Origin of the sequence: Halorhodospira sp. 9628, assembly GCF_022228075.1 — a bacterium.
GTDB lineage: Bacteria > Pseudomonadota > Gammaproteobacteria > Nitrococcales > Halorhodospiraceae > Halorhodospira > Halorhodospira halophila_A.
Genome location: NZ_JAJNRF010000007.1, coordinates 1 through 55,646, shown reverse-complemented (window position 1 = coordinate 55,646; position 55,646 = coordinate 1). Strand labels below are relative to the sequence as shown.

At 68.1% G+C, this 55,646-nt stretch carries 53 protein-coding genes and 8 tRNA genes (1 of these 61 running past the window's edge); 47 read left to right on the top strand and 14 right to left on the bottom strand.

Annotated features, from left to right (window positions below):
• A protein-coding gene (locus LRG10_RS08620; RefSeq protein WP_201168906.1) for an ATP phosphoribosyltransferase regulatory subunit crosses the window boundary here: on the top strand, positions 1-582 show its 3' end. It extends 597 nt beyond the left edge of the window; the window shows 582 of its 1,179 coding nt (coding positions 598-1,179); its start codon lies beyond the left edge, outside the window; the stop codon is at positions 580-582.
• Between the two features lie 2 nt (positions 583-584).
• On the top strand, positions 585-1,880 hold the full coding sequence (locus tag LRG10_RS08615; protein WP_201168903.1) for an adenylosuccinate synthase: 1,296 nt from the start codon (positions 585-587) through the stop codon (positions 1,878-1,880).
• A 195-nt stretch (positions 1,881-2,075) separates the two neighbouring features.
• Here the strand turns inward: LRG10_RS08615 and LRG10_RS08610 are convergent.
• Positions 2,076-2,162: transfer RNA gene (locus tag LRG10_RS08610), tRNA-Leu, on the bottom strand.
• Positions 2,163-2,311: 149 nt separating this feature from the next.
• Between LRG10_RS08610 and rnr the strand changes: the two genes are divergently transcribed.
• The 9 genes from rnr (at position 2,312) to radA (ending at position 12,846) form a co-directional block, all read left to right on the top strand.
• Complete coding sequence (rnr, locus tag LRG10_RS08605) at positions 2,312-4,786, top strand: ribonuclease R (RefSeq protein ID WP_201168900.1); 2,475 nt, start codon at positions 2,312-2,314, stop codon at positions 4,784-4,786.
• Between the two features lie 5 nt (positions 4,787-4,791).
• Entirely contained in the window at positions 4,792-5,610 is an 819-nt protein-coding gene (rlmB, locus tag LRG10_RS08600) for a 23S rRNA (guanosine(2251)-2'-O)-methyltransferase RlmB (protein ID WP_201168897.1), read from the top strand.
• Between the two features lie 95 nt (positions 5,611-5,705).
• Positions 5,706-6,065 carry a 30S ribosomal protein S6 gene (gene rpsF, locus LRG10_RS08595; protein WP_201168894.1) on the top strand — a complete coding sequence of 120 codons (360 nt, stop codon included), beginning with the start codon at positions 5,706-5,708 and terminating at the stop codon, positions 6,063-6,065.
• Between the two features lie 49 nt (positions 6,066-6,114).
• Positions 6,115-6,339: a 30S ribosomal protein S18 gene (rpsR, locus tag LRG10_RS08590; RefSeq protein ID WP_201168890.1), complete on the top strand. Its 225-nt coding sequence runs from the start codon at positions 6,115-6,117 to the stop codon at positions 6,337-6,339.
• 9 nt (positions 6,340-6,348) lie between these two features.
• A complete protein-coding gene (locus tag LRG10_RS08585; RefSeq protein ID WP_238633819.1) occupies positions 6,349-7,230 on the top strand; it encodes a hypothetical protein in 882 nt (293 codons plus the stop codon).
• A 39-nt stretch (positions 7,231-7,269) separates the two neighbouring features.
• Positions 7,270-7,722 (top strand): 50S ribosomal protein L9, encoded by a 453-nt coding sequence (rplI, locus tag LRG10_RS08580; protein ID WP_201241728.1) that lies wholly within the window; start codon positions 7,270-7,272, stop codon positions 7,720-7,722.
• A 32-nt stretch (positions 7,723-7,754) separates the two neighbouring features.
• The gene (locus tag LRG10_RS08575) at positions 7,755-10,406 is read left to right on the top strand and encodes a replicative DNA helicase (RefSeq protein ID WP_238635152.1); all 2,652 of its coding nucleotides are present in this window, start codon (positions 7,755-7,757) and stop codon (positions 10,404-10,406) included.
• Positions 10,403-11,497, top strand: a complete 1,095-nt coding sequence (gene alr, locus LRG10_RS08570; RefSeq protein WP_238635151.1) for an alanine racemase — start codon at positions 10,403-10,405, stop codon at positions 11,495-11,497. Before LRG10_RS08575 ends, alr begins: the two co-directional genes overlap by 4 nt.
• Positions 11,497-12,846, top strand: coding sequence for a DNA repair protein RadA (gene radA / locus LRG10_RS08565; RefSeq protein WP_238635150.1), 1,350 nt, complete (start codon positions 11,497-11,499; stop codon positions 12,844-12,846). The genes alr and radA overlap by 1 nt, the downstream gene beginning before the upstream one ends.
• Positions 12,847-12,969: 123 nt before the next feature.
• On the opposite strand, the gene LRG10_RS08560 is transcribed toward radA, so the two are convergent.
• The 3 genes from LRG10_RS08560 to LRG10_RS08550 form a co-directional block, all read right to left on the bottom strand.
• Positions 12,970-13,488, bottom strand: coding sequence for an Hsp20/alpha crystallin family protein (locus LRG10_RS08560; protein ID WP_201168873.1), 519 nt, complete (start codon positions 13,486-13,488; stop codon positions 12,970-12,972).
• Between the two features lie 116 nt (positions 13,489-13,604).
• Positions 13,605-14,435, bottom strand: coding sequence for a DUF429 domain-containing protein (locus LRG10_RS08555; RefSeq protein ID WP_201168871.1), 831 nt, complete (start codon positions 14,433-14,435; stop codon positions 13,605-13,607).
• A gap of 25 nt (positions 14,436-14,460) precedes the next feature.
• Positions 14,461-15,459 carry a zinc-binding dehydrogenase gene (locus LRG10_RS08550; RefSeq protein WP_238635149.1) on the bottom strand — a complete coding sequence of 333 codons (999 nt, stop codon included), beginning with the start codon at positions 15,457-15,459 and terminating at the stop codon, positions 14,461-14,463.
• A 274-nt stretch (positions 15,460-15,733) separates the two neighbouring features.
• Between LRG10_RS08550 and LRG10_RS08545 the strand changes: the two genes are divergently transcribed.
• From LRG10_RS08545 to LRG10_RS08485, 13 genes are all read left to right on the top strand, one after another.
• Positions 15,734-16,111 (top strand): diacylglycerol kinase, encoded by a 378-nt coding sequence (locus tag LRG10_RS08545; protein WP_238635148.1) that lies wholly within the window; start codon positions 15,734-15,736, stop codon positions 16,109-16,111.
• 692 nt (positions 16,112-16,803) lie between these two features.
• On the top strand, positions 16,804-18,045 hold the full coding sequence (locus LRG10_RS08540; protein WP_238635147.1) for a site-specific integrase: 1,242 nt from the start codon (positions 16,804-16,806) through the stop codon (positions 18,043-18,045).
• On the top strand, positions 18,042-18,671 hold the full coding sequence (locus tag LRG10_RS08535; RefSeq protein WP_238635146.1) for a hypothetical protein: 630 nt from the start codon (positions 18,042-18,044) through the stop codon (positions 18,669-18,671). The genes LRG10_RS08540 and LRG10_RS08535 overlap by 4 nt, the downstream gene beginning before the upstream one ends.
• Positions 18,672-18,747: 76 nt before the next feature.
• Positions 18,748-18,966 (top strand): helix-turn-helix domain-containing protein, encoded by a 219-nt coding sequence (locus LRG10_RS08530; RefSeq protein WP_238635145.1) that lies wholly within the window; start codon positions 18,748-18,750, stop codon positions 18,964-18,966.
• A 3-nt stretch (positions 18,967-18,969) separates the two neighbouring features.
• Positions 18,970-19,203 carry a hypothetical protein gene (locus LRG10_RS08525; protein ID WP_238635144.1) on the top strand — a complete coding sequence of 78 codons (234 nt, stop codon included), beginning with the start codon at positions 18,970-18,972 and terminating at the stop codon, positions 19,201-19,203.
• On the top strand, positions 19,200-19,433 hold the full coding sequence (locus tag LRG10_RS08520) for a hypothetical protein (protein ID WP_238635143.1): 234 nt from the start codon (positions 19,200-19,202) through the stop codon (positions 19,431-19,433). Before LRG10_RS08525 ends, LRG10_RS08520 begins: the two co-directional genes overlap by 4 nt.
• Positions 19,434-19,530: 97 nt before the next feature.
• Entirely contained in the window at positions 19,531-19,950 is a 420-nt protein-coding gene (locus LRG10_RS08515) for a hypothetical protein (protein ID WP_238635142.1), read from the top strand.
• Positions 19,943-21,031, top strand: a complete 1,089-nt coding sequence (locus tag LRG10_RS08510; protein WP_238635141.1) for an AAA family ATPase — start codon at positions 19,943-19,945, stop codon at positions 21,029-21,031. The genes LRG10_RS08515 and LRG10_RS08510 overlap by 8 nt, the downstream gene beginning before the upstream one ends.
• A 390-nt stretch (positions 21,032-21,421) precedes the next feature.
• Positions 21,422-21,769: a hypothetical protein gene (locus LRG10_RS08505; RefSeq protein WP_238635140.1), complete on the top strand. Its 348-nt coding sequence runs from the start codon at positions 21,422-21,424 to the stop codon at positions 21,767-21,769.
• The gene (locus LRG10_RS08500; RefSeq protein ID WP_238635139.1) at positions 21,766-23,247 is read left to right on the top strand and encodes a hypothetical protein; all 1,482 of its coding nucleotides are present in this window, start codon (positions 21,766-21,768) and stop codon (positions 23,245-23,247) included. Before LRG10_RS08505 ends, LRG10_RS08500 begins: the two co-directional genes overlap by 4 nt.
• Positions 23,248-23,256: 9 nt before the next feature.
• Positions 23,257-23,733, top strand: coding sequence for a hypothetical protein (locus LRG10_RS08495; protein ID WP_238635138.1), 477 nt, complete (start codon positions 23,257-23,259; stop codon positions 23,731-23,733).
• 127 nt (positions 23,734-23,860) lie between these two features.
• On the top strand, positions 23,861-24,832 hold the full coding sequence (locus LRG10_RS08490) for a hypothetical protein (RefSeq protein ID WP_238635137.1): 972 nt from the start codon (positions 23,861-23,863) through the stop codon (positions 24,830-24,832).
• Between the two features lie 187 nt (positions 24,833-25,019).
• Positions 25,020-25,196, top strand: coding sequence for a hypothetical protein (locus tag LRG10_RS08485; protein WP_238635136.1), 177 nt, complete (start codon positions 25,020-25,022; stop codon positions 25,194-25,196).
• On the opposite strand, the gene LRG10_RS08480 is transcribed toward LRG10_RS08485, so the two are convergent.
• The 5 genes from LRG10_RS08480 to LRG10_RS08460 all read right to left on the bottom strand — a co-directional run bounded on the left by LRG10_RS08480 (position 25,193) and on the right by LRG10_RS08460 (position 25,986).
• On the bottom strand, positions 25,193-25,408 hold the full coding sequence (locus LRG10_RS08480) for a hypothetical protein (RefSeq protein WP_238635135.1): 216 nt from the start codon (positions 25,406-25,408) through the stop codon (positions 25,193-25,195). The two genes, LRG10_RS08485 and LRG10_RS08480, sit on opposite strands and share 4 nt — an antisense overlap.
• Positions 25,409-25,506: 98 nt before the next feature.
• A tRNA-Lys gene (locus LRG10_RS08475) sits at positions 25,507-25,582 on the bottom strand.
• A gap of 96 nt (positions 25,583-25,678) precedes the next feature.
• Positions 25,679-25,754: transfer RNA gene (locus LRG10_RS08470), tRNA-His, on the bottom strand.
• A 37-nt stretch (positions 25,755-25,791) separates the two neighbouring features.
• Positions 25,792-25,868 (bottom strand) — tRNA-Arg (locus tag LRG10_RS08465).
• Positions 25,869-25,909: 41 nt separating this feature from the next.
• A tRNA-Pro gene (locus tag LRG10_RS08460) sits at positions 25,910-25,986 on the bottom strand.
• A 156-nt stretch (positions 25,987-26,142) separates the two neighbouring features.
• On the opposite strand from LRG10_RS08460, the gene folD reads away from it, so the two are divergent.
• Together folD and LRG10_RS08450 are read left to right on the top strand one after the other, a co-directional pair.
• On the top strand, positions 26,143-27,015 hold the full coding sequence (gene folD, locus LRG10_RS08455; RefSeq protein WP_201168799.1) for a bifunctional methylenetetrahydrofolate dehydrogenase/methenyltetrahydrofolate cyclohydrolase FolD: 873 nt from the start codon (positions 26,143-26,145) through the stop codon (positions 27,013-27,015).
• A 37-nt stretch (positions 27,016-27,052) separates the two neighbouring features.
• Complete coding sequence (locus LRG10_RS08450) at positions 27,053-27,430, top strand: PilZ domain-containing protein (protein ID WP_201168798.1); 378 nt, start codon at positions 27,053-27,055, stop codon at positions 27,428-27,430.
• A 141-nt stretch (positions 27,431-27,571) separates the two neighbouring features.
• Here LRG10_RS08450 and LRG10_RS08445 read toward each other — a convergent pair whose 3' ends face one another.
• Entirely contained in the window at positions 27,572-30,298 is a 2,727-nt protein-coding gene (locus LRG10_RS08445; protein ID WP_238635134.1) for a phosphoenolpyruvate carboxylase, read from the bottom strand.
• A 139-nt stretch (positions 30,299-30,437) separates the two neighbouring features.
• Here LRG10_RS08445 and wrbA point away from each other — a divergent pair, with 139 nt between their 5' ends.
• Together wrbA and LRG10_RS08435 are read left to right on the top strand one after the other, a co-directional pair.
• On the top strand, positions 30,438-31,034 hold the full coding sequence (gene wrbA / locus LRG10_RS08440) for an NAD(P)H:quinone oxidoreductase (RefSeq protein ID WP_201168796.1): 597 nt from the start codon (positions 30,438-30,440) through the stop codon (positions 31,032-31,034).
• A 62-nt stretch (positions 31,035-31,096) separates the two neighbouring features.
• Positions 31,097-32,467, top strand: coding sequence for a sodium:alanine symporter family protein (locus LRG10_RS08435; RefSeq protein WP_201168794.1), 1,371 nt, complete (start codon positions 31,097-31,099; stop codon positions 32,465-32,467).
• Between the two features lie 53 nt (positions 32,468-32,520).
• Here LRG10_RS08435 and fliL read toward each other — a convergent pair whose 3' ends face one another.
• Both fliL and LRG10_RS08425 read right to left on the bottom strand, forming a co-directional pair.
• The gene (gene fliL, locus LRG10_RS08430; RefSeq protein ID WP_238635133.1) at positions 32,521-33,000 is read right to left on the bottom strand and encodes a flagellar basal body-associated protein FliL; all 480 of its coding nucleotides are present in this window, start codon (positions 32,998-33,000) and stop codon (positions 32,521-32,523) included.
• Between the two features lie 65 nt (positions 33,001-33,065).
• Positions 33,066-33,896, bottom strand: a complete 831-nt coding sequence (locus LRG10_RS08425; protein ID WP_201168789.1) for a hypothetical protein — start codon at positions 33,894-33,896, stop codon at positions 33,066-33,068.
• A 167-nt stretch (positions 33,897-34,063) separates the two neighbouring features.
• On the opposite strand from LRG10_RS08425, the gene LRG10_RS08420 reads away from it, so the two are divergent.
• The 9 genes from LRG10_RS08420 (at position 34,064) to LRG10_RS08380 (ending at position 42,578) form a co-directional block, all read left to right on the top strand.
• Positions 34,064-34,153 (top strand) — tRNA-Leu (locus LRG10_RS08420).
• A gap of 85 nt (positions 34,154-34,238) precedes the next feature.
• Positions 34,239-35,549, top strand: a complete 1,311-nt coding sequence (gene tig / locus LRG10_RS08415; protein ID WP_201168787.1) for a trigger factor — start codon at positions 34,239-34,241, stop codon at positions 35,547-35,549.
• A gap of 25 nt (positions 35,550-35,574) precedes the next feature.
• Positions 35,575-36,207, top strand: a complete 633-nt coding sequence (gene clpP / locus LRG10_RS08410; protein WP_201168785.1) for an ATP-dependent Clp endopeptidase proteolytic subunit ClpP — start codon at positions 35,575-35,577, stop codon at positions 36,205-36,207.
• An 84-nt stretch (positions 36,208-36,291) separates the two neighbouring features.
• Complete coding sequence (gene clpX / locus LRG10_RS08405; RefSeq protein WP_201168783.1) at positions 36,292-37,572, top strand: ATP-dependent Clp protease ATP-binding subunit ClpX; 1,281 nt, start codon at positions 36,292-36,294, stop codon at positions 37,570-37,572.
• A gap of 123 nt (positions 37,573-37,695) precedes the next feature.
• Positions 37,696-40,158: an endopeptidase La gene (gene lon / locus LRG10_RS08400; protein ID WP_201168780.1), complete on the top strand. Its 2,463-nt coding sequence runs from the start codon at positions 37,696-37,698 to the stop codon at positions 40,156-40,158.
• Between the two features lie 256 nt (positions 40,159-40,414).
• A complete protein-coding gene (locus LRG10_RS08395; RefSeq protein ID WP_201168777.1) occupies positions 40,415-40,687 on the top strand; it encodes an HU family DNA-binding protein in 273 nt (90 codons plus the stop codon).
• 16 nt (positions 40,688-40,703) lie between these two features.
• Positions 40,704-40,779 (top strand) — tRNA-Val (locus tag LRG10_RS08390).
• Between the two features lie 47 nt (positions 40,780-40,826).
• Positions 40,827-40,903: transfer RNA gene (locus LRG10_RS08385), tRNA-Asp, on the top strand.
• A gap of 100 nt (positions 40,904-41,003) precedes the next feature.
• The gene (locus LRG10_RS08380; protein ID WP_238635132.1) at positions 41,004-42,578 is read left to right on the top strand and encodes a peptidylprolyl isomerase; all 1,575 of its coding nucleotides are present in this window, start codon (positions 41,004-41,006) and stop codon (positions 42,576-42,578) included.
• Positions 42,579-42,949: 371 nt separating this feature from the next.
• Here the strand turns inward: LRG10_RS08380 and LRG10_RS08375 are convergent, their stop codons facing one another.
• Positions 42,950-43,741, bottom strand: coding sequence for an enoyl-ACP reductase (locus LRG10_RS08375; RefSeq protein WP_201168772.1), 792 nt, complete (start codon positions 43,739-43,741; stop codon positions 42,950-42,952).
• A gap of 65 nt (positions 43,742-43,806) precedes the next feature.
• Here LRG10_RS08375 and LRG10_RS08370 point away from each other — a divergent pair, with 65 nt between their 5' ends.
• The 7 genes from LRG10_RS08370 to der all read left to right on the top strand — a co-directional run bounded on the left by LRG10_RS08370 (position 43,807) and on the right by der (position 52,862).
• Positions 43,807-45,702, top strand: a complete 1,896-nt coding sequence (locus LRG10_RS08370; protein ID WP_238635131.1) for an extracellular solute-binding protein — start codon at positions 43,807-43,809, stop codon at positions 45,700-45,702.
• A gap of 12 nt (positions 45,703-45,714) precedes the next feature.
• A complete protein-coding gene (locus LRG10_RS08365) occupies positions 45,715-46,803 on the top strand; it encodes a microcin C ABC transporter permease YejB (RefSeq protein ID WP_201168770.1) in 1,089 nt (362 codons plus the stop codon).
• Between the two features lie 4 nt (positions 46,804-46,807).
• A complete protein-coding gene (locus LRG10_RS08360) occupies positions 46,808-47,851 on the top strand; it encodes an ABC transporter permease (RefSeq protein ID WP_238635130.1) in 1,044 nt (347 codons plus the stop codon).
• Positions 47,844-49,436 carry an ABC transporter ATP-binding protein gene (locus LRG10_RS08355; protein WP_238635129.1) on the top strand — a complete coding sequence of 531 codons (1,593 nt, stop codon included), beginning with the start codon at positions 47,844-47,846 and terminating at the stop codon, positions 49,434-49,436. The genes LRG10_RS08360 and LRG10_RS08355 overlap by 8 nt, the downstream gene beginning before the upstream one ends.
• 127 nt (positions 49,437-49,563) lie before the next feature.
• Positions 49,564-50,799: a hypothetical protein gene (locus LRG10_RS08350; protein ID WP_238635128.1), complete on the top strand. Its 1,236-nt coding sequence runs from the start codon at positions 49,564-49,566 to the stop codon at positions 50,797-50,799.
• A 237-nt stretch (positions 50,800-51,036) separates the two neighbouring features.
• Entirely contained in the window at positions 51,037-51,330 is a 294-nt protein-coding gene (locus LRG10_RS08345; RefSeq protein ID WP_238633854.1) for a hypothetical protein, read from the top strand.
• 113 nt (positions 51,331-51,443) lie between these two features.
• Positions 51,444-52,862 carry a ribosome biogenesis GTPase Der gene (der, locus tag LRG10_RS08340; protein WP_238635127.1) on the top strand — a complete coding sequence of 473 codons (1,419 nt, stop codon included), beginning with the start codon at positions 51,444-51,446 and terminating at the stop codon, positions 52,860-52,862.
• 9 nt (positions 52,863-52,871) lie between these two features.
• On the opposite strand, the gene LRG10_RS08335 is transcribed toward der, so the two are convergent.
• Entirely contained in the window at positions 52,872-53,597 is a 726-nt protein-coding gene (locus LRG10_RS08335; RefSeq protein ID WP_201168757.1) for a PP2C family serine/threonine-protein phosphatase, read from the bottom strand.
• A 145-nt stretch (positions 53,598-53,742) separates the two neighbouring features.
• Here LRG10_RS08335 and LRG10_RS08330 point away from each other — a divergent pair, with 145 nt between their 5' ends.
• Genes LRG10_RS08330 through LRG10_RS08320 form a run of 3 tightly spaced genes read left to right on the top strand, consistent with a single transcriptional unit; the run spans position 53,743 to position 55,516 of the window.
• Entirely contained in the window at positions 53,743-54,741 is a 999-nt protein-coding gene (locus LRG10_RS08330; RefSeq protein WP_238635126.1) for a permease, read from the top strand.
• Positions 54,742-54,791: 50 nt separating this feature from the next.
• Positions 54,792-55,025: a thioredoxin family protein gene (locus LRG10_RS08325; RefSeq protein ID WP_201168753.1), complete on the top strand. Its 234-nt coding sequence runs from the start codon at positions 54,792-54,794 to the stop codon at positions 55,023-55,025.
• Positions 55,022-55,516, top strand: coding sequence for a TspO/MBR family protein (locus LRG10_RS08320; protein WP_201168751.1), 495 nt, complete (start codon positions 55,022-55,024; stop codon positions 55,514-55,516). The genes LRG10_RS08325 and LRG10_RS08320 overlap by 4 nt, the downstream gene beginning before the upstream one ends.
• The last annotated feature ends 130 nt before the right edge of the window (positions 55,517-55,646 follow it).

The following is a 55,646-nucleotide window of genomic DNA, read 5'->3' as shown; positions in this document are numbered from 1 at the left end:
GTCGTGCTCGCCGAGGCCGGTGTGGAGACGGCGCAGGCCGAGCGTCTTTCGGCGCTGGTCGGGCTGCACGGTGGCGTGGAGGTCCTCGAGCGGGCGCAGACGGTGCTCGGCTGGGCCGGTCCGGCGGTGGCCGAGGCGCTGGAGCAGCTGCGTGTGGTGGCCGACAGCCTGGCGCGGCGCGAGCCGGAGTTGCCGCTGCACCTGGATCTGGGCGAGCTGCGCGGCTACCGCTACCACACCGGGCTGGTGTTCGCCGCCTACACCCCGGGCTATGGGCAGGAGCTGGCGCGCGGTGGGCGCTACGACGGCATCGGCCGGGCGTTCGGGCGGCCGCGGCCGGCCACCGGCTACAGCGCTGACCTCAAGGCGCTGCTCAACCTCGGCGGCGGCGTTGCGGGGCCGGCTGGGGGTGGCGTGCTCGCCCCCTGGGGCGATGATCCGGCGCTGCATGCACGCGTGGCCGAGTTGCGCGCCGCCGGTGAGCGGGTGGTCTGGCAGCTGCCCGGCGACGAGCAGGACAACCACGGTTGCGATCGACGCCTGGTCGAGCGCAACGGCACCTGGGAACTGGATACGGAGTGAGTATGGGCACCAATGTGGTCGTAGTCGGCACGCAGTGGGGCGACGAGGGCAAGGGCAAGATCGTCGACTGGTTGACCGAGAACGCCGGGGTCGTGGCGCGCTTCCAGGGCGGGCACAACGCCGGCCATACGCTGGTCATCGACGGCGAGCAGACGGTGCTGCACCTGATCCCGTCCGGCATCCTCCGCGATGATGCTACCTGCGTGATCGGCAACGGCGTGGTGCTCTCCGCCGAGGCGCTGCTCGAAGAGATCCGCGAGCTCGAGGCCCGTGGGGTTCCGGCGCGGGAACGGCTGCGCATCAGCCCCTCCTGCCCGCTGATCCTGCCCTGCCACGTGGCGCTGGATCACGCCCGGGAGAAGGCGAAAGGCAAGGCGGCTATCGGCACCACCGGCCGCGGCATCGGTCCCGCCTACGAGGACAAGGTGGCCCGGCGCGGCGTGCGGTTGTCGGATCTGTTCCACCGCGAGCGCCTGGCGCAGAAGCTCGGCGAGCTGCTCGACTACCACAACTTCGTGCTCAAGCACTATTTCGGCGCCCCGACCATGGACTTCCAGGAGGTCCTCGATCAGGCGCTGGCCCACGGCGAGCAGCTGCGGCCGCTGGCCACCGACGTCGGTGCCCTGCTGACCGCGGAGATGCGCACCGGACGCAATATCCTCTTCGAGGGCGCGCAGGGTACGCTGCTGGACGTCGATCACGGCACGTACCCCTTCGTGACCTCGTCGAACACCTGCGCTGGTGCCGCCGCCGCGGGGACCGGCGTCGGCCCGCGCACCCTCGACTACATCCTGGGGATCACCAAGGCGTACACCACCCGGGTGGGGCAGGGGCCGTTCCCCACGGAACTCGACTTCGACGACGAGATGGGTATGCACCTGGGCGAGCGGGGCCATGAGTTTGGCGCCACCACCGGGCGGCAGCGCCGCTGCGGCTGGTTCGACGCCGTGGCCACGCGCCGGGCGGCGCAGATCAACAGCCTCAGCGGGCTTTGCATCACCAAGCTCGATGTCCTCGACGGCCTGGAGACGCTCCGGCTGTGCGTCGGCTACCGGTGCCAGGGGGCGCTCTGCGAGACGCTGCCGTCGGAGGTGGAGACCCTTTCCGAGTGCGAGCCCGTCTACGAGGACATGCCCGGCTGGGCGGAGACCACCTCGGGCATCGAGCGCTACGAGGATCTGCCCGAGAACGCTCGCGCCTACCTAGAGCGCATCGAGCAGCTGGTCGGTGTCCCGGTGGCGATGATCTCCACCGGGCCCGATCGCAACGAGACCATCGTCCGCCAGAGCCCGTTCTGATCCGCCCGGCGCGGGTTCTGCGCCTTGGCTTCGACGCCTCCCCAGTGATCCGATGCATCCAGCGCCGCTGACCATTCCCCGCGAGGGGTCAGCGGCGACACTGGGTTTTGACCCGGCAACAAAAAAGCCCCCGGGAGGATGCCTCCCGGGGGCTTTCGACTTTCCGAGCCGTGTGGCTCAGAAGCTTGGGGAAATTGGTGCCGAGGAGAGGACTCGAACCTCCACGGGGTTTCCCCCACTAGCACCTGAAGCTAGCGCGTCTACCAATTTCGCCACCTCGGCATGCCCGCTGAAGACCTCGTCAGCGAGTGCGCAAGACTGTAACGGCGCCCCCGGGCAGGTGTCAACAGGCCATCGCGAGGCGGTCGGAATCCTTTGTGGAGGCCCGGCCCGCTGGCGTATCCTCCCGGGATTGATCCAAGGAATAGAAAATGGCGAAGCAAACCAAGAAGCGACCCCCCAAGCGCGACCCGTATCAGGAGCGCGAGCAGGCCAAGTACGAGAACCCGATCCCCAGCCGGGAGTATCTGCTGGAGCTCCTGGCCGCCCACCGTCGCCCGTTGGGTCGGCGCGAGATCGCCGAGGCCTTGGGGCTGGAGAGCCCGGATCAGCATGAGGCGCTGCGCCGCCGGCTGCGCGCCATGGAGCGTGACGGGCAGCTGGTGCGCAATCGCCGCCGCGGGTACTTGGTCGTGGATCACAGTGAGCTGGTTCGCGGCCGCGTCATGGGGCGACCGGACGGCTCCGGTTTCCTGCTGCCGGATGGTACCGGCGATCGGATCGCCCTGTCACCGCGCCAGATGCGCTGCCTGCTCCACGGCGACCGGGCCATCGTGCGCATCACCGGCCGCGACGAGCACGGTACGCCGCAGGGTGAGCTCGTCGAGATCCTTGAGCGCGGCAATCGGCAGATCACCGGCCGGTTCTTCGAGGAGCACGGGGTGGGGTTCCTGGTGCCGGAGAACAAGCGGCTGCAGCAGGACGTTTTGCTGACGCCGGACGGGCGCGGCGGGGCCGAGGACGGCGAGTTGGCGGTGGCCGAGATCCTGGCCCAGCCCAACGAGCGTCGACAGCCCATTGGCCGCATTACTCAGGTGCTCGGGCGGACGATCCACGTCGGTGAAGAGGATGTAGTGGCCGCGCGCATCCACGGCATCCCGATGGACTGGCCGGCCGAGGTGGAAGAGGAGGTCGCCGCCTTCGGTGAGGAGGTCCCCGAGGCCGACAAGCAGGGGCGCACCGACCTGCGTCGGCTGCCGCTGGTGACCATCGACGGCGCCGATGCCAAGGACTTTGACGACGCGCTCTATTGTGAGCCCACCGCCAAGGGCTGGCGGCTGGTGGTCGCCATCGCCGACGTGTCCCACTACGTGCGCCCCGGCTCCGCGCTGGATCAGGAGGCGCGACTGCGTGGCAGCTCGGTCTATTTCCCGCGATCGGTCGTGCCGATGCTTCCCGAGGCCCTGTCCAACGGGCTGTGCTCGCTGAACCCGAAGGTCGATCGACTGGCCATGGTCTGCGACATGCTCCTGCAGGGCAACGGCAAGGTCCTGCGCTCGCGCTTTTATCGTGCGGTGATCCAGTCGGCGGCGCGGTTGACCTACGACCAGGCCGCGGCGGCGGTGGTCGACGGCGACCGCAAGGCGCGCTCGGCCATCGGCGAGGACGTGGTGCGTCACCTGGGCAACCTGCACAACCTCTACAAGACGCTGCGCAAGTCCCGTGAGGAGCGGGGTGCCATCGATTTCGACACCACCGAGACGCAGATGCACTTCGATGACGAGGGGCGTGTGGTCTCCGTCGAACCGACGGAGCGCAACGACTTCCACAAGGTCGTTGAAGAGTGCATGATCTCGGCCAACGTCTGCGCGGCCAAGTTCTTGACCAAGAACAAGGTGCCGTCGCTCTACCGGGTCCACGAGCGCCCCGGCGAGCAGAAGCTCGAGCAGCTCAAGGAGTTCCTGGCCCAGGCCGGGCTTGAACTCGGTGGCGGTGAAGAGCCCACGGGCAAGGATTACGGCCGGGTGATGGAGCAGGCCCGCGAGCGCCCCGATCGCCACCTCATCGAGACCGTCCTGCTGCGGTCGATGCAGGCCGCCGAATACCGGCCGGACAACGCCGGTCACTTCGGGCTGGCGCTGGACGCCTATACGCATTTCACGTCGCCGATCCGCCGCTACCCCGACCTGGTGGTCCACCGGGGCATCGGCCATGTGATCGACGGTCACCGCGGGCGCAGTTTCCCGGTGACCCACAACGATCTGGTCACCCTCGGTGAGCACTGCTCCATGGCCGAGCGCCGGGCGGATGAGGCGACGCGGGATGCCGAGATGACGCTCAAGTGTGAGTATCTCTCGGACCACCTGGGTGACGAGTTCATCGGGGTGATCGCGGCGGTCACCTCCTTCGGGCTGTTCATCTCGCTGGAGGGGGTCTACGTCGACGGTCTGGTGCACATCACCAATCTTGAGAGCGACTTTTTCCATTACGACTCGGTGGGACACCGGCTGGTCGGTGACCGGACGGGCAAGGAGTACCGGCTCAGCGACCGGGTCCGGGTGCGCGTGGCTCGCGTGGAGAAGGACGACCGCAAGATCGATCTGGAGATGGTCGCTCATCCGGTGGACGCTGACGGCGAGCCTCTGGATGGCAGCCGTAAGTCGGGCAAGCGCGGCAAGGGCGGTACGAACCGCGGCCGCAAGTCGGCTTCCGGCGCCGGCCCGTCCGGCAGCGGGTCGTCGAAATCCGCCAAGTCCGAGGGCGGGGGGAAGCGCAAAACGGCCGCCAAGGGCGGCGAGTCGGGCGACGAATCGCAGAAGGAGGGGGGCGGCAGCGGTAAGAGCCGCCGCAGCAGCCGGAGCCGGCGCTCCGGACGGCGCCGCAGTGGTAGCGATCGCAGTAACTGACGGTCATGGCACAGGGCAGACGACGCCGTAGCCGCGGCAAGGGGTCCGCGGCTGCGGACACCGCCGAGGACGGGGCTCAACTGGTCTACGGCCAACACGCCGCGCGCGAGGCTGCCGCCTACGATCCCGCCGGCGTCGAAGCCGTGTGGGTGGAGCGCGGTCGACGGGATGCCCGGCTCGAGCGCCTGCTCGACAAGCTGGACCGCCAGGGAGTGAGCGTCGAGCGCGTGCATCGGCGGGCGCTCGATGAGATGGCTGAAGGGGGCAACCACCAGGGCGTCATCCTGCGCTACAGCGGTACCCCAGCCCGCGGCGAAGGGGAGCTGGCGGATCTGTTGGCCACCGAGCCCGAGCCGCTGCTACTGGTGCTCGATCGGGTTCAGGATCCGCACAATCTCGGCGCGTGCATGCGCAGCGCCGCGGCGGCAGGCGCCCACGGCGTGGTGGCGCCGCGGGACCGGGCGGCGGCGCTGAGCCCGGCAGTGCACAAGACCGCCGCCGGCGCGGTTCAGCGCATCCCCTTCTTCCAGGTAACCAACCTCGCGCGGACCCTGCAGCAGCTGTGCGCGGCTGGGGTCTACACCGTGGGGGCCGCCGGTGAGGCGGAGCGCAGCTGCTATCAGATCGATCTGCGCGGCCCGCTGGCGCTGGTCCTCGGCGGCGAGGGCGAGGGCCTGCGGCGGCTGACCCGGGAGCGTTGTGACGCACTGGTGGCGATCCCCATGCCCGGTACGATGGAAAGCCTCAACGTGTCCGTGGCCGCGGGCGTCCTACTTTTCGAGGCTGTCCGTCAGCGCTTTCCACAGGGCGGCGATCTCGGGTAGACTTGCCCGCTTAACCCGAGGTGCAACCTTGCCTCACATCCGTGGGGGTGGAGGCTGTTTGAGCCTGCGGCTCGAATAACCGTAAGGAGTGATGGATGCGACACTACGAGATTGTCTTCATGGTCCACCCGGACCAGAGCGACCAGGTTCCCGCCATGGTCGAGCGCTACCGCAGCATCGTCGAGTCCAGCGGCGGCACCGTGCACCGCCTGGAGGACTGGGGTCGTCGGCAGCTGGCCTATCCGATCAACAAGCTGATCAAGGCCCACTACGTGCTGATGAACGTCGAGTGCGGCAAGGATGAGATCGACGAGCTCACCTCCGCCTTCCGCTTCAACGACGCGGTCATCCGCAACCTGGTGCTGAGCCGCGACGAGGCCGTCACCGAGCCGTCGCCGCTGGCCAAGGGCAACGAGAAGCGCGAGGACCGCAAGGAGTCCGAGGACGCGGAGTAAAACCGCGCCACGCGCCCGCCGACACCGACGATCAACGAGGAGCTAGACCATGGGACGTTTCTTCCGGCGCCGTAAGTACTGCAAGTTCACCGCGGAGGGCGTGAAGGAGATCGACTACAAGGATCTCAACACGCTGAAAAACTACATCACCGATACCGGCAAGATCGTGCCGAGCCGGATCACCGGCACCAGCGCGCGCTACCAGCGCCAGCTGGCGCGGGCGATCAAGCGCGCCCGTTTCCTGGCGCTGCTGCCGTACACGGACCGTCACTGAGCCGGGGCCGTGAAGGCGTTCGCCGCCTTCATTCTGCGCGGGCCGTTCCAGGCGGCCACGGTCATGGTGGCAGCGGCACTGCTGCCGCTGCTCTCCGTCCTGGCCGCCGGCGCCCTGGCGCTGGTGACCCTGCGCGACGGGCTGCGCCAGGGTGTGGTGGTCGGCGCCATGGCGGGGGCTGCGCTGTTTGCGCTGATGTTCGCCGCGCTGGGAACGGGCGAGCCCGCGTTGCGACTGATCCTCGAGCAGTGGGTGCCGGTGCTCCTGCTTGCCGAGGTGCTGCGCCGGAGCGTCTCCCTGCCGCTTACCCTGTTGCTGTGGATGGGCCTGGGCGCGGTTGCCGTGATCGGGTTCCATCTGGTGGTGCCGGACCCGGCGGCCTACTGGCGCTCGGTGGTCGAGGCCTTCCTGGCCGTCGCCGGCGGTGAGGCGGAACTCGGCGGCGAGGCCGGGGTCCTGCTGCAGGACGAGCTGCTGCCGGTGATGACCGGTCTTTGGGCGGTGAATCTGATGCTGGTCGTCCTCGCCGGGCTGCTCATCGGCCGGGGGCTGCAGGCGCTGCTGTTCAATCCGGGCGGCCTGCGCGCGGAGTTTCACGCCCTTGATCTGGGGCGCGAGGCGGCGCTGGTTGCCCTGGTGCTCTGGCTCGGGGGGCTGTTCGCCGGCCCGGGTCTGATCACCGACCTGGCGCTGGTCACCGGCGCGGCTTTTGTGGTCCAGGCGATTGCGTTCAGCCACGCCATCGTCGCGGCGCGGGGGCTCAGCGGTGGGTGGCTGGTGCCGGTGTATGTGCTGGCGCCACTGCTGTTCCGCCCGCTGGCGCTGGTGGGGATCGGCGATGCGCTGTTCCAGTGGCGGCGAAGACTCGGCGGCGGGACGTCCTCGCAGTAGCGCCGTCACAACCGAATACGAACGATCGAGGTGCAAGGCATGGAACTGATTCTTCTGGAAAAGGTGTCGAACCTGGGGAACCTGGGTGATCGCGTCCGGGTGCGTCCGGGCTACGGCCGCAACTACCTCCTGCCGTACGGCAAGGCCAAGATGGCTACGGAGGAGAACATCCGTTACTTCGAGGAGCGTCGCGCCGAGCTCGAGAAGGCCGCCCGGGAGGCCGAGCAGGCGGCCCAGGCCCGCCTGGAGCAGCTCCAGGAGCTGACTCTGACCATCGCGGCCAAGGTCGGCGAGCAGGGCAAGCTGTTCGGCTCGGTGGGCCCGGCGGATATCGCCAACGCCGCCGAGCAGGCCGGTGTCGAGCTGGCCCGGCGCGAGGTGCGCATGCCCGAGGGGCCGATCCGTGTGGCCGGCGAGTACGACGTGCAGGTGTCGCTCTACACCGACGTTGAGGGCACGGTGAAGGTTGTGGTCGAGGGCGACGAGTCCTGATCGCCAGCCGGGGGTAACCCGGGGAGGAGACGGTGCAGGGTGACGGATCCGCCTCGGACTCCGAGGCCCTGAAGGTTCCGCCGCACGACCTGGAGGCGGAACAGGCGGTGCTCGGCGGGCTGATGCTCGACAACGCCGCCTGGGATCAGGTCGCCGACCGTCTCCACGAGGAGGATTTCTACCGCCGCGAGCATCGCCTGGTCTACCGGGCCATGGGCGAGCTCGCGGAGGGGAATCACCCCATGGACGTGGTCACCCTCTCCGGGTGGCTGCGCAAGCAGGGCCGACTCGAAGAGGCTGGTGGCCTCAGCTATCTCGGGGGTATTGCCCGCGAGACCCCCTCGGCGGCGAACATCCGCGCCTATGCGGATATCGTCCGCGAGCGCTCGGTACTGCGGCAGCTGATCCGCGCCGGCTCCGATGTCGCCGAGGCGGCCTTCCGCCCGGAAGGGCGCAGCAGCGAGGATCTCCTCGACTACGCCGAGCAGACCATCTTCCAGATCGCCGAGCAGACCGGCCGCCACCGGCAGGGCTTCGTCGGGATGCGGCAGCTCATGCCGCAAGTCATCGATCGGATCGATACCCTCTACAACACCCAAGAGGCCGTCACCGGTCTGGCCACCGGCTTCGACGACCTCGATCACCTGACCTCCGGGCTCCAGGATGGCGATCTGGTGATCGTCGCCGGGCGGCCGTCCATGGGCAAGACCACCGTGGCCATGAACATGGTCGAGCACGTGGCCATGCAGTTGAAAAAGCCCGTGGCGGTGTTCTCCATGGAGATGCCGGCGGATGCCCTGGCGATGCGCATGCTGGCCTCGCTCGGGCGTGTGCACCTGCAGCGGGTGCGCTCAGGCAAGCTGCAGGACGACGACTGGCCGCGGCTGACCTCGACGATGAGCCTGCTCGCCGAGGCGCCGCTGTTCATCGACGACTCCCCGGGGCTGACGCCTACAGAGATACGCGCGCGCGCTCGGCGGCTGCAGCGGGAGCACGATGAGCTCGGGCTGATCGTCATCGACTACCTGCAGCTGATGCAGATCCCCGGGTTCCGGGAGAACCGCGCCGGCGAGCTTTCGGAGATCTCCCGCGGCCTGAAGGCGCTGGCCAAGGAACTCAACACACCGGTCATCGCCCTGTCGCAGCTCAACCGCTCGCTGGAGCAGCGGCCGAACAAGCGGCCGATCATGTCGGATTTGAGGGAGTGCGTGACCGGTGATACCCCGGTGCTCCTCGCCGATGGGCGGCGCACACCCATCTCTGAACTGGTTGGAGAGGAGCCAGAGGTCATTGCCGTCAACGAGCGCCATCGGTTGGTACGCGCGAGGGCGGAGAAGGTTTGGTGTGTTGGTCGGCGTCCGGTCTACCGTGTTCAGCTGGCGAGCGGACGGGTGCTACGGGCTACAGGACGGCACCGCTTACTGACGGCTTCGGGCTGGCAACGGGTTGATGAGCTAAGCGCCGATGACCGCATCGCGATTGCCCGGACACTACCGGAGCCAGATCGAGCGCAGCGATGGCCGGCCGCCTGGCTGGTTTTGCTTGGCCAGCTGGTTGGGGATGGCAGTTACATCTCGGGTAAGCCGCTGCGGTACACGACTGCTTCGGAGGACAACAGCGCCGCTGTCGCAGCGGCTGCCAGGAAGGCGTTTGGCAGTACCGTCAAGCGCCACCGAGGACGGGGTAATTGGCACCAACTGGTGTTTTCCGGTAACGGCAACCGCTGGCATCCCGCGGGGCTGAATCGGTGGCTGCGGGAACTGGGGATCTTTGGGCAAAGATCCCATGAGAAGCGATTGCCCTCGGCTGTTTTTCAACTCGCGAATGACCAGATCGGTCTACTGCTCCGCCATCTCTGGGCTGCCGATGGGACCATCTCCGTCCGGAAGCCGGGACAGAGGGGTAGCCACTCGGTGCATCTTAGTACGAACAGTCGTGGTCTTGCTGAGGATGTCGCAGCCCTGCTGCTCCGTTTGGGGATCGTTGCCCGGATCCAGAAGGTCATTACGGGTGAGCACCTGCCAACCTACATGGTGTGGGTGAGCGGGAGCGAAAACCAGCGCGAGTTCTTGATGAAAGTCGGTGCGTTTGGTCCGCGCCGAGAGCCAGCGCAGCGTTTGGCGAGCGTGCTTGTGGATACTGCAAGCAATCCAAACCGGGATACCTTGCCGCGCGTCTGGTTTAAGCAAGTGCGTGCCGCTATGGCCGAGCGAGGGGTTACCCACCGTCAGATGGCCGCCCATCGTGGAACGGCTTACGGAGGTGCTTCACACTTCCGGTTTTCGCCGACGCGACGTGTTCTTAGAGAGTACGCGGATTACCTGCAGGACGACTGGCTCCAGCAGCAGTGCGAGAGCGATTTGTTCTGGGATTCCCTGGTCGCCGTCGAGCCGGATGGCGAAGAGGATGTCTACGATTTGACAGTGCCCGGGCCGGCATCCTGGGTGGCAGACAGTATCGTCAGTCACAACTCGGGCGCCATCGAGCAGGATGCGGACCTGATTGCGTTCATCTACCGGGATGAGGTCTACAACGAGGATACCCCGGACAAGGGCGTGGCCGAGCTGATCATCGCCAAGCAGCGCCAGGGGCCGATCGGTACGGTCAAGCTCACCTTCCTGGGCGAGTTCACCCGGTTCGAGAACTACATCGAGGACGTCTACGGTGGGGGGATTCCGGGGTGAGCCGGGCAGCGCAGGCCACGGTGGATCTGAGTGCCCTGCAGGCCAATCTCCGGGTTGCGCGCCAAGCAGCTCCCGGGCGGCGGGTCATGGCCGTGATCAAGTCCGATGGTTACGGCCACGGCCTGACCCATGTGGCCCGGGCGTTGAGCGGGCACGCGGAGGCGTTGGCCGTCACCGACGCCACGGAGGCCGAAGCGCTGCGCGGGGCCGGGTTCCGCGAGCGTATCGTCCTCCTGCAGGGACCTTTCCGGGTCGAGGATCTGGAGCGGGCGGCGGCTGCGGATCTTGAGCTGGTCATTCACACCCATTGGCAGGTGGAGGCGCTGGCGCAGGCTCGGCTGGCCTCGCCGGTGACGGTTTGGGTGAAGGTCGACAGCGGTATGCACCGGCTCGGCTTCCCGCCGGAGGAGGTCCAGGCGGTCTGGCGCCGTCTGACCGAGGCCCCGGGCGTGCGGGCCGACGTCGGCTTCCTGACCCACTTGGCGTGTGCCGATGATCGGGGCAACCTGGCCACCGAGCGGCAGCTGGCCACCTTTGAAGCCGCCTGTGAAGGTCTACCGGGGCCACGCTCGGCGGCCAATTCGGCCGGTGTGCTGGGTTGGCCGGCAAGCCACTACGACTGGGTGCGTCCGGGGATCATGCTCTACGGCGCATCGCCTTTCGTGGATGGCCGGGCAGATCAGCCCGCGCTGCAACCGGCCATGGCGTTTCGCGGTCAGGTGGTGGCGGTGCGGCATCTGCAGGCTGGTGACGCGGTCGGCTACGGCGCGACCTGGTGCTGTCCTGAGAGCATGCCGGTGGGGGTTATCTCCGTGGGGTATGGCGACGGGTATCCACGCCATGCGCCCAGTGGCACGCCGGTGGAGGTGGCCGGGCGGCGGACGCAGCTGGTGGGGCGGATCTCCATGGACCTGCTGGCGGTGGACCTGCGTGGCCTCGAAGGGGTGACCGAGGGGGATCCCGCGATCCTCTGGGGCGGCGCGGTGCGCGCCGAGGAGGTGGCCGACGCCTGCGGCACCATTGCCTACGAGCTCTTCTGCCGGATGCCGCCCCGGGTTCGGCGCGAGCCGGTGGATACGGGGGCGTCCTGATGGCCCGCAGCCGCCGGCGTTTTCTCTGCTCGGACTGTGGCGCGGAGCAACCGCAATGGGCGGGTCAGTGTCCGGAGTGTGGCGCCTGGAATACGCTCGAGGAGATCGCACAGCCGGCCGCAGCCGGCGGTGGCCGGGTGGGCCGGGGCACGGAGATCACCACGCTGGCCGAGGTATCGACCGCGCCGGAGCCGCGGCTGGCCACCGGCGTGGCGGAGCTGGACCGAGTCCTCGGCGGCGGTCTGGTGCCTGGGTCGGTGGTGCTCATCGGCGGCGAGCCGGGGATCGGTAAATCGACCCTGCTGCTGCAGACGCTGGCGGCCCTCTCCCGCGAGCACCCGGCGCTCTATGCCACCGGTGAGGAGTCGCTCCAGCAGGTGGCGCTGCGGGGGCAGCGCCTGGGCGTGGCGGATGACGCCATGAAGCTCATGGCCGAGACGGCGGTCGAGGAGGTCGTCGCGGCAGCGGAGCGGATCCGCCCCCGGGCCCTGGTGCTCGACTCGGTGCAGACCTTCCACACTGCGGCGCTTGGCTCGGCGCCGGGGTCGGTCTCCCAGGTCCGCGAGAGCGCGGCGCAGCTGGTGCGTCTGGCCAAGACCACCGGCATGGCGGTGATCCTGGTCGGCCACGTCACCAAGGAGGGGTACCTGGCCGGGCCGCGAGTGCTCGAGCACATGGTAGACACCGTGCTCTACTTCGAGAGCGATCAGGGCAGCCGCTACCGCGTGGTGCGGGCGGTGAAGAACCGCTTCGGCGCCGCCAACGAGCTCGGCGTCTTTGCCATGGCCGAGGACGGCCTGCGCCAGGTGCGCAATCCCTCCTCCATCTTCCTCTCCCGTCACGATCAGGATGTGCCGGGCAGCGCGGTGCTGGTGACCCGGGAGGGGAGTCGGCCCTTGCTGCTCGAGGTTCAGGCGCTGGTGGCCGACTCCGCCGGGAGTCAGCCGCGCCGCGTGGCCGTGGGCCTGGACGGCAGCCGCCTGGCGCTGCTGCTGGCGGTTCTCCAGCGCCACGGCGGGATCAGCACCGCCGGCGAGGATGTCTTCCTGAACGTGGTCGGCGGCGTGCGTGTCCAGGAGACGGCGGGCGACCTGCCGGCGCTGGCGGCGGTGCTCTCGAGCCTGCGCAATCGGCCCCTGCCGCGGGACTCGGTGGTCTTCGGGGAACTCGGTCTGGCCGGCGAGGTGCGCCCCGTCCCCGGTGGCGAGGAGCGCCTGGCCGAGGCGGCCAAGCACGGTTTCACGCGGGCGGTGGTGCCGGCCAAGAATGCCCCCCGCCACGGGGTGGCGGGCATGGAACTCCACCCGGTGCGCCGTCTGGAGGAGGCGATCACCGCCCTGATGGGCTGAGGAGGGGCGCCGCGCGGGGGCTTTTCGGCTGCGCGCACCGACGGCCCCGGGCGAAAAAGAAACGGGCGCCGCGGAGGCGCCCGTGCGTGGTGCGGGACTCGGGCGAGGAGGAGGGCGCGGGCCCTAGGCGGCCCTCTGGACCTCGATGCGGCGACCCTGCTGACCCTCCTCGGCCTTGGGCAGTGTGATCGTCAGCACGCCATCCCGGAACGAGGCGTTGATCTGTTCCTCGTTGATGGCGCGACTCAGCGGGATCTGCCGCTCAAAACGCCCGTAGGAACGCTCCGTGACGTGGACCTGCCGGTCTGACTCGCCCGAGTCCGTGTGCTCGACCCGCTTCTCGCCGGCAATGCGGAGGACGCCATCGTTGTACGTCAGCTCGACGTCGTTCTCCGTCATGCCGGGCAGCTCCGCGACGACGTACAGGTTGCTGCTGTCTTCCTGGACGTCGATCCGCGGCGCTGTCATGTCCGGGCCGATCTGGGCGAGCGGATCCTCGACCCCGCGGCGCAGGTCGTCGAAGAAACGCATCATCTCAGACTGCAGCGCCGTGAAGGGGTCGCGTGCCGCCAGATCCCGGTTCGCGGCGCGGTTGTGCAGATCCGAGTTGGCCACCGGGAAGAGGTTGCGACGTGCCACCATAGTCTCACCTCCTTTTGTTCCGACGACCCGTTTGCCCGAACCTGCTTGCCTTGGCTGTCACTTTCGTTCGATCGCTCCTCGCCCACCCCGCGATATAGGTCGTTCGGCACGACCTTTCAAGGGGTGGTGGGCGGCGCAGACGTACGTCGGTCGTTCCCAGGGGGCGGCGTGCGCACCCAGATCCACCCTTCCCGATTGAGGGATTCGTCGATCTCGGCCGGGGGCATCGCCTCGCCGAGGAGGAAGTCCCGAGCTGCGAGCAGGCAGAGCACGGCATCCAGGCCGTCGGAGCGGGTGGCCAGTTCCGGGATCTCGAACGACCCACCCAGCATCTGAGCCATGGCGCAGGCGATGCGTTCACGGGCCGTTTTGCCCTCGGTATCACGACCCTTGTAGCCTTTGGCGGGTATAGCGTGGGCCTGCAGGGTGGCGGCGGGGTAGACCTCGATGAGGCCGCCGGCAGCGGCGTCGCCTTGCTGCAGCTCGCCGGGGCTCCAGCGCATTGGCAGGGTCCAGCCGCGCTCGCATCTGAGTTTGTCGACGAACGCCAGGGCGGCGTGGGCGGTCCGCGCGATGCGGTCGGCACCGACATCCAGGGGTTTCTTGCCGATTTGCCGGTGGACGAAGCGGTCCGTCACCCGATTGAAGAGTTCGCTGGCGTCGGCGCCCAGCGCGTCGCCAGCCCGGTGCTGCGCCAGCTGCTGACCGAGTGGCTGCGGCCACCCGAGGGGCGCATCGAGGGCGAGCAGCGGCGCGTGGGTGTGGTCGGCGAGCCACTCCAGTGCGATCTGAGCCGCACTGCGCGAGGCGGAACCCAGCGCAACCCGCTCGACTCGAAGCCCGCGGCCATCCCAGTGCCCGAGGGCCAGCCCCACTTGCTTGGACTGGACGGCGCAGTCCACGCCGAGGACGGTCAGGGGCCGCTGCGCTGGCTGGTCGTGCCTCATCGGACGGTGGTCCTCCTGCGGAGCATCAGGGCAGCGTCAGCACCAGCTTGCCGGTCAGGCCGCCGGCCTCGAGCCGCCGATGAGCCGCGGCTGCCTCGGCCATTGGGAACGTCTCCTGAACACGCACCTGCAGTGACCCCGCCGCCATGCGCTGGGCGCACTCGGCCAGGATCCCGGTCTGGTGGATGCGCAGATCGTCCCGGCCCAGAACCATGGGGCTGAGCATCAGCTCCTGGACCAGCGTGAGGTTGTGCACGCGCGCATGGTGCAGGTCCAGGTCCTCGGGCAGGGCGAGGATGGTGACGAGCCGGCCGTAGGTGGCGAGGGCGTGGAGCGACCGGGTGCAGACCTCGCCGCCTACGGTGTCGAGCACTACGTCCACGCCCTCGCCGGCGGTCCAGTGTTCCACTGCGTCGACGAAGTCGTCATCCCGGTAATGGATCACCGCCTCGGCGCCCAGTTCGCGGACGATCTCCGCCTTGGCCGGATCGCTGACGGTGGTGATGACCCGGGCGCCCGCCTGCCGGGCGAGTTGGATGGCCACATGGCCTACGCCGCCGGCGCCGGCGTGGATCAGCACGCGCTCGCCCTTCTGCAGAGCGACCCGGTCGAATAAGGCCTCCCAGGCGGTGAGCGCGACCAGCGGCATGGCTGCGGCGTGGACGTCATCGACGGCGTCGGGGGTGGGGGTGACGAAGCGTGCGTCGAGTACCGCGTACTCCGCGTAATTGCCCGGCTCCAGGCCGATCCCGCCGTTCATGAACAGCACCCGCTGACCGGGGGCGAGCTGTTCCACGCCGGGGCCTACCGCGTCGATGGTCCCGGCGCCGTCGCAGCCGAGGATCGCCGGTGGTTGTGCATCGGGGTTGAAGAGGCCGTTGGCCCGCACCTTGGCGTCGACCGGGTTGATGCCGGCGGCGGCCAGGCGCACGCGCACCTGCCCGGGGCCCGGCTCCGGGGTCGGCACCTGGGCGGGCTGCAGAACGTCCGGGTCGCCAACAGCGGTCATCTGGATGCAGTGCATGGGTCCGATCCGCTCCCTGAACCTGTGAGTGCTCGGTCGGTGCCGGTGCGTGCGCATACCGCCGCCACCGGCTCCGGTCATGATGCCGGATGGCGGGGTGGTGGGGCCAATCCCACCCGATGATGCTCATGGCTGGACGGGCCGATGAAGCCGTGCGTGTTCAGGATGGGTGAAGGCGTCTGATCCAAGCGTGCCGGATCTAGGGCTTTTTGCCGTGGGCGGTTCCTTTGCGGAATCATGTTGGGACACTCTCCCAACTACGAGTGCCTGAGTGATGCCGCGCGACGAGCAGAGCCGATCCCGCCGTCACGGGTTGCCGCGCATGGCGCGCGCCCTGCGTAACTCCTGGCGGGGTTTGCAGGCCGCCTGGCGTCAGGAGCCTGCGTTCCGGGAGGAGATGGTCGTGATTCCGCCCCTCGGCCTGCTGGCCCTGATGCTAGGGGCGGACGGTGCCGAGCGCGCGATCCTGGTCGGCAGTCTTCTGCTGATCCTGGTGGCGGAACTGCTTAACTCCGGTATCGAAGCCGCTGTCGACCGCGCCGGCGAGCACTGGGATTCGCTGGCCGAGCGCGCCAAGGATCTAGGATCGGCAGCGGTGTTCATGGCGATCGTCAATGCCGTGGTTCTTTGGCTGCTGGTGTTGCTAGGTTGACTCGCCGAGGCGGGCAGCATGGATCAGCAGGCCGTACCTCCACTGATCAACGCCTCCTAAGCCGGATAGCGGCTAGAGGCGGAGCGCTGCGGCACGGTTTGGTAGATGGTCTTGCCCGGACCCGCGGGGAGTCGGGCAGGAGAGGAGGGGGTAACGGCGGAATTAGTAAGAGACGCTTGGGGAGTGACTGGAACGCGTAGTCATGCGGTGATGGGAAGCGAATATGGCTGCGGCGCATCGGGGGTGTGCTGCAGCAAGTGAAGCGGGGAGGTGTGTTTAGGCGATTTGAGCGGGATAGCAGGTCGAACCCCTACCGCGGTTCGAGCACTATCAAGTGTTGTTTGCCCAGGGGTCACAAGGAAGTGGGAGAAGAGCCGGTGTGGCACCACCGGCTCTTCGGAGCCCGCCAACGGGGAGTCAAGCGGGCTCGCCCCTGGCTCGGTATCTACCTTGGCATACGTAGGGTTGCCAACGGTAGCGAAGATGGTGGGCCGCCAAGGACTCGAACCTTGAACCTACTGATTAAGAGTCGCCCACAGACCCCTCGGCAAAACACTGTCACACGTCGGCACCCCCTCCAAAATGCTTGAATGAAGGCCTTTCAGCGCTGACGCCTACTGACATTGACTGTCACCGTAGCACCACCTATGCTGTGACACAACAGTGACCATCACAGCAGAGGTGACCCCGCCATGCCTGCCCTCAATGAGAAGACCCTCGACGCCCTGGAGCCGCCTGCGAAGGGCCGGCGTCTGGTCTTCGATGACCACCGGGACGCCCCCCGCGGATTCGGCGTGCGAGTCATGCCGAGCGGGAAGACGGTATTCATCCTGCGGTATCAACAGGCCGGCAAGGATCGGCTCATGTCCATCGGCGAGCGCGGGACGTGGACCCTCGCCGCTGCTCGCAAACAGGCACAGGAGTACCGGCGCGAGATCGACGGCGGCACCGACCTACTGGAGCAGCGCCGGGAGGAGCGCGCCGAGCCGACCGTTGCCGAGATCGCCGAGCAATTCATGGAGCGCAAGACCGACAAGCTGCGCAGCGCCTCCGATGTTCGTTCAGCCTTCCGCCGCCATATCGTCCCCGCCCTGGGCCGGAAGAAACTCGCCGAGGTCCGCCGTCGCGACGTGATCGAGCTCGTGGAGCGGATCGCCGACACTCACCCAAGGCAGGCGGGCATCGTGCTCCAGTACGTCAAGGGTATGTTCGGGTACGCCGAGGACCGCGAGCTGATCGACGCGAACCCTGTGGCGACCCTCAAGCCGTCGAAGATCGGGAAGGGGCTGACCTCGACGAAGCGGGCCCGGGTGCTGGACCACGATGAGATCCGGGCGCTCTGGGGCCTGGAGGCGCCCCCGAGGGGGATGCACGCCATGAGCCTGCTCATCCTGCGGTTCATCCTCGCCACCGGGCAGCGCCCCGGCGAGGTCTGCGGGATGCGCTGGAGCGAGATCGACGGGCACTGGTGGACCATCCCCAAGGATCGGCGGGGGAAGACCGAAGACACCCACGCGGTGCCGCTCACTGAAACCGCACTCGAGATCATTGAACGGGCGCGGGCGCGGGCGCCAAGGGCCCGGAGCGAGCTGGTCTTCACCGTCCGCGGGGGGCGGTGCGATGCAGCGTCACTGCCTAGCGCGGTACGCCGCTGCGCCGATGCCCTCGGCAACCGGGAGAAGCCGGACGGCGGTCACTGGCGCCCTCATGACCTGCGCCGGACGATGCGCACGGGCCTGTCAGCCTGCGGCGTCGAGGAGCGCGTGGCCGAGGCGGTGGTGGGGCATGTCCGCCAAGGCATCGTCGGGGTCTATGACCAGCACCGCTACGCAGACGAGAAGCTCGCGGCGATGGAGGCATGGGAACGCCGGCTGCTGAACATAGTAGCCGAGCGCGAGGACAACGTGGTGCCGCTGGCGGGGGTGCGGGGATGAGCAAACACCCAGAGCTTTCCCCGCACGAGCTGGAGGAGTGCGCGCTCGCTCTGAGGGCGGACCCGGCAGACATCGAGGTGCAGGGCCTTATTCGGCGCGTGATTGGTGAGTCGACACAGTGGCTGAGCGATCGTGAGCGAAGGATTGGAAGAAAGGAGCGGGACCGCCACCAGCAAAAGGTCGCTACCGCGGCCCGCAATTTGCGCGAGCTACTGGAAGATGGACACCCCAGCGCGGTAGGCGATCTGTGGGAAAACGGGCTGCGGTGGTGCACGCCGCTGCCTCCCGACCTGGAGCCTGCTGGCGTGGAAGATTTGCGCTACCTCACCGAGCAGCTAAAGCGGATAGAGGACGTCGCAGCCCGTTGCTCCATGAAGACAGATGATCGTAACGCGGGCGGCAGAAGGAGGGAGGTGCACAGAAGGTGTGTAGCCGAAATTTCGGTTCACGGGTTCCTGTCTCACAATCTATCGGGGACCAAGGCCCAGGCCATAAGATTCACGGAAGCGGTACACCGCGCGGCTATTCTTCGATTGAACCCGGACGACCAGTCTGACAGCGATATTTCGATGCGGGACCACGTCAACGCGGTTTTCGATAGATACCTCGCGTTACTGGGCAAGTGACTGCCCAGTTGCTCGATGTCCTAGCATTCCCGCCCCCGGCATTCTGGCCTCGCCATATGACGAGTGAGGCCAGACGATGCACACCAACGATCCCAAGCTGACAACCGCCAACGCCGCGCCCTACTGCGGCTATTCCGAGCGCCACTTCATTCGCATGCGCCAGCAAGGCGAGGGCCCCCCGTACCTGCGGCTGAAGGGCAAGGTCTTCTATCGCCAATCCGACCTCGACGCCTGGTTGGATTCCAAGCGCGTGGTTCCGCCGCGCGAGACCGAGCTACTGCGGGAGGAGGGGTGATCCATGACGACCGATACCACTTCGGCAAGCTCCGACCTTTACGCCGACGCCCTGAGCCGAGCAAGCGCCGCCCGGAGCATCCTGGCGACGATTGCGGAGGCGCACGAGGGCGTCGACCGGCAGCCGATGACCAACGAGGAACACGGAGCGCTGCTCGCCGCCCACGTCCTGCTGTGCGATGCAGAGCGGCTGATTGCGGCGGGGCAGATCGTCCAGCACCGGGAGGGCGAGCAATGACAAACGAGATCGAGAACGCCAAGCAGCTGTACGCGGACCCCGAGGTGATCGCCCCCGCCCACCTGGTGCCGGGCGCCACGGTCTGCCTGGTGAGCAACCCCAACAAGGCGTACGGGGTAGTTGACCGCCACGGGCCGCTGGTCGAGCTCGAGAGCGAGCACGGGCGACGGTTCAAGGTCGGTTATCGGGCGCTGCGGTGGCCGGAAGGCCGAGGGGGTGCGGATGCATAGCCGGGGAAGTGAGCGCCCCGAGCCGGTGGGGGCCGGCAACGGGGCAAGAGCACCGAGGAAGAGCAGCACAAAGAAGCATAGCACCGCCGAGCCGCCTGTGCATCGTCTCCTGGAGCGGCTGGAGAAGGTGAGGCAGGCCGGGCCGCGGCGCTGGTACGCATGCTGCCCCGCGCACGAGGACCGCCACCCCTCCCTCGCCATCACCGAAGCCGAGGAGGGGCGGGTGCTCCTGTTCTGCAATGCGGGGTTCGGGGCCCTGGACGTGATCCGGGCCGCCGGCCTGGAGCCCCGAGACCTGTTCCCGCCTGATGAGCGGGAAGCGGCGCCCAGGCGGCGGGGACAGCGGCATGACCCCCGCCAGCTACTCCGGGCCGCCGCTCAGGAGCTCACCGTCATCGTGGTGGCCGCCGAGGCGGTCCAGCGGGGCGAACGGCTCCAGGGGGCAGACCTCGACCGCCTGGCCACCGCCGGGCAGCGGGTGCGTACAGCAGCGAGGGAGGCGGGGGCGAATGTCTGAAGTGAGCAGCATTGAACAGCGGGCTGCCGAGCTCGCCACACCATCACGCATCCTGGTCCCGTTCGGGAGCGTCGAGGTGCGCAGGCCTCAATGGGTGGTGCGCGGCATCCTGGAGGCGGACACCCTCACGTTGCTGTTCGGTGAACCGAAGATCGGCAAATCGTTCGTCGCGGTGGACCTCGCCGCCAGCATCGCGTCGGGGCTGGACTGGCATGGCCACCGCGTCGAGCAAGGTCCGGTGCTCTACATCGCTGGCGAGGGTCACGCGGGGCTGGCACGGCGCCGCCGCGCTTGGGAGATCGCCCGACAGCTACCGCTCGCCGAGCAACCCATCTACCTGTCGCGGTGTGCGGTGGGGGTCGGCAACCCGGCAGACCTGGAGGCGATCATCGAGGAGGTTCGGGAGCTCAACATCACCCCCTCGCTCGTCGTGATCGACACGGTGGCCCGCTGCATCGGCTCCGGGCTCGACGAGAACAGCAACCGCGACATGGGGGCCTTCATCGCCGGGCTCGACCGCCTGCGGACGGTCTGCGGCGGCAGTGCCATTCTCCTGGTCCACCACCCTGGGCACGGGGATAAGACCCGCGGACGAGGGGCGACGGCGCTCGTGGGGGCGATTGACGCCGAGTGGCGCGTGGAGCGGGCGGACGAGCGGCGCTTGAACATGGTCGCGCAGCGGCTGAAGGACGCGGAGCCGCCTCCGCCGCTGGGGTTCAAGCTCGACGGCGTGGAGCTGGACCTCGAGGACGATGAGGGCGAGCCCGTGACCAGTGCGGTCCCTCGGCGGGTGGATTACGTCCCGCCGAAGACCCAGGAGGCCCGACAAGCCGACCTCGACGCGCTCGAGATCCTGCGCAAGCTCCACAGCAACGGCACGCCGCTGGTGAATGAGTGGCGGCAGCAGTGCCAGGACGCCGGATTGATCGCCACCAGCAGCGAGGAAGCATCACGCAAGGCGATGAATCGGTGCATCGACCGGCTCAAGAAACAGGGGCTCGTCACGAGGGGGATCGGCCGCGGGGTGTGGATTCCAAGCCCTGACCAAGCGGCAGACCGTGGCGGAGGAGTAGACCTATGATCCCCCTGCCTTCCTGCGCAGGGACAGCGCCAGGGACCGGGGCACGAGTTAGGGACACTAGGGACACCCCTAAGGGGTGTGTCCCTGAGCGTCCCTTTCTCGGCTGTCCTGACTGTCCCTGAGCGTCCGAAGTGTCCCTAGGTTTGTCCCTGAGTATGTCCCCGAGGGTGTCCCGCAGGGTGGGGGCGGCATTGAACACCGCACCGGCAGAACCCCTACCGGGGCGCTCTCGGCGTCGAAGACCCCGGCGAGGGCTCGACGCAAAGGGCGCCGCGGGCTGATGGCTGACCGCATATCAGTTTGCATACCGTTGCAACGCATTGTTATAACTGAGATACTTAGCAGATAGACCGCGATACGGTCACAGTATGGTCACAGTCGAGGCCGACGATGAGCGAGATTCCCGCGCAATTCTCCGAGGATTGGTTGAGCAAGCTGGACGGGCGAACCCGGATCGCGCGGGCCGTTCGGGATCGGCTCGGCGAACTGTATGCCGACCTTGGCGGCGAGGATTCGTTGAGCTATCAGGAGCGGTCCCTGTGCAAGCGGATCGTGTGGCTGGAAGCGCTGATCGAAACGCAGGAGCTCGCCCTTGCGCGGGGTGAGGACGTGGAGCAAGGCCGGCTCACGCAGTCGATCAACGCCCTGGTGGGGCTGCTGAAGACCGTGGGGCTGGACCGCCGCAGCCGTGACGCCCTCGACCTCCAGACCTACCTACGCCAGCGGGGGGCATCGTGACCGCCACGATACGCGAGGCGATGACCGACCCCGCCCTATTCGGGGATCAGTACGGCGGCGAGAGCTGGACCGCTTGGCGCGCCCTCCTGGCCGGCTTCTACGGGCTCCCCCTCGACGATGCAGAGCGCGAGCATTGGGAAGACCTCACAGGGGGCCGCAGCGCCCCGGAGAGCCCCGCGGATGAACTCTGGCTAGCCGTGGGCCGTCGAGGCGGGAAGTCGCAGTGTGCCGCCCTCCTGGCCGTCTACGAGGCCGCTTTCCGGGATCACCGCGACAAGCTCGCCCCGGGCGAGGTCGCAACCGTCCGGGTGATGGCCGCCGACCGACAGCAGGCGCGGGTGGTGATGCGCTACATCGGCGGGCTGATCGAGTCCAATCCCATGCTCGAGCGCATGGTGGTCCGCCAGTCCCCGGAGGCCATCGAGCTCAGCAACCGGACGCTACTGGAGGTCGGCACCGCGTCATACCGCACCGCCCGCGGGTACAGCTTCGCCGCCGTCATCTGCGATGAGCTCGCTTTTTGGCGCAGCGATGACAGTGCGAACCCGGATCACGAGATCATCGCCGCCGTCCGCCCTGGTCTGGCCACCCTCGGGGGTAAGCTGATCGCGCTCAGCAGCCCCTATGCACGCCGCGGGGAGCTCTGGCGTACCTATGAGCGGCATTACGGGCAGGACGGCCCCGTCCTGGTCGCTCAGGCCCCCTCCCGCACCCTGAACCCCGAGCTACCGCAGCGGGTGGTCGACGAAGCTCTGGAGCGCGACCCCGACGCCGCCCGCGCCGAGTACCTGGCGCAGTTCCGCAGCGACGTCGAGAGCTTCGCACAGCGCGAGGTGATCCAGCGCGCGACCCGTCCGGACCCCCTGGAGCTCCCGCCGCTCGCCCGTCGGTACTTCGCCTACGCGGACCCCGCCGGGGGTGGCCGGGATGAGTTCACTATCGCCATCGGCCACATCGAGAGCAGCGGCACGGAAGGCCCCCTCGAGCCGGTGAACGTCGCGACCCTGTACGGCGAGGCGACCCACTGGCGCCGCCCTCGAGGCCCGTCCCGCGTGATCGTCGACGTGGTGGAGGCCCGCCGGGGCAGGCCAGCCGAGATTGTTCGCGAGTTCGCCGAGCTCCTGAAGCGCTACGGGGTCCGGAGCATCACCGCCGACCGCTACGCCGGGAGCTGGCCCTCCGACGAGTTCGGCTTGCACGGCATCCGCTGCGACCCCGCTCCGAAAAGCAAAAGCGAGCTGTACCTGGACCTGTTGCCGGCGCTCAACAGCGGACGGGTGGAGCTCCCCCCGGATGACCGGCTGCTGACCCAGCTCCAGAGCCTGGAGCGGCGTACCAGCCGCGCCGGACGCGACACGGTAGACCACCCCCCGGGCGGTCACGATGACCGCGCCAACGCTGTTGCGGGGTTGGTCGCGTGCGCCCCGAAGGCCCAGGGCCGCACCGTCGGGGCGGTCCCCATCGAAGGCATGATATGAGGTGATGCGATGACCGATGAGCTGGAGCGCCTGCGGGCGAAGAATCGAGAGCTGCTGGACGAGAAGAAAGCGGCGAAGGCCAAGGCCGATGAGCTCGCCGAGCGCGTCAAGGCCCTGGAGCGTGAGCGCGACGAAGCGCGACAGGAGCTGCACCGCGTGACCGTCGAGGCCCCCCGGATGCAGCTCATTGAGCAGATCGCAGCGGACGGCATGGCCCGCCCCCTCCTGCGGGAGCTCGAGGAGCGCTTCACCGTCGGGGACGGCGAGGTGCTGCTCAGTCAGGACGGGCAGGCGATCACCACCGACGATGACCAGCCGGTAAAGCTGGACCGCGACGGGCTCCTGTACCTCGTGAATCAGGGGATGATCCCGGAAGCGATGATTAAGCAGTCCAGGGGATCGGGTGCGAAGGGATCAAGGGTGCCGAGCGCCCCCCGGGAGCCCGGGAAAAGGCCGGAGCCCGTCCGGAGGTTCGGAATCCGGTGATATACTGGAGGGGTTCGGATTCGCCCTGTGGGCACCCCCTCCGGACGCCTTCCGCGCCAGTGGCGCAAATCTCTGCAAGCCCGTGGCTGCCGAGAATCACTGACCCTCAACAGATAGGGGTGATTCGATGGCCACTGTACGCCTAGAACACATCATCGAGCCGGAGCGGTTCACCGACTACATCACTCAGAACGTGATGCAGCGCACCGCCCTGGTTCAATCCGGCATCGCCGCCGGGAATAGCGTCATCGCCGACCAGCTCCGGGCAGGTGCCCACAGCTTCACCGTCCCCGGCTGGCTGGATCTGTCCGACGATGAGGCGAACATCGCAAGCGATGACCCGGATCAGCACAGCAGCCCCCGCGGCCTCGGCAGTTTCCGGCAGGTCATCCGTAAGGCGTTCCTGCACGGCTCCTGGTCGACCATGAACCTCGCCAGCGAGATCAGCGGCGATGATCCGATGGCCCGGATTCAGCAGCGCGTACAGGCGTATTGGGATCGGCAGATTCAAAAACGCCTGATCGCGAGCCTGTCGGGGATTCTTGCGCAGAACCTCGAGGACGATGCCGGCGATATGGTCCTGTCGACCACCGACGCTTTCAGCGCCGCCGGGGTGATCGACGCAGCCGGAACCCTCGGGGACCGGATGGATGACCTCGTGGCCGTCGCGATGCACAGCGATACCTACCGCCGCGCGCTCAAATCGGACCTGATCGACTTCATCCCCGACAGCGAGGGGAGCCTGTCCCTTCCGACCTTCCGGGGCTTGGCGGTCATCCAGGACGATTCGATGCCGAAGGATGGCGACGATTACACCACCGTCCTATTTGGGGCGGGCGCCGTGGGGTATGCAGTCGCCGCGCCGCGTACCGCCGACGGGACCGAGGTGGAATCCATCCCGAGCGCCGGCAACGGCGGCGGACAGCAGGTGCTACACAGCCGCCTGAACGTCGCGATCCACCCCGCCGGATTCTCCTGGACGGAAGACAGTGTTTCCGGCGAGTCGCCGACCATCGGCGAGCTCAAGGACAAGGACAACTGGACCCGTCCGGTGGAGCGCAAGGCGGTGCCGCTGGTCTTCTACCGGCATCAGCTCTAAGGCCCGGGGCGGGGTCCAATCCCCCGCCCTCGGCAGGAACCAGCCGTCGAGGCTGGGCATAAGGTGGCCCCGTTCACCGGGCACGCGGTTTCACTGTGAGAGTCACCGCGCCACAAAGGAACCTCGCAGAGCCCGCGGGCTCCCTCCAGGGCCGCGGCGGGCACCCCTCCGCTCATCGGGTACGACTATGCACGGATTCTTCCCCCCGGGACTGACCCGCGAGCAAGCCCGCCCGGGCACCCACGTCCACTGCAAAGGGCGTGTCTGCACCGTCATCCATCGGGGCACGGATACCGCCCTGGTCGAAGACCTGTGGAGCGGCAAGCGGGAGCGCGTACCGCTCGCCATCCTGTCGAGGGCCTAGGCCGCTCCCCGCTGCTCATCCGCCCGCCATGCTGCTGTGACCTCGGCGTGAAGGTCACTGATGATGGCGGCTGCTCCCCCATCCCCGAGAGCCAGCGCCATGCACTGCGCCCCGTGGAGCTCCTGAGCGATGCCGTGGTAGTCCGGCTGCACCTTGGCGAGTCGGCGGCGGATAGCTGCCGCGTAGCTGTGGATCGCGGTCTGGTCGGTCATGGCGACACCCTCCTGTGATCGGGCGCCGCCGCTGTGACAATGCTGTGACCGAGGGGAAAGCAGTGACCGGGGATGTTGCCGTAACTGCTTGTTTTTTCTGGTGGGCCGCCAAGGACTCGAACCTTGAACCTACTGATTAAGAGTCAGCTGCTCTACCAATTGAGCTAGCGGCCCGTTTGAGAGGGACTTATTGTGCCAAGCCGTTGCCGGTCAGGCAAGTTGTCTCGGCAAACGAAAAAGGCCCGGCGCACCGGGCCTGATCGTGTTGGATGGGGTGAGCGATGGGACTCGAACCCACGACCACCGGAGCCACAATCCGGGGCTCTACCAGCTGAGCTACGCCCACCACCGTAAATCGTTGTACCCTGCCTGCGCTGCGCGTTTGGCGCGCCCGGCAGGGTTCGAACCTGCAACCGTCGGCTTAGAAGGCCGATGCTCTATCCGATTGAGCTACGGGCGCAGTGCTCGGCAGTTCGTGCCACGACCGCCTGGTTGACCAGGTGGTCGGGGTGGAGGGATTTGAACCCCCGACTCCCTGCTCCCAAAGCAGGTGCGCTACCAGACTGCGCTACACCCCGTAGGGTCACCGCAGATCCGCGCTGACCGCCGCGGTCTAGGTGCGAAATCATAGCGACCCCGCCTGTCGTCGTCAATTCCCCATTCGTTGCTGGCCGTTGCCGGCGCCCCCGCGGCGTGCGAAAATCCGCCTCAATTCGCGGTTCTTCGGGGGATTCATGCCTGCACAGATCCTGGATGGGAAAGCCATCGCGGCCAAGCGTCGTGCACTCGTTGGAGAGGCTGTCGAAGAGCGGGTGCAACATGGTCTGCGCCGGCCCGGGCTGGCCGTCATCCTCGTCGGGCAGAATCCGGCTTCAGCGGTGTATGTCCGCAACAAGCGGCGAGCCTGCGAGGAGGCCGGCATCCTGTCGCGGGCCTATGACCTCGAGGCCGATGTCAGCGAGGGTGAGCTGCTTGAGCGGATCGATCGGCTCAATGCCGACCCGGAGATCGACGGTATCCTGGTCCAGCTTCCGCTGCCGGGTCATATCGACGAGCAGACGGTGATCGAGCGGATCGACCCGATCAAGGATGTCGATGGCTTCCACCCGGAGAATATGGGCCGACTGGCGCTGCGACTGCCCGGGCTGCGTCCGTGTACCCCGCGAGGGGTCATGACGCTGCTCCACCACACCGGGATCGAACTGGAGGGGCGCAATGCAGTGGTGCTGGGCCAGTCGAACATCGTTGGCCGGCCGATGACCCTGGAACTGCTCAATGCCCGCTGCACGGTTACGGTCTGCCACAGTCGCACCCGCGATGTGGCCGAGCGTGTCCGCCAGGCGGATCTGGTGGTCGCATCGGTGGGCAAGCCGGGGTTGGTCCAGGGCGACTGGATCGGCGAGGGCGCCGTGGTCATCGACGTCGGCATCAACCGCCTGGATAGCGGCAAGCTCACCGGCGACGTCGACTTCGCGGCGGCCAGCGAGCGTGCCTCTTGGATCACGCCGGTGCCGGGCGGGGTGGGCCCGATGACCGTGGCCACGCTGCTCGAGAACACTCTGGATGCTGCCCGCAACCGGGACGAACTGACTGCGGCGGCGTGCTAAGCTGTCTCCGGACAGAGTGACGGGGACAGGGAGTCGGATGGCCACGCACGAGAAGCGCCGTTTCAGCCGGGTGAGCTTTCATGCTCCCGCCCGCTTGGTCGATGCCGGGGGTCACGGTCGCGAGGTCGAGATCCTGGATCTGTCCATGCGCGGTGCCTTGGTGCGACTCAGCGACGGGAGTTCTCCTCAGGGTGCCCTCTGCGATCCACAGAGCCGCTGGACGCTGGAGCTCTCCCTGAGCGAGGAAGACCGGATCTGCATGGAGGTGCAGCCCGCCCACTGGCATGAGCAGGAGGTAGGGTTGCGCTGCGAGCGGATCGACCTGGACAGCATGGTCCATCTGCGCAGCCTGCTTGAGGCCAACTTGGGTGATGTCGATCTGGTCAACCGGGAGTTGATGCAGCTCGTCTCCTGACTTCGAAACGGTCCCGGCAGCCGCAGCGCGCCATCGCCGCGGCGCCTTGCGCTCGTAGGCGTCCGGGCGGGTGCTCCGAGCACCCCCGCCCGCCCCGTGCGTCCTTCCCGTCTAGAAGCTCACGCTGTAGTCGGCCGTTGGCTAGCCTGTACTCTGCAGCCCGGCGCTGAGCCCGGCGATGGTCATCTTGACCAGATCGGTCAGTCGCGGGTGCTCCTGTTCCCGGGATTGCCGCAGCCGCGATAGGGCCGAGAGCTGAAGCAGCGACAGGGCGTCCAGGTCGGTGCGGCGCAGCTCGTGGCTCGCCTGCAGGGCCGGCTGGCGCTCGAGCAGGCGTTCCTTGCCCATGGTCGCCAGGAGCCAGTTACGGGTGCGTTGCCACTCGTCGAGGATTCGTTCGCGCAGCCCCGGGTGGCCGCCGAGCTCCAGGGCCTGACGGCCAAGGGTGAGATCCGCCCGGGCCAAGCCCATCTCGACGTTCTCCAGTAGCTGGGCGAAGAAGGGCCAGTCGCGGCGCATCTCGCGCAGCCGGGCGAGCCCGCCCTCGGTTTCGCCGATAGCGGCCAGGCCGGTGCCCACGCCGTACCAGGCGGCCAGGTTGATGCGGCTCTGTGACCAGGCGAAGACCCACGGGATCGCCCGCAGACTCTCCAGGTCGCGGGCCGCGCTACGGTGGGCCGGCCGCGAGCCGATCTCCAGCTGCCCGATCTCCTCGTAGGGCGTCACCCGGGTAAAGAAATCGGCGAACCCCTCGGCGTGGACCAGCTCGTGGTAGGCGCGCTCGCTCGCCTCGCTCATGCGTCGGAGCTCGCCGCGGTAGCGGGCCGCGACCCGCGCGGCGCGCTCTTCGGCATGCCCGGTGGACATGGCCAGCACGGCGTTGATCGTCTGCTCCAGGTGCCACCGCCCGGAGTCCACCGTCCGGTAGCGCGTGAAGATCATCTCCCCCTGCTCGGTGACCTTCAGCCGGCCGTCCACCGAGCCGGATGCCTGGCCACGGATTGCCCGGTTCAGCGGACCGCCGCCACGGCCCAGGGAGCCGCCGCGGCCGTGGAAGAGGGTAAGTTGGATGCCGTGCCCGCGCGCCCAGCTGGCCAGGCGCTCTTGGAGTTCATGGAGCACGGCGTTGGCGGCGAGAACACCCACGTCCTTGGCCGAGTCCGAGTACCCGACCATGACCTCCAACTCGTACCCGCGGGCCTGCAAGGCGTGCTGTTCGCCGGGTAGCTCGAGGAGTTCGTCGAGGACTGCCGGGGCGTGCTCCAGATCCCGGCGCGTTTCGAACAGCGGGATGATATCGAGACGGAAGGTGGCCCACTGTTCCTCGGGCACCGCCAGGCGGGCGAGGGCGCGCACGGCGGCGATGTCCGCCGCCGTGCGCGTGAACGAGATGATGTAGCGCCGGCACGCCTCGGGTCCGTAGGCGGCCTGCAGATCGGCGGCGGCGCGCAGGGTGTCGAGCACCTCTTGCGTGGCCGCGCTGGTCGGTTCCGGAGCCGTTGCCCAGCCCTCGCGCGCCAGGCGGTCGAGTTCCGCGGCGTCGGTGCTGACCCCCGGGGCCAGCTCCTCCAGAGCGGCGGCATGGACACTGGCGTGCTGGCGAAGCTCCAACTCGGCGAGGTGGAAGCCGAAGGTCTCGACCTGCCAGCGCAGGTCCTGGAGGGCGCCGTAGGCCAGGCGCGGGATCCCGGCGCCGGCCAGCGAGCGCTGGACCTGGTCGATCTCGGCGAGCAGCTCCGCGGGGCCGTCGAAGCCGCGCTCCGGATCGCCCTGGCGGCGGGCGCGCAGGCGCTCGGCGGCGTAGACGAGCTTGTGCCGGTGGGCCTGATCGGGGGAGGTCCGCGCCAGGGCGGCGGCCTGTTCCGGGAAATCGGCGCGGTCGCGCTCCAGGCCCTGAAGCAGCTCCGGGGCCGGCGGCGCGTAGCGGTCGCTGGCGGTGAACGTGCGGGCCACCTCGCGGGTGCGCTGCTCAAGGCGCTGGAGGACCTGTGTCGCCTGCTGGGCCATCGCCCGGTGGGTCACCTCCGCGGTGACATTGGGATTGCCGTCGCGGTCACCGCCCACCCACGAGCCGTAGCGCAGGAAGGCCGGGGTGTGGGGCGTGCGGGCCCCGGTGTTGCGGGGGGCCAGGGTGCGCTCCACCTCGTGGTAGATGCCCGGCACCAGGTCGAAGAGCGTCTGGTCGAAGACCGCCATGATCCGTCGCGCCTCGTCGAGGGGGGTGGGGCGCTCCTGGCGGAAGGGCGCCGTGGCCCACAGCGCGGTGAGTTCCTCGGCCAGGCTGCGGCGGACGTCGAAGGCGAGGGCGTCGTCGGCCTCGTGCAGGTCGAGGCGTTCGAGCTCCCGCGAGATGCGCTGTAGCGCATCAACCACTGCCCGGCGGCGGGCCTCGGTGGGGTGGGCAGTCAGCACCGGGTGGATGCGCAGCCGGCGGATCAGCTCGTGGGCGGCGTCCCGGCCCTCGAGCTCGGTGACTTCCTGGATGCCGGCTTCAAGACCATCGCCGACGATGCGCCCGTCCCGCCCCTGTGCCCGCAGGGAGCGCACCCGCTGGCGGTCCTCGGCGAGATTGAGCAGCTGGCAGTGCAGGGTCAGGGCCCGGGCCACCTTGTGGCCCGTGGTCGGATCCAGGCGGTCGAGTTCGGCGAGGGTCGGCTCCGGGTCGGGGTGTTCGGTCCAGTGGAGTTCGTGGGCGGCCTGGCGCAACCGGGCCAGTGGGGTGGTGACGCGCTCCCCCTCGCACTCCTGCAGCACGTCGTGCAGGACGCCGTCGAGCAGGGCGATCTCCTCGCGCAGCGGCGCGGGGACCACGACCCCGGCGTCGCGGACGGCAGAGATGTCGGAGAAGCGGGCGGCCAGTGGTTGCATGGTACGGATCCAGGCACGGCTGCTGTTGTTCCGGAAGACACTCGGCGCGATCTTGCGCGTTGTCAACGGATTCGCGATGCTCCCCAGGGGTGTGAGGCACTCTGTCGTAACCAACGCTCAGCCACAATCGGGAGGTGCCATGAGCAGGGTACTGGTTCTCTACTACTCCACCTACGGCCACGTCGAGACGCTCGCCCATGCCGTCGCCGAGGGCGCGCGCGGTACCGGTGCCGAGGTGGCGGTCAAGCGCGTCCCCGAGACCATGCCGGAGGAGGTTGCCCGCCAGGCCGGCGCCAAGCTCGATCAGGAGGCTCCGGTCGCCAGTCCGGAGGAACTCGCCGACTACGACGCCATCCTGTTCGGCACCCCCACCCGTTTCGGCAATATGGCCGGGCAGATGCGCAACTTTCTGGACCAGACCGGCGCGCAGTGGTTCAACGGTCAGCTGATCGGCAAGGTCGGCAGCGTCTTCACCTCGACGGGCACCGGTGGGGGCAACGAGACGACGATCACCTCGTTCTGGCACACCCTGGCCCATCACGGGATGGTCATCGTCGGTCTGCCCTACGCGGCAGCGGAGCTGACCGATCTCTCGGTGGTCAAGGGCGGCAGTCCGTACGGCGCCGCCACCATTGCCGGCGGAGACGGCAGCCGTCAGCCGAACGAGCAGGAGCTGGCGCTGGCCCGTTACCAGGGGCGCCATGTGGCCGAGATCGCCCAGCGCCTGCACGGCTGAGCCGGCCTTATTGTTGCCACCGTGCGGCGAGGTGGGCCGCATGAGCACCAGGGGAGAGGATCATGGAGGCGGTGACCTCATTGCTCGAGACGGTTAGTGACTTTGTCTGGGGGCCGGCGATGCTGGTGCTGCTGCTCGGCACCGGCCTCTACCTATCCATCGGCCTCAAGGCCATGCCGATCCGGCGGATCGGCTACGGCTTTCGGCGCATGTGGGGCGGCCGCGCGGAGCGCACCGACGAGCCGGGCGAGATTACCCCCTTCCAGGCGCTCACCACGGCGCTGTCGGCGACCATCGGTACGGGCAACATCGCCGGTGTGGCGACGGCGATCACCCTGGGCGGCCCGGGGGCGGTGTTCTGGATGTGGATCACCGCGCTGGTGGGCATGGCCACCAAGTACGCCGAGGCCGTTCTGGCGGTGAAGTACCGCGAGACCGACGAGCACGGGCGCTACGTCGGCGGTCCGATGTACTACATCAAGAACGGCCTGGGGCCCCGGTGGGCCTGGCTGGGGACGCTGTTCGCGATCTTCGCCATGGTGGCCGCCTTCGGCATCGGCAATACCGTGCAGGCCAATTCGGTGGCCGATGTGGTCGAGTCGAACCTGATGGTGCCGCCCTGGCTCACCGGGCTGATCCTCTCCGCCCTGGTCTTTCTGGTGATCATCGGCGGAATCCGGCGCATCGCCCGGGTCGCCGAGCGTTTGGTGCCGACCATGGCGGCGATCTACGTGATCGGTGGGTTGCTGATCATCGGTTGGAATCTCACCGATGTCCCGGCGGCTCTGGGGCAGATCGTCACCGACGCGTTCACCGGTACGGCGGCCACGGGTGGCTTCGCCGGCGCTGCGGTGTGGGCGGCGATCCGCTTCGGTGTCGCCCGCGGCATCTTCTCGAATGAGGCCGGTCTGGGGTCGGCGCCGATCGCCCATGCCGCGGCGCGCACCCGCAATCCGGTCCGCCAGGGCACCGTGGCCATGCTCGGCACCTTCATCGACACCATCATCGTCTGCACCATCACCGCGCTGGCCATCGTCCTGACCGGGGTCTGGACCACCGGCGAGACCGGCGCGTCGTTGACCTCCATGGCCTTCGGCGAGGGCGTGCCTGGAGGCAATTGGATCGTCACCGTGGGCATGATCCTGTTCGCCTTCACCACCATCGTCGCCTGGAGCTACTACGGCGAGCGTTGCGCCGCGTTCCTCTTCGGGGCCCGGGTGATCACGCCCTACCGCTACCTGTGGGTGGTGCTGCTGTTCGTCGGTGCCATCGCCGAGCTGGGGCTGGTCTGGATCGTTGCCGACATCCTGAACGCCTTGATGGCGATCCCCAACCTGATCGCCCTGCTGGCGCTCTCCGGGACCGTGTTCGCCATCACCCGCTCGTACTTCGCCCCGGGGGGTGGTTCCGAGGAGCCGCAGCGCACGGAGTGACGGGCCAGCCGGGGGCGCCGCCGGCGCCCCCGGGGGCAATCGCCCTTGGGCCCTTATTGCATGAAGAACCGGGTGAAGTACACGCCGGCCGCCGGCTCGTCCACACCGTACTCGCGGAGCGTGGCGTTGACGCGATCCAGCGCCTCCTCGCGCAGCGCCTCGCGTGCATCCGGCTCGGCGAGCTCGGTGGAGGACTGATCGGCCAGGAAGAGCATCAGCGCATCGCGGATCGCGGCCTGGTGGGTCTCGATCCCATCGGCTGCGGCCTCGCTGGTGGTGGCGATCTCGACCTCGGCCTCGAGGTACTGCGCCGGCCCGTCGTCATCGAGGTTGACGGTCAGCGCCTGCTCGAGTTCGGTATAGCGGGCCTCGGCCAGGTCCTGCTCGGCCGGCTCCGGCCGTGGTTCTGCGCGGTGCTCCGGGGCCATGCCGGGCGGGGTGAAGACCCCGGTGGCCATGGCCAGCACCAGGCCCAGGGTGGCGAGCATCAGGACGGCCAGGCCGCCGAGTAGCGCGATCAGACCTTTCGGCATGTCGACCTCCTTCGCGGGTCAGCCAGCCCCGGGCAGGTCCTGCCGGGGTGGCAGGGTCAGCTGGTTCATCGGGCGCGGCTGCCGCGCCGGCGCTGCGCCTGCTGCTGCTCTTCCTCGGCGGCGCGCTCGGCGCTGGCCGCGGCGTAGTCCTTGAGTCGTTCCTGGCGCTCGCGGCGCCGACGCAGCGTGGTCTCGTTGCGCTCGATGAGCTCGAAGATCCGCATCATTGAGCCGTAGACCACGTACACCGGGTGATCGCGGCTGCGCTGCGGTTCCTCCGGGCCGTCCCCGGGGATCCACAGCACGCCGCGGGCGTTCACGCTGGCGGCGATCCGCGCGCAGCGTTGCAGCGCCGGGGTGAAGCCGAGGCTGGCGTGCTCCGGCGGCAGCACGTAGAGCGCGTAGCGGGCTTCGCCGGTCTCCACCAGGATGTTAGCCACACCGGCCGGGGTCTCCACGTCGAATCGGTAGCGGTAATCAGGGGCGTTGTCACCCATCCACTGGCGCAGTTCAGCGGAAACGCGTGCTGGGTTGAGCCCTCGGGCGGCGTCGCTGTTGCGGCGGGCGAGGGCGGCACGGCGTTCGCGTTCGCGCTGGAGTTCAGGCAGGGCGGTGCGTACGGCGACGGCCGCCGCCACGGCCGCCGCCCCGAGGATCAGCGGCCAGGCGAAGCTGAGCAGGGTATGGGCCTCTGCAATGATCGGTACCCCGGGCTGGTCGATGAACGTCGGCAGCAGGGCGAGCGCGGCAATCAGCAGGGCCAGGTTCAGCCAGCGGCGCGCCGCCCGCCAGCGCCGAACGGCCGCGGGATTGTCGCGGGTGCGGTGGATGCGGTTTGTGGTGACCTCGCGCAGGGCGAGCAGCAGCACCAGGACCGTGATGGCAAGCAGTATCATCTTCCCTCTGTGCGCGGGCGGCGCCGACGATGGGCAGGTGCCCATGGTAGCGGACCGCGGCCGGCCAGCCGAGCGCTCGGATGCGCATTGCGGGGAACGCGTCAACCGTTGTTATACTGATGCGGCGAAAGGCGTCAGGGTTACCCCCATTACGCCGCGCAGAGTCTGCGAAAGTGGCGGAATCGGTAGACGCGCCGGGTTTAGGTCCCGGTGGGGTTCGCAGCCCCGTGAGAGTTCGAGTCTCTCCTTTCGCACCAGGCAGTCCGTAGGCCGCGCGGTCCAGGACCGTGCGGCAAGCGCGAAACCGCAATCACCAAACGTTTGGATCCCAAGGACTTCCCGATGCAAGTTTCCGTGGAGACGACCGAAGGCCTGGGCCGGCGCATGACGGTCCAGGTCCCCGCCGAGCGCGTGGAGCAAGAGGTAGAACGCCGGCTGAAAGACCTCAGTGGCCGCGTCAAGATGGACGGCTTCCGGCCCGGTAAGGTGCCGGTGAAGGTCGTTCGCAAGCAGTACGGCGCCCAGGTGCGCAGCGAGGTGCTCAGCGAGGTGGTCCAGCAGACCTACTCCGAGGCCCTCGAGCAGGAGTCGCTGCGCCCGGCCGGCAACCCGCACATCGAGCCCAGGCGTACCGGCGAAGGGGAGGACCTGGAGTACGAGGCCACCTTCGACGTGCTGCCGGAGATCGAGGTTCAGGGCCTCGACCAGATCCGGGTCGAGCGGCCCCAGGTCGAGGTCACCGACGCCGACCTGGACAACGTCCTCGAGCGGCTGCGCAAGCAGCACGCCGACTACCAGGAGGTGGATCGGGCGGCCCAGGATGAGGACCGGGTGGTCATCGACTTCCACGGCACCATCGACGGCGAGGCGTTCACCGGCAACTCCGCCGAGGACGCTCCGCTGATCCTCGGCGCCGGGCAGCTGCCCGAGGCCTTCGAGCAGGCGCTGCAAGGCGCCCAGGCCGGCCAGGAGCTGACCGTTGAGCACAAGTTCCCGGACGAGCTGGCCGAGCCGAGCATCGCAGGCAAGACCGCAGTCTTCCAGGTGACGGTCAAGCGGGTGGAAGAGCCGCAGCTACCCGAGCTCGACGACGACTTCGCGGCCCGTCTGGGCATCCAGGAAGGCGGAGTGGAGGCGCTGCGCGACGCCGTCCGCGGCAACCTCGAGCGCGAGCGAGACCAGGCCGTGCGCCAGCGCCTCAAGCGGCAGGTGCTCGATCAGCTGGCCGATCAGAACGAGCTGGAGCTGCCCAAGAGCCTGATCGATGGCGAGATCGAGGCCCTGCGCCAGCAGTCCGGCGCCACCGCCGAAGGCGAGCTGCCCGAGTCGGAGCGTTCCGCCTACGAAGAGGTGGCGGGCCGCCGCGTGAAGCTGGGCTTGCTGGTCAACGAGCTGGTGCGCAGCCAGGGGATCCAGCTCGACCGCGAGCGGATGATGACCCAGCTGCGCGAGATGGCCGCCAACTCCGGCCAGGATCCGAGCGAGGCCCTGCAGCAGATCGCTCAGGACCGGCAGATGATGCAGGGGCTCGAGGCCTCGGTGATCGAGGAGCAGGTGGTCGACTGGCTGCTCGAGCAGGTGCAGACCGAGGACAAGCCCATGAGCTTCGACGAGCTCATGAACAGCGAGGACGGCGACCAGGCTTCGGCCTGAGTCGCGGCCCCAGGAGGCCAACGGCATGAGCGATACGCAGCAATCCGCCCCCGACGTGTTCAACACCGGCCTGGTGCCGATGGTCGTCGAGCAGTCGGCGCGCGGCGAGCGGGCCTACGACATCTTTTCGCGCCTGCTCAAGGAGCGCGTCATCTTCCTTGTGGGCCCGGTGGAGGACTACCAGGCCAACCTGCTGGTGGCGCAGCTGCTGTTCCTCGAGTCCGAGAACCCGGACAAGGACGTGCACCTGTACATCAACTCGCCGGGCGGATCGGTGACCGCCGGGCTGGCGATCTACGACACCATGCAGTTCATCAAGCCGGACGTGGCCACCCTCTGCGTGGGGCAGGCGGCCAGCATGGGTGCTCTGCTGCTCGCCGCCGGCGCCTCGGGCAAGCGCCACGCCCTGCCCAACTCGCGGATGATGATCCACCAGCCGCTGGGCGGGTTCCAGGGGCAGGCGACGGACATCGACATCCACGCCCGCGAGATCCTCAACATGCGGGATCGTCTCAACACCATCCTGGCCCACCACACCGGGCAGGACATCGAGACCATCCGCCAGGACACCGATCGGGACAACTTCATGACCGCCGAGGCGGCCGCGGAGTACGGCCTGATCGACCGGGTCCTGACCAGCCGCGGTGCCTCCGAGTGAGGACCCGCGGGCTGGTTGCGTACCCGCTGAAAAGGGTGCATCGTTGATAACGAATGATTCCAGTGCGCAAACCGAGGCCGTGGCATGACTGATCGAACTCAGAACAAGGGCGAGGACGGCGGCAAGCTGCTGTACTGCTCCTTCTGCGGGAAGAGCCAGCACGAGGTCCGCAAGCTCATCGCCGGGCCATCGGTGTTCATCTGCGACGAGTGTGTCGAGCTCTGCAACGACATCATCCGCGAGGAACTCCAGGAAGGCGCGGCGACGGAGGGGGGCGGTCTGCCCCGGCCCCACGAGATCAACCGCGAGCTCGACCAGTACGTGATCGGCCAGGAGCACGCCAAGAAGGTGCTCTCGGTGGCCGTGTACAACCACTACAAGCGCCTCGAGAGCCGGACCAGCCAAGACGACGTGGAGCTGACCAAGAGCAATATCCTGCTCATCGGCCCCACCGGCTCGGGCAAGACCCTGCTCGCCGAGACCCTGGCTCGGCTGCTCAACGTGCCGTTCACCATCGCCGACGCCACGACGCTGACCGAGGCCGGCTACGTCGGCGAGGACGTCGAGAACATCATCCAGAAGTTGCTGCAAAAATGCGACTACGACGTCGACAAGGCGCAGCACGGCATCGTCTACATCGACGAGATCGACAAGGTTTCGCGCAAGGCCGACAACCCGTCGATCACCCGGGATGTCTCCGGTGAGGGGGTGCAGCAGGCGCTGCTCAAGCTCATCGAGGGGACCACCGCCTCGGTGCCGCCCCAGGGCGGGCGCAAGCACCCGCAGCAGGAGTTCGTCCAGGTCGATACCAGCAACATGCTGTTCATCTGCGGCGGCGCCTTCGCAGGGCTCGACAAGGTCATCCAGGAGCGCTCCGAGCGGGGCGGGATCGGCTTCTCGGCCGAGATCAAGAGCGAGCGGGAGCGGGCCAGCGTGGGCGAGACGCTGCAGACGGTGGAGCCCAGCGATCTGGTCCGCTACGGCCTGATCCCGGAGTTCGTCGGCCGTCTGCCGGTGATCGCGACCCTCAACGAGCTCGACCAGGAGGCCCTGGTGCAGATCCTGCGCGAGCCGAAGAACGCACTGGTCAAGCAGTACCAGAAGCTCTTCGAGATGGAGGGCGTCGAGCTCGACCTGCGCGACGATGCCCTGCGCGCCGTGGCTGACAAAGCCATGGAGCGCAAGACCGGTGCGCGCGGGCTGCGCACGATCATCGAGCAGGTGCTGCTCGAGACCATGTACGAGCTCCCGTCCATGGAGAACGTCAGCAAGGTGGTGGTCGACGAGTCGGTCATCGCCGGCGACAGCGACCCGTACATTGTCTACGCGGGTCCCGAGCACTCCAAGGCGGCGTCCGACGAGTAGGGCGCCGTCACCCGGCGCACCTTGAAACCCGCCCGTATCACCCCCATTCCGAACCCAGAGGAGGGGCGCGCGGCTGCGGCCGCGCGCGTCCCGCCGTTCGCACGCCAATGAGGTTCGCATCCAATGGCTGAGCCAACCGCTCACAATCCCGAATCCCCGCAGACCGTCACCCAGGCGCCGGTGCTGCCGCTGCGCGACGTGGTGGTCTACCCGCACATGGTGATCCCGCTGTTCGTCGGGCGGGAGCGCTCCATCCACGCCCTCGAGGCGGCGATGGAGCAGGACAAGCGCATCTTCCTGATCGCCCAGCGCAGCGCCGAGGTGGACGACCCGGGCGTCGACGAGCTCTACGGCTACGGCACCGTCGCCTCGATCCTGCAGATGCTCAAGCTCCCGGACGGCACCGTGAAGGTGCTGGTAGAGGGCAGCGAGCGGGCGCGCCTGGTCGAGCTGCTCGATAGCAACGAGTATCTCTCGGCCCATCTGGTCACGGTGCCGGAGCCGCAGCCCAGCGACGAGGACCGCGAGCTCGAGGTGGTGGCCCGTTCCGCCACCAACGTCTTCGAGCAGTACGTGAAGCTCAACAAGAAGATCCCGCCGGAGATCCTCTCCTCGCTATCCGGCATTGAAGAGCCGGGACGGCTGGCGGACACCATCGCTGCGCACATGGCGCTGAAGGTTGAGGAGAAGCAGAAGGTCCTCGAGATGGAGGACCCGCGCGAGCGCCTCGAGCATCTGATGGGGCTGATCGAGGGGGAGATCGACATCCTCCAGATCGAGAAGCGCATCCGTGGGCGCGTCAAGCAGCAGATGGAGAAATCCCAGCGGGAGTACTACCTCAACGAGCAGATGAAGGCCATCCAGAAGGAGCTGGGTGAGCTGGAGGACGTGCCCAACGAGGTCGAGGATCTCGAGAACAAGATCGAGCAGGCCGGCATGCCCCAGCAGGCGCTGGACAAGGCGAAGCAGGAGCTGAACAAGCTCAAGATGATGTCGCCGATGTCCGCGGAGGCCACGGTGGTGCGCAACTACCTCGACTGGCTGGTGAGCCTGCCGTGGAAGGACAAGACGCGGGTGCGCCACGACCTCAAGCACGCCGCCAAGGTGCTCGACCAGGACCACTACGGGCTCGAGAAGGTCAAGGAGCGCATCCTCGAGTACCTGGCCGTCCAACGCCGGGTGCGCAAGCTCAAGGGTCCGATCCTCTGCCTGGTCGGGCCGCCCGGCGTGGGCAAGACGTCGCTGGGTCAGTCCATCGCCCGGGCGACCAACCGCCGGTTCACTCGCATGTCCCTTGGCGGGGTGCGCGACGAGGCCGAGATCCGCGGCCACCGGCGCACCTATATCGGCTCGTTGCCGGGTAAGATCGTCCAGAACCTGAGTAAGGCCGGCAAGCGCAATCCGCTGTTCCTCCTCGACGAGGTGGACAAGATGGCCATGGACTTCCGGGGCGATCCGTCCTCGGCCCTGCTCGAGGTCCTCGACCCGGAGCAGAACAACAGCTTCAGCGACCACTACCTGGAGGTGGATTTCGACCTCTCGGACGTAATGTTCGTCTGCACGGCGAACACCATGAACATCCCGGCACCGCTGCTCGATCGGATGGAGGTCATCCGTCTGCCGGGTTACACCGAGGAGGAGAAGCTGGCCATCGCGCAGAACTACCTGCTGCCCAAGCAGATGAAGGCCAACGGCCTCAAGAAGGGCGAGCTGGACGTCAAGGAGAGCGCCATCCGTGACGTGATCCGGTACTACACCCGCGAGGCCGGTGTCCGGAACCTGGAGCGGGAACTGGCCACGGTCTGCCGCAAGGTGGTTAAGGACCTGGTCGAGGGCGAGTCGAAGGGGCGCAAGCGCGGCAGTGGCGTGCAGGTGACCCGTCGGAACATCGACAAGCACCTCGGGGTCCGGCGTTACCGTTTCGGCGTAGCCGAGACCGAGGACCGCATCGGCCAGTCCACTGGCCTGGCCTGGACCGAGGTGGGCGGCGAGCTGCTGACCATCGAGGTGGCCGTGGTGCCGGGCAAGGGCCGGGCGACGCAGACGGGCCAGCTCGGCGAGGTCATGAAGGAGTCCATCGATGCGGCCACCACCGTGGTGCGCAGCCGCGCCCGCGCGCTGGGGCTGGATCCGGAGTTCTACACCCGGAACGACTACCACATCCACGTCCCGGAGGGCGCCATCCCCAAGGACGGGCCTTCGGCGGGCACCGGCATGTGTGTCGCCTTGGTCTCGGCGCTGACCAGCATCCCGGTGCGCGCCGGGGTCGGCATGACCGGCGAGATCACCCTGCGCGGCGAGGTGCTGCCCATCGGCGGGCTCAAGGAGAAGCTCCTGGCTGCCTTGCGCGGCGGTATCGACACGGTCCTGATCCCCGCGGAGAACGAGAAGGATCTGGCCGATGTGCCCAAGGACGTGAAGTCGAAGCTCGACATCCGGCCGGTGCGCTGGATCGACGAGGTCCTCGAGGTGGCCTTGACCCGTCAGCCGGAGCCGCTGCCGGCTCCGGAGGGCGAGGACGAGGCCGACGCGGCCAAGCGCGTGGCCGTCGGTGAGGGCGAGGGCGACGCCAAGCGGCCGCACTGAGCTCGTGCCGCCCGTTTGACAGTCCGGAAAAGCCGCTGCTATAACGCCAGCAACTGAGCGGCCTGGGCCGTGACAGGCCCGGGCCGGCGGCGTCGGCGCTGCCAGCAGGGCGATTCAACGGCAACGCTGTGGAAGCACGCTACGCCGTGGTAGGGTTTGGGGGTCCGTAGGGTTGCCGGGCCGCCGTTCGGTGACCCAGGCCCGAAGGGCCAGCCACGCCAGCATCGAGTAAAAAAACCGAAAAGGGGACACGGGGATGAACAAGAGTGAACTCATCGAGGCGGTAGCCGACTCCGCGGATCTTTCCAAGGCCGCGGCCGCGCGCGCCGTCGATGCCATGGTCGAGTCGGTCACCGACGCCCTGCGCGAGGGGGATCAGGTCACCCTGGTGGGTTTCGGCACCTTCACCGTGCGCGATCGGGCCGCCCGCACTGGCCGGAATCCGCGCACCGGCGAGAGCATCAACATCCCGGCGTCGAAGGTCCCGGGTTTCAAGCCTGGCAAAGCGCTCAAGGATGCGATAAACTAACGAGCTTAGTCGGTTCGGGTGGTTAGCTCAGTTGGGAGAGCGTCGCCCTTACAAGGCGAATGTCGGGGGTTCGAATCCCTCACCACCCACCAGGGGTAGACAAGCGGCAAAAAGTTGTTACAATAATCGACGTAATCACGGAGCGGTAGTTCAGTTGGTTAGAATGCCGGCCTGTCACGCCGGAGGTCGCGGGTTCGAGTCCCGTCCGCTCCGCCAAATCAGAAAGCGGCCCTGACAGCCGCGATAAAAAGGCGCCCATAGTGGCGCCTTTTTTGTATCCTGATCACCCACATGAGCACTCGGCGGAAGACAAGGCATGCTTCAGGCGATTCGTGACGGCATCAAGGGCTGGATTGCGTGGGTCATCATCGGGTTCATCGCCCTGCCGTTCATCTTCATGGGTGGTTACGAATACTTCGGTGGTGGCCGCGAGGACGCGGTGGTCGCCCGCGTCGATGGCGAGGAGATTCCCCGCTCGCAGATCAACCAGGCGGTGGAGCGCCAGCGCGCGCAGCTGCGCGAGATGTTCGGCGGTGATCTTCCCGATGGCGCCTTCGACGCTGCCGCATTGCGCCGCGAGGCCCTGGAGCAGCTCATCGACGAGCGGTTGCTGCACGCCTACGTCGATCGCCAGGGATTGCGGGTTACCGATCAGGAGGTGGCCCAGACCATCCGTAGCCAGGAGATCTTCCACGAGGGCGGGCAGTTCTCCCGGGGTCGATACCAAACCCTGCTTGAGCGCAATCGCATGACGCCGGAGGACTACGAGGAGCTGGTCCGGCGGGACCTTAAGGCCGATCAGTTCCAGCAGGCCGTGTTCGCCAGCAGCATCAGCACCCCCTCCCAGCTGGATCGTCTGGTGCGCCTGCAGGACGAGTCGCGCAGCTTCAGCTACCTCGAGCTCGCCGCCGAGCGCTACATCGACGAGGTTCGTGTCGATGATGCCGAGGTTGAGGCCCATTACGAGGCCAACACCGACGACTACATGGCCCCGGAGGCGGTGCGCCTTGAGTACGTCGAGCTGGGTCCGCTGGCCCTGCGTGATCAGGTCGAAGTGGATGATGATGCGCTCCGCGAGCGCTATGACGAGCGTTACGGCGATGACGAGGACCCGCCGGCCTTCGATGCCGTGCGCGAAGAGCTGCTGGCCGACTACATCCGCGAACAGCACGGCACCGAGCTCATGGAGGCCGGCGATGAGTTCGGCAATATTGCCTTTGAGCAGCCGGACAGCCTGGAACCGCTGGCCGACACCTTCGGCCTGGAGATCCGGAGCAGCGACTGGATCGATCGCGAGGGCGGCGAGGGCATCGGCGAGCTTTCCGGGGTCGTCGAGCAGGCGTTCAGCGAGGATGTGCTGGAGTATGGCTACAACAGCGACCTGATCCGCGCCGACGAGGACCGCTACCTGGTGGTACGGCTCCTGGAACACCGAGAGGCCGAGCCCCGGCCCTTGGAGGAGGTGGCGGATTCCATCCGCGAGGAGATCCGCCAGGAGCATGCCGCCGAACTTGCCCTGGAGCGGGCGGAGGAGTTAATGACCCGGCTGCGCGATGGTGAGTCGTTGGACGAGCTGGCCGAGGAGCTCGATGTCGAACGCTTCACGGTCGAGGAGGCCTATCGGGACGACCGCAGCCACCCGGCGGCCGTTGTGCGCGAGGCGTTCGCCCTAGAGGAGGGCGGCCATGCCCGGGTGGAGCTGGAGGACGGGGCCGCGGCGCTGCTCCGTCTGGACGGCATCAGCCGCGGCGATCCGGACGGCCTCTCGGCTCAGGAGCGTGAGCAGCTGCAACAACAGCTCCAGCGCATGGCCGGGGGCTCCGAGGTGCGGGCGCTGATCCGCGCCCTGCGTGCCGAGGCGGATATCGAGATCGCCCGCGAACGGCTCTAGCGGCCGGCGCTGGGGTGCCCCTCTTCACCGGGGGCTGACGAGCGCGCCGCTTCGCGGTCCCCTGCGCGGCTCGCCCGAGCGGGTCGCTCGCTTAACTCGCTCCGCTGAACGCTGCGCTCGGACAAAACCTCGCTAAAAGCGCCGACGCGCGGCGTCGGCGCTTTTCCCCGCTCGAGCTGCGCTGCTCGGCGCGCTCAATGCCCCCGGTGAAGAGGGGCACCCCAGCGCTCTCCATTCCGCCGTGTCGTGCCCCTGAGCCGCTCTTCCCGGTCGCTCAGCGCTTGCCTTGTGGGAGCCCCCAACGCAAAAGGCCCCGCGGCTTGCGCCGCAGGGCCTTCGCATTCCACGCCTGTTCCAGGCAGGCGCCGCGTCTAAAGCTCCGCGCCCGACAGCGCCACGCAGTGGAAGCCGCCGTCGACGTGGACCACCTCACCGGTGATTCCCGAGGCGAGATCCGAGCACAGGAACGCCCCCACGTGCCCGACCTCCTCGGTCGAGACGTTCTTGCGCAATGGCGACGCCTGCTCGTTGAAGCTCATCATCTGCTTAAAGCTGCCGATCCCCGAGGCCGCCAGGGTGCGGATCGGGCCGGCCGAGATGGCGTTCACGCGGATGCCCTCCGGGCCCAGATCCGCCGCCATGTAACGCGTGGTCGCCTCCAGGCTCGCCTTCGCCGCACCCATGACGTTGTAGTTGGGCAGGGCCCGCTCGCCGCCCAGGTAGGTCAGCGTGATCAGCGAGCCCTGGCGCTGGCGCAGCATCTCGCGGCCGTAGCGGGCCAGGGCCACGAAACTGTAGGCCGAGATCTCGTGGGAGGTCCGGAAACCCTCGCGGGTGGTGTTGTCCACGAACGACCCGGCCAGCTCCTCGCGCGGCGCGAAGGCCACGGCGTGGACGATACCGTCGATGCCATCGGTCCAGTGCTTGCTAAGCTCAGAGAAGACCGATTCGATCTGCTCGTCGGAGCTGACGTCGCAGGGGAAGACCAGCTCGCTGTCCACCGAGGCGGCGAGCTTGGTGACCCGGTCCTGGAGCTTTTCGTTCTGGTAGGTAAAGGCGAGTTCGGCGCCTTGCTGGTGCATCGCCTCGGCAATGCCCCAGGCGATGGAGCGGTCACTGGCGACACCGACCACGAGGATGCGCTTGTTCTGCAGGAATCCCATATCTGCTCTCCGGCAACTGTTGCTTGCTTGCGCGTGCCCAGGGGCGAAACGCCGGGGATGATAACATGACCGGCATGCACGCCTTCCCCCGTCCCAGCGGCCGCGCCTGGGCCCGCCTGGCGCGTTGGCTGCTGGGCACGGCCTGCCTGGTGGCCGCGGTGCAGCTGCCGGCCATCGTCGGGGCAGCGCCGGGCTCGTCGGGTGTGCACGGCCTGGCGCTGCACGGTGAGCCCAAGTACCCGCCGGATTTCTCGCACTTTGACTACGTCAACCCGGACGCGCCCAAGGGCGGGACCGTCATCCGCGAGGCCCGCGGCAGTTACGACAGCCTCAACGGCTACATCCTGCGCGGCACCAAGCCGCCGGGCCTGGGGCTGGTGGTGGATACACTGATGGCGCACGCCGAGGACGAGCCGTTCTCCGTCTACGGGCTCATCGCCGAGCGTGTCGAGGTGGGCGAGGATGATGCCTGGGTGGCGTTCCATCTGCGCGAAGAGGCGCAGTTCCACGACGGGGAGCCGATCACCGCCGAGGACGTGGTCTATAGTTTCGAACTACTGCGTGAGCACGGTCACCCCCGGCTGCGCTCCTACTACCGCCATGTGGAGTCGGCCGAGGCGCTGGATCGGCACCGGGTGCGCTTCGAGTTCGCCCACGCCGGCAATCGCGAGCTGCCGCTGATCATGGGTGAGCTGCCGGTGCTGCCGCAGCACTACTGGGAGGAGCGGGACTTCAGCCGGACCACCATGCAGCCGCCCCTGGGCAGCGGCCCGTACCGCATCGCCGAGGCCCGCCCCGGGCGCAGCATCACCTATGAGCGCGTGACCGACTACTGGGCCGAGGACCTGCCGGTGCGCCGCGGTCGGTTCAATTTCGATCGTCTGCGCTACGACTTCTACCGGGATGCCACCGTCGCCCTCGAGGCCTTTCGGGCCGGGGAGTTCGATCTGCGCGAGGAGAACACCGCACGGCACTGGGCGACGGGGTACGAGACTTCGGCGCGTCGCGACGGGCGCATGGTGCTCGAGGAGATCGAGCACCGCCGCCCGGCGGGCATGCAGGGGTTCGTCTTCAACACCCGCCGCCCGGTCTTCGAGGACCGCGAAGTGCGCCGGGCGCTCGGCTACGCCTTCGATTTCGAGTGGACCAATCGGCAGCTCTTCCACTCGGCCTACGCGCGCACGGCCAGCTATTTCGAGAACTCCGAGCTGGCTGCGCGTGGCGCGCCCAGTGAAGCCGAGCGGGCGATCCTCGAGCCCTATCGCGACGAGCTCCCCGAGGCGGTTTTCGAGCCGTACCAGCCGTCGGTGACCGACGGCTCCGGGTGGAATCGCGACAACCTCCTGCGCGCGCTGCGCATCCTCGAGCAGGCTGGATGGTCGGTGGGGGAGGACGGCATCCTCCGTCACCAGGACAGTGGCCGGCCGCTGGCCTTCGAGCTTCTGTTGGTCAACCCTAGTTTCGAACGGGTGGCCCTGCCGTTCGTCCAGAACCTGCGGCGCATCGGGGTGCTGGCCCGGGTGCGCACCGTGGACACCACGCAGTATCAGTACCGGCTGGATAACTTCGAGTTCGATATGGCCGTTGTGGTCCTGCCGCAGTCGCCCTCGCCGGGCAACGAGCAGGCGATGTACTGGAGCTCGGCGGCCGCCGAGCAGCGGGGTAGTCGGAACTACGCCGGTGTGCGCGACCCGGTGGTCGATGAGCTGGTCGAGCGGCTGGTCACCGCCGATGGGCGCGATGAGCTCGTGCAGCTCACGCGTGCCCTGGACCGGGTCCTGCTCGCCGGTCACTACGTCATCCCCAACTGGCACACCCCGGTGCACCGGGTCGCCTACTGGGACAAGTTCGGGCGGCCGGAGATCGCCCCCGACTACGGCCTGGGTTTCGACACCTGGTGGGTCGATCCGCAGAGGGAGCAGCGACTGCGCGAGGCCAACGGCCCGCGTTCGGTCCGATAGCCGATGGGGACCATGCCGGCCTACATCCTGCGCCGCCTGTTGCTGATGATCCCGACCCTGCTCGGGGTCATGGTCATCAACTTCCTGATCGTCCAGGCCGCCCCGGGTGGGCCCATCGAGCGGATCAGTGCCGAGCTGGCCGGCACCGGGGTCGAGGCCACCGCGCGGGTGGCCGGCTCCGGGGGCGAGGTGGGCGCCGCCTTCGCCGAGGCCGGCGGTGGCTACCGCGGCGCCCACGGCATGGATCCGGAGCTGCTCGCCGAGCTCGAGCGGCAGTTCGGCTTCGACCTGCCGGCCCATGAGCGTTTTCTCACCATGATGGGCAATTATCTCACCCTCGATTTCGGCGATAGCTTCTACCGCGACCAGTCCGTCCTGGAGCTGATCGTCGAGGCGCTGCCGGTGTCGATCTCCCTGGGGCTGTGGACCCTGCTGCTGGTCTATCTCATCTCCATCCCGCTCGGGGTCCGCAAGGCGGTGCGCGATGGCTCGCCGTTCGATGTCTGGACTTCGGCGCTGGTGATCGTCGGCTATGCCGTGCCCGGCTTCCTGTTCGCGATCCTGCTGATCATCCTCTTCGCCGGCGGCACCTACCTGGATCTCTTCCCTCTGCGTGGGCTGGTCTCCGAGGGGTGGGCGGAGCTCTCCTGGCCCATGCGCATCCTCGACTACCTGCACCACATCGCGTTGCCGGTGCTGGCCATGGTCATCGGTGGCTTCGCCGGTCTGACCATGCTCACCAAGAACTCCTTCCTGGAAGAGATCCACAAGCAGTACGTGGTGACCGCCCGGGCCAAGGGGGTGACCGAGCGCCGGGTGCTCTACGGGCACGTCTTTCGCAACGCCATGCTCATCGTCATCGCCGGCTTCCCGGCGGCCTTCGTCTCGACGCTGTTCACCGGCGCACTGCTCATCGAGGTGATCTTCTCGCTGGAGGGGCTCGGGCTGCTCGGTTTCGAGGCCGCCGTGGACCGGGATTACCCGGTCATGTTCGGGACGCTGTTCATCTTCACCGTGCTCGGGCTGGTGCTGAATCTCGTCGGCGACCTGATGTACGTCGCCGTCGACCCGCGCATCGACTTCGAGACCCGGGAGGTCTGAGCCGGTGGTCGGGTCGCTGTCGCCGATCAATCAGCGTCGCCTGGCCCGCTTTCGCGCCAATCGCCGGGGCTGGTGGGCGCTGTGGATCTTCGTCGGGCTGTTCGTGCTCAGCCTCTTCGCCGAGCTCATCGCCAATGACCGGCCGCTGGTGGTCTGGTTCGAGGGCAGCCTCCACTTTCCCGTGGTCGAGTCGATCCCCGAGACCACCTTCGGCGGTGAGTTGCCCACCGAGACGGTCTATCGCGACCCCCATGTGCAGGAGTTGATCGATGCGGGGGGCTGGGCGCTGTGGCCGCCGATCCGCTTCAGCTATGACACGGTGCACTTCGGCCTGGCAGAGCCGGCCCCGGCGCCGCCTTCGGCGGAGAACTGGCTCGGTACCGACGACATGGGGCGCGACGTGGCGGCGCGTATCCTCTACGGCTTCCGCATCTCGGTGGTCTTTGCCCTGCTGCTGACCGTGGCCAGTTCGGTGATCGGGGTGGTGGTGGCGGCGCTGCAGGGGTACTTCGGGGGCAAGACGGATCTGTTCGGCCAGCGCATCGTGGAGATCTGGTCGGGGCTGCCGGCGCTTTACATCATCATCATCGCCTCGGCGCTGATCGAACCGAGTTTCTGGTGGCTGCTGTTCATCCTGCTGCTGTTCCAGTGGGTCAGCCTGGTGGGGGTGGTGCGCGCCGAGGTGCTGCGCGCCCGCAACCTGGAGTATGTCAAGGCGGCGCGGGCCCTGGGGGCCGGGCACCTACGGGTGCTGTTCCGCCATGTGCTGCCCAACGCCATGGTGGCCACGCTGACCTTCCTGCCGTTCATCATGAACGGCTCGATCACCACGCTGACCTCGCTGGATTTCCTCGGCTTTGGGCTGCCGCCGGGCTCGCCGTCGCTCGGCGAGTTGCTGCAACAGGGTAAGGACAATCTGCACGCCCCGTGGCTGGGCATCTCGGCCTTCGTCAGCCTGGCGCTGCTGCTCTCGTTGCTGATCTTTGTCGGCGAGGCGGCCCGCGACGCCTTCGACCCGCGCAGGGCGCAGGAGGCCGGGCGTGGCTGAACCGCTGCTGAGCATCCGCGGTCTGCAGGTGGCCTTCGGCGATGGCGCGCCGGCGGTGCGCGGCGTGGATCTGGATATTGCCGCCGGCGAGACCGTGGGGCTGGTCGGGGAGAGCGGCTCGGGCAAGTCGGTCACCGCCCATTCGGTGTTGCAGCTCCTGCCCTATCCATGGGCGCGGCACCCGGCCGGCTCGATCCGCTTCCGCGGCCGCGAGCTGCTCGGCGCCCCCGAGCCGGTGCTGCGCGAGCACCGCGGCGGGCGCATCGGCATGATCTTCCAGGAACCGATGAGCTCCCTCAATCCGCTGCACACGGTGGAGAAGCAGATCCGCGAGACGCTGCTCGTCCACCGCGGTATGGATCGGGTGGCGGCCCGAAGGCGGGTGAGGGGGCTGCTTGAACAGGTCCAACTCCCCGATCCGCAGCGGCTGCTCAGCGCCTATCCGCATCAGCTCTCCGGCGGGCAGCGTCAGCGCGTGATGATCGCCATGGCCCTGGCCAACGAGCCGGATCTACTCATCGCCGACGAGCCCACCACCGCCCTCGACGTGACCGTGCAGGCGCAGATCCTTAGCCTGCTCGCCGACCTGAAGGCGCGGCTGGGCATGGCCCTGCTGTTCATCACCCACGATCTGGACGTGATCCGCCTAGTCGCTGATCGGGTCTGTGTCATGCGCCAGGGCGAGATCGTCGAGCGGGGCGAGGTGCAGCGTCTGTTCAGCCGACCCGAGCATCCGTACACCCGGCAGTTGCTCGCGGCCCGGCCCGCCGGCGAGCCGGTGGCAACGGACGCCCAGGCGCCGGTGCTCCTCCACGGGGCGGGGGTCCGTGTGCACTTCCCGGTGCGCGGCGGTCTGCTGCGCCGGCCGGTGGACTGGGTGCGGGCCGTCGATGGCATCGACATCACCCTGCGTGCCGGGCAGACCGTGGCCGTGGTGGGGGAGAGCGGCTCGGGCAAGTCGACCCTGGGCCTGGCGCTGCTGCGGCTTGAGCGCAGCAGTGGCTCGATCCGCTTTCGCGGTGATGAACTCCAGGGGCGCACGGCGCGGCAGCTGCGCCCCTACCGCAGCGCCCTGCAGATCGTCTTCCAGGATCCGTACGGCAGCCTGTCGCCGCGCATGGCCGTAGGCGATATCGTCGGCGAGGGGCTCGACCTGCACCATCCACGTCTGAGTCGTGAACAGCGCAGTGCGCGGATCGTGCGCGTGCTCGAGGAGGTGGGCCTCGACCCGGAGACCCGCCACCGCTACCCCCACGAGTTCTCCGGCGGCCAGCGCCAGCGGATCGCCATCGCCCGGGCGCTGATTCTCGAGCCGCAGGTCGTGGTGCTTGATGAGCCCACCTCGGCGCTGGATGTCTCGGTGCAGGCCCAGATCATCGACCTGCTCCGCGATCTGCAACGTCGCCACGGCCTCGCCTACCTCTTCATCAGTCACGACCTCCAGGTCGTCCGCGCCCTGGCGCACGAGGTCCTGGTCATGCAGGGCGGCCGAGTGGTTGAGCGCGGGCCAGCACAGGCGGTCTTCGCCGCTCCGCAGGACCCTTATACCCGGGCCCTGATGGCCGCCGCCTTTCTCTCCTCCTGAGCGATCCCGCCGCCGGGGCTCCGCGCCCTTTGACATAGTTTCAAATATGCGCATACCATCGTATTCAAGAACGTTGATACGTTCGCCAGTCGCTGGATACGCAACCTGACAACGCAAAGGAGGGAGCATGCTTCATCGACTGCCCAGAGACCTCGGGGAGAACTACTCCCCGCTGTATTGGCTCGCTGCCCTGGGTGCCGGGGGGCTGACCGTATCGTTTTTCATGTGGCTGATGTTCTGGGTGCCCTACGAGGGCATGGTGCCCTTCTTCGAGGATATCGTGGCGGCGCTGGGCAGCGGTCACGCCGGCCTGCAAACGGCCATCGTACTGGCCTGGGCCGGCATCCTGGCCATGGCCTTCATCCATTTTCGTCTGCTGTTCTGGAACATCCGCGAGCATCGGCGGTTCCTGCAGACCGACGCCTACCGCAAGAACATGCGCGGCAACCGCACCGAGGTGCAGCTGCTGGCCGCGCCGCTGACCGTGGCGATGACCATCAATGTCTGCTTCGTGCTCGGCATGGTCTTTGTCCCGGGGCTGTCGGCCATCGTGGAGTGGCTCTTCCCCGCGGCCATGGTCGCCTTCCTGATCGTCGGCGGCTGGGCTCTGCGCCAGCTCGGCGACTTCTGGGGCCGGGTGCTCACCGAGAGCGACTGCGACTGCGCCGCCGACAACAGCCTGGCCCAGGCCCTGCCTGCCTTCGCGCTGTCGATGGTCGGCGTGGGGCTGGCCGCGCCGGCGGGGATGAGCAGCGTGCCGGCGACAGCGGCGTTCAGTCTGGCGCTGTCGAGCTTCTTCCTGATCGCCGCGGTGATCACTGGCGCCGTCATGCTGGTCCTCGGCGTGCGCGCGATGATGGAGCAGAACGCCAATCCGGTCAGCGCGCCGAGCCTGTGGATCGGCGTTCCCGTGCTGACGATCATCGGCATCACCCTGGTGCGCCAGACGGCGGGCATCGAGGCCCACTTCGGCGCCGAGGCCGGTGGTATCCAGACCCTGGGTCTGCTCACCTACTTCCTGGCTGCGCAGGTCGCGCTGCTGCTGCTCGGTTGGGTGGTGCTGCGCCGCTTCAACTACTTCGGCCGCTTCGTAGTCGGCCCTGAGCGTTCCGCCGGCTCCTACACCCTGGTTTGCCCCGGCGTGGCGTTGGCGGTGATGATCCACTTCTTCACCAACCTGGGCCTGGCCCACCACGGTGTCATCGAGGCCTACGGGGTCGCCTACTGGGCGCTGACGGCCATCGCCCTGGTGGTCCAGGCGGCCACGATCTGGCTGGTCTTCCAGCTCAATCGCAAGCACTTCCGGGTGGATGCCTGGGCGGGGCAACGATTCAGCCCCTCCACCGCTAGTTCGTCCTCCTGAGGCCCTCAAGTTGGCCTGGCAGCCGACGACAACAGGGGTGCAGGCAGAAGTGGGATCTGGAACCCGGCATGTGGGTTGCAGGTCCCACGCATATCCGGAAACGCTCCGTGCCACAAGCCCCTTGAGGGCGGATGGCGCGGAGCGGGCGCCGGAACCGGATGGCCGCAACCGGCAATGGAGTGCCGGATAGGCGGGTAGAGAGCCCGGCCCGAGTGATACGAAACGCAGGAGGTAGTGATGTCTGCAGTAGGAGGAGTTGGCGGAGGGGCGCCGAGCATGCCGCCGCCGTCCCAGGGCGCCGGTGGTGACGACCCCTTCGAGGGTGAGGAGATGGAGGGCGCTGGCGGCTCCGAGTTCGGTGGTGAAGCCGCTGGCGGCTCGGAAACAGTGGACATCTCCTCGATCGCCGGGGGCGAGGACGTGGGCACCAGCACCGAGTCCTTTGAGGACGACGGTGGGGCAGCCAGCTACGACGCCTCCGGTGGCGTCGACGATCTGGACGCCGGTGGCGAGATCGACGCCATGGTTTGACCTTCCCAGGGGGGCAGCGGCTCACGGGCCGTTGCCCCCTCCGTTATAATCCCCGCCTTCGGACCGCCTTTCCAGCGCGGTCATCCTGTCCCAGCCAATGCGGGGAACGCCCAATGTCTGCGGTAATCGCCCTGGTCGGGCGGCCGAACGTCGGCAAATCCACCCTGTTCAACCGGCTCACCGGCAGCCGGGACGCCCTCGTGGCCGACCACCCCGGCCTGACCCGGGACCGGCAGTACGGCGTCGTGCGCCATCGCGGCAGTCACGCCGTGGTGGTCGATACCGGTGGGATGGGCGAGGAGCTCGAGGGAGTGGGCGGCTGCATGCACGAACAGGCCCGCACCGCCATCGCCGGAGCCGACGCCGTGGTCTTCCTGGTCGACGGGCGGGCCGGTAGCACCGTCGGGGATGAAGAGATCGCCGCCGAGCTGCGGCGGGCGCAGGTGCCGGTGTTCCTGGCGGTGAACAAGACCGACGGCCTCGAGGCCGGGGTGGCCGCCGCCGATTTTCACGGCCTCGGCCTGCAGCCGGTTCACAGCATCGCCGCCACGCGCGGGCGCGGTGTCGGCGAGCTGCTCGAAGCCGTGTTCGCTGCGCTCCCGCCCGCCGAGCCGGAGGAGGGGGAGGTCGCCGCCGGGCACGGCATCCCGGTGGCGCTGATCGGCCGGCCCAACGTGGGCAAGTCCACCCTGGTCAATCGGCTCCTCGGCGAGGAGCGGGTGGTGGTCTACGACGAGCCGGGCACTACCCGCGACAGCATCGCCGTGCCGTTCGAGCGCGACGGGCAGCACTACACCCTGATCGATACCGCCGGCGTGCGGCGCCGGGCGCGGGTCCAGGAGACCGTCGAGAAGTTCAGCGTGGTCAAGACGCTGGAGGCCATCGAGCGGGCCTCGGTGGTGGTGCTGGTGACCGATGCCCAAGAGGGGATCACCGAGCAGGACGCCCACCTGGCCGGGCATGTCCTGCAGGCCGGACGGGCCCTGGTGCTGGTTATCAACAAGTGGGACGGTCTCGATCCCGATCAGCGCCGCAAGGTGCGCCGGGATCTCGATCTGCGTTTCGGTTTCCTCGGTTTTGCACGCCACCACTTCGTCTCGGCCCTGCACGGCAGTGGCGTGGGGCTGCTGCTGGAGTCGGTGGACCGGGCCCATGCGGCCGCCCACCGGGATCTGGCCACCCCGGAACTCAACGAGGCCCTGCAGGAGGCGCTCGCCAACCACCAGCCGCCGCTCTCCCGCGGGCGGCGGATCAAGCTGCGTTACGCCCACCAGGGCGGGCATAACCCGCCGGTGATCGTCGTCCACGGCAACCAGGTGCAGCGGCTGCCGCGGGCCTACATGCGGTACCTGGAGAACTTCTTCCGCGACGCCTTCGACCTGTACGGCACGCCGGTGCGCATCGAGTGCCGGGCCAGCGAGAACCCCTTCGCCGACAAGCCCAATCAGCTCACCGAGCGTCAGCGCCGCCGGCGCCAGCGGGTCATCCACCACGCCAAGAAGCGCGAGAAGAAGCGCAAGCGCCGGCGCTAGCCGGGCGGTTCAGGTGCGGACCAGCACCACCGAGACGTTGTCCGGCCCGCCGGCATCGAGGGCGGCTTCGATCAGGTCCCCGGCGCGCTGGGACAGCGAGCGGTCCTCCTCGGCCAGGATGGCACCGATCGCCGCGTCCTCCAGAGGCTCGGTCAGGCCGTCGGAACAGAGCAGGAACAGATCCCCGGGGTCGCGCGGCAGGCGGGTGACGTCGGGCTCGGCCCAAGTCACCGCGCCGAGCGCGCGCTCGAGGACGTTGCGTTCCGGCGAGCGGCGCCCCTCGGCCTCGGTCATCGCCCCCGTCTCGACCGCGCGCTGGACCGGCGTGTGGTCCCGGGTGAGCCGCTCCAGGCGGCCGTCCCGGAAGCGGTAGATGCGGGAGTCGCCCACATGGGCCAGGGCCACTTCGTCGGGGGCCGCGCAGAGCAGGGCGAGGGTGGTGCCCATGCCCTCGTAGCGGCGGTCGCGCTCGGTATAGGAGAGCACGGCGCGGTTGGCCAGCTGGACCAGATCCGCCGGCTCCCCGCCGGACTCCAGCCAGGTGTGGTCACTGCCGTGGTGGGTGCGGGCGATGCGGATCACCGCCTCCACCGCCAGCCGCGCCGCCTCGGCCCCGTAGGGCAGCCCGCCCATGCCGTCGGCGAGCACCGCGACGCCGGCGCCCTCGTCCCAGTCGATGCGGTCCTCGTTGCGAGGTCGCTGGTGGCCGCGGTGGGTCTCGCCGGCGATCTCCATGGTTCCACGCCTCCTGTTGCAGGGTTGCCAAAGGTTTGAGGCCATCCTAGCCCGCAGAGCGTGCTGCGGGAACCTGTGCCGTGTTTGATATATGTTTAGGCGTATATGACAATGGCTGCCGATCCCGAACTGACAGCCGTCCATCATGCTTGAACTCTTCGCTCATCTCGCCACCTTGATCGTCCGCGACCTGCTGGGCATCGAGGCCGGCACGCCGTTCGGCGATGCCGCGCACTTCTTCGTTGAGAGCACGGCGAAGATCTTCGCCCTGCTGGCGGTGCTGATCTACGTCATTGCTCTGGCCCGGGCGTCGCTGAACGTCGAGCGGGTCCGCGCCTTCCTGGCCGGGCGCAATCGCGTCCTCGGCTACTTCCTGGGCTCGACGTTCGGAGCCGTGACCCCGTTCTGCTCCTGCTCGAGCGTGCCGGTGTTCATCGGCTTCACCACGGCGCGGATCCCTATCGGGGTGACCATGGCCTTCCTGATCACCTCGCCGATGATCAACGAAGTGGCCGTGGTGTTGCTCTGGGGGCTGCTGGGCTGGGAGCTGACCCTGATCTACATCGCCGTCGGTTTTCTGATCGGCATGCTCGGCGGGGCGTTTCTCGACGCCATTCGCGCGGAGCGCTACCTGCAACCGTTCCTGGCCAAGGCCTATGCCGAGGGCAGTGCGCCGGCTGACGGCGCTGCCGGTGCGACGCGGCTGACCCTGCGCCAGCGCCACGACTTTGCCCGGCGCGAGGTGGGGGAGATCTTCGCGCGGGTCTGGAAGTGGGTCCTGATCGGTGTCGGCCTCGGGGCGGCGCTTTACGGCTTCGTCCCCGAGGGCTGGATCGAGGAGCACCTGGGTGCCGGTCACTGGTGGCAGGTGCCTGCGGCGGTGCTGGTCGCCATTCCGCTGTACACCAACATCACGGGTGTGGTGCCGGTGATGGAGAGCCTGATTATCCAGGGGCTGCCCATCGGCACCACCCTGGCTTTCTGCATGAGCACCGTCGCTGCGAGCTTTCCGGAGTTCGTGCTGCTCAAGCAGGTTATGCAGTGGCGGTTGCTGGCGATCTTCTTCGTCCTGCTGCTGTTCGCCTTCACCCTGGCGGGGTGGCTGCTCAATGCCGTGGAGCCGCTACTATTTGCCGGGGTGTGAGGACGGCGGCAGGCCGTTACCATGAAGGATGCATAGGAGGAACGGATCCCATGACCATCATTAAGGTGCTGGGCAGTGGCTGCGCCAAGTGCAACAACACCGCCGAGCGGATCGAGCAGATGGCTGCTGATCTGGGCGTGGCCGCAGAGGTACACAAGGAGACGGGGCCGGAGGCCCTGATCCAGTACGGCGTCATGTCGACACCGGCCGTGGTGGTGGACGAGCGGCTGGTCCACAGCGGGTCGGTTCCTGAACCCGAGCAGATCAAGGAGTGGCTGCAGTGAGTCTTTTGATTTTTGTCGCGTTTCTCGGCGCCTGCATGGCGGCGGCCGCCACCGGGGCCATGTTCGGTCCCGGGCGTTGGTATGAGGAGCTGGACAAGCCCACCTGGACGCCGCCGAACTGGCTGTTCCCGGTGGCGTGGACGGTGCTCTACCTGGCCATTGCCGTGGCCGCCTGGCGGGTGGCCCTGTCCGGCTCCGAGGTCCTGGCCCTCGGTCTGGCCCTGTGGGCGCTGCAGATCGCTCTGAACACGCTGTGGACGCCGGTTTTCTTCGGTCTGCAGCAGCTCTTCGGCGGCTTGGTGGTGCTTGGGGCGCTGTGGGTCTCGGTGCTGCTGACCACGGCGGCGTTCCTGGCCGCGGACTGGCTGGCCGGGCTGCTGTTCATCCCCTATCTGGCCTGGGTCAGCTTTGCGGGCGCCCTCAACTACGACATCTGGCGACGCAACGGCGATGCCCCCTCGGCCGGGACGACGGAGCAGGGCGGCGCCTAAGCCGCTCGCCGGGGCCCTTTTACCGGGGCTCCGGCGGCGGTCTGCCGAGACCGCCTGCGCCCCTGGCCGGGGGGGGGGGGGGGGGGGGCGGGGGGGGGCGGGGGGGGGGGGGGGGCCCCGCGGGGGGGGG

Coding starts and splice junctions, on each gene's coding strand:
- LRG10_RS08615 (WP_201168903.1), top strand. CDS start 585: ATGGGCACCAATGTGGTCGTAGTCGGCACGCAGTGGGGCGACGAGGGC.
- rnr (WP_201168900.1), top strand. CDS start 2,312: ATGGCGAAGCAAACCAAGAAGCGACCCCCCAAGCGCGACCCGTATCAG.
- rlmB (WP_201168897.1), top strand. CDS start 4,792: ATGGCACAGGGCAGACGACGCCGTAGCCGCGGCAAGGGGTCCGCGGCT.
- rpsF (WP_201168894.1), top strand. CDS start 5,706: ATGCGACACTACGAGATTGTCTTCATGGTCCACCCGGACCAGAGCGAC.
- rpsR (WP_201168890.1), top strand. CDS start 6,115: ATGGGACGTTTCTTCCGGCGCCGTAAGTACTGCAAGTTCACCGCGGAG.
- rplI (WP_201241728.1), top strand. CDS start 7,270: ATGGAACTGATTCTTCTGGAAAAGGTGTCGAACCTGGGGAACCTGGGT.
- radA (WP_238635150.1), top strand. CDS start 11,497: ATGGCCCGCAGCCGCCGGCGTTTTCTCTGCTCGGACTGTGGCGCGGAG.
- LRG10_RS08560 (WP_201168873.1), bottom strand. CDS start 13,488: ATGGTGGCACGTCGCAACCTCTTCCCGGTGGCCAACTCGGATCTGCAC.
- LRG10_RS08555 (WP_201168871.1), bottom strand. CDS start 14,435: ATGAGGCACGACCAGCCAGCGCAGCGGCCCCTGACCGTCCTCGGCGTG.
- LRG10_RS08550 (WP_238635149.1), bottom strand. CDS start 15,459: ATGCACTGCATCCAGATGACCGCTGTTGGCGACCCGGACGTTCTGCAG.
- LRG10_RS08545 (WP_238635148.1), top strand. CDS start 15,734: ATGCCGCGCGACGAGCAGAGCCGATCCCGCCGTCACGGGTTGCCGCGC.
- LRG10_RS08540 (WP_238635147.1), top strand. CDS start 16,804: ATGCCTGCCCTCAATGAGAAGACCCTCGACGCCCTGGAGCCGCCTGCG.
- LRG10_RS08535 (WP_238635146.1), top strand. CDS start 18,042: ATGAGCAAACACCCAGAGCTTTCCCCGCACGAGCTGGAGGAGTGCGCG.
- LRG10_RS08530 (WP_238635145.1), top strand. CDS start 18,748: ATGCACACCAACGATCCCAAGCTGACAACCGCCAACGCCGCGCCCTAC.
- LRG10_RS08525 (WP_238635144.1), top strand. CDS start 18,970: ATGACGACCGATACCACTTCGGCAAGCTCCGACCTTTACGCCGACGCC.
- LRG10_RS08520 (WP_238635143.1), top strand. CDS start 19,200: ATGACAAACGAGATCGAGAACGCCAAGCAGCTGTACGCGGACCCCGAG.
- LRG10_RS08510 (WP_238635141.1), top strand. CDS start 19,943: ATGTCTGAAGTGAGCAGCATTGAACAGCGGGCTGCCGAGCTCGCCACA.
- LRG10_RS08505 (WP_238635140.1), top strand. CDS start 21,422: ATGAGCGAGATTCCCGCGCAATTCTCCGAGGATTGGTTGAGCAAGCTG.
- LRG10_RS08495 (WP_238635138.1), top strand. CDS start 23,257: ATGACCGATGAGCTGGAGCGCCTGCGGGCGAAGAATCGAGAGCTGCTG.
- LRG10_RS08490 (WP_238635137.1), top strand. CDS start 23,861: ATGGCCACTGTACGCCTAGAACACATCATCGAGCCGGAGCGGTTCACC.
- LRG10_RS08485 (WP_238635136.1), top strand. CDS start 25,020: ATGCACGGATTCTTCCCCCCGGGACTGACCCGCGAGCAAGCCCGCCCG.
- LRG10_RS08480 (WP_238635135.1), bottom strand. CDS start 25,408: ATGACCGACCAGACCGCGATCCACAGCTACGCGGCAGCTATCCGCCGC.
- folD (WP_201168799.1), top strand. CDS start 26,143: ATGCCTGCACAGATCCTGGATGGGAAAGCCATCGCGGCCAAGCGTCGT.
- LRG10_RS08450 (WP_201168798.1), top strand. CDS start 27,053: ATGGCCACGCACGAGAAGCGCCGTTTCAGCCGGGTGAGCTTTCATGCT.
- LRG10_RS08445 (WP_238635134.1), bottom strand. CDS start 30,298: ATGCAACCACTGGCCGCCCGCTTCTCCGACATCTCTGCCGTCCGCGAC.
- wrbA (WP_201168796.1), top strand. CDS start 30,438: ATGAGCAGGGTACTGGTTCTCTACTACTCCACCTACGGCCACGTCGAG.
- LRG10_RS08435 (WP_201168794.1), top strand. CDS start 31,097: ATGGAGGCGGTGACCTCATTGCTCGAGACGGTTAGTGACTTTGTCTGG.
- fliL (WP_238635133.1), bottom strand. CDS start 33,000: ATGCCGAAAGGTCTGATCGCGCTACTCGGCGGCCTGGCCGTCCTGATG.
- LRG10_RS08425 (WP_201168789.1), bottom strand. CDS start 33,896: ATGATACTGCTTGCCATCACGGTCCTGGTGCTGCTGCTCGCCCTGCGC.
- tig (WP_201168787.1), top strand. CDS start 34,239: ATGCAAGTTTCCGTGGAGACGACCGAAGGCCTGGGCCGGCGCATGACG.
- clpP (WP_201168785.1), top strand. CDS start 35,575: ATGAGCGATACGCAGCAATCCGCCCCCGACGTGTTCAACACCGGCCTG.
- clpX (WP_201168783.1), top strand. CDS start 36,292: ATGACTGATCGAACTCAGAACAAGGGCGAGGACGGCGGCAAGCTGCTG.
- lon (WP_201168780.1), top strand. CDS start 37,696: ATGGCTGAGCCAACCGCTCACAATCCCGAATCCCCGCAGACCGTCACC.
- LRG10_RS08395 (WP_201168777.1), top strand. CDS start 40,415: ATGAACAAGAGTGAACTCATCGAGGCGGTAGCCGACTCCGCGGATCTT.
- LRG10_RS08380 (WP_238635132.1), top strand. CDS start 41,004: ATGCTTCAGGCGATTCGTGACGGCATCAAGGGCTGGATTGCGTGGGTC.
- LRG10_RS08375 (WP_201168772.1), bottom strand. CDS start 43,741: ATGGGATTCCTGCAGAACAAGCGCATCCTCGTGGTCGGTGTCGCCAGT.
- LRG10_RS08370 (WP_238635131.1), top strand. CDS start 43,807: ATGACCGGCATGCACGCCTTCCCCCGTCCCAGCGGCCGCGCCTGGGCC.
- LRG10_RS08365 (WP_201168770.1), top strand. CDS start 45,715: ATGCCGGCCTACATCCTGCGCCGCCTGTTGCTGATGATCCCGACCCTG.
- LRG10_RS08350 (WP_238635128.1), top strand. CDS start 49,564: ATGCTTCATCGACTGCCCAGAGACCTCGGGGAGAACTACTCCCCGCTG.
- LRG10_RS08345 (WP_238633854.1), top strand. CDS start 51,037: ATGTCTGCAGTAGGAGGAGTTGGCGGAGGGGCGCCGAGCATGCCGCCG.
- der (WP_238635127.1), top strand. CDS start 51,444: ATGTCTGCGGTAATCGCCCTGGTCGGGCGGCCGAACGTCGGCAAATCC.
- LRG10_RS08335 (WP_201168757.1), bottom strand. CDS start 53,597: ATGGAGATCGCCGGCGAGACCCACCGCGGCCACCAGCGACCTCGCAAC.
- LRG10_RS08330 (WP_238635126.1), top strand. CDS start 53,743: ATGCTTGAACTCTTCGCTCATCTCGCCACCTTGATCGTCCGCGACCTG.
- LRG10_RS08325 (WP_201168753.1), top strand. CDS start 54,792: ATGACCATCATTAAGGTGCTGGGCAGTGGCTGCGCCAAGTGCAACAAC.